A 53,239-nucleotide genomic window follows, 5' to 3' on the forward strand; every position below is an offset into this window, starting at 1 on the left:
AGAAGCGAACCGTCGAGGACACTTGGCGCCACATCGGCCACCTCGTCGAAACAATCGAACCCGGCGAATGCAAGAACTACTTCGCAAACGCCGGATACGCTTCCATCAAAACGTGAAAGACTCTAGAGGCTTGTCCGGCAAAACCCGGCGGACGCTTCCAGGGTCTGCTGCGGTCGAGCCGCGATCTGGCCCCTTCGGGCGACTACATCGTCAAATTGCGATGCATCCGCACTTACCGCGTCGGCGGACCGGCAGTTAATACAAGCGCCGGGGACAAATCGACCTACAAGGAAGAACTCAAATTCGAGGAAAAGCTCGTCGTCCCGCGCGGTTCGGTGCAGTCGAGCGTTGGCATCCCTTTCGCCTTCGCAATTCCGGCCGATGCGCTGCCATCGAACGGACCGCCGGTTTATGAGCGCCAGCACGGCAATGTGCGCTGGGTCCTGACCGTCACGGCGCCGATGCCGGGCGTCGACTATTACGCGGTCTTCGCGATCGACATGAGGCGATAAGGCCAGAACAACTGATGTCCCGGGCGCTGGCGGATCGCGCCCGTCGGGGGGCGCCTTAGTGGCCCTTGGCGATGCGGTCGAACGCCATCAGCTTTTCCAACAAGGCCGGCATGTCCTTCAGCGGCAGCATGTTCGGACCGTCGGAGGAAGTCGAATTGTCCGGATCCTGGTGGGTTTCGATGAAGACACCGGCGACGCCGACGGCAACGGCAGCGCGCGCCAGCGTCTCGACAAAACGGCGCTCGCCGCCGGAAGAACCGCCCTGCCCGCCCGGCTGCTGCACCGAATGGGTGGCGTCGAAAATCACCGGCGCGCCGATCTCGGCCATCACGGGCAGAGCGCGCATATCCGACACCAGCGTGTTGTAGCCGAAGGAAGCGCCGCGCTCGGTGGTCAGCACGTTGGCGTTGCCGGAACCAGTGATCTTGGCCACCACGTTCTTCATATCCCAGGGCGCAAGGAACTGCCCCTTCTTGACGTTGATCACCTTGCCGGTCTTCGCGGCCGCGACCAGCATGTCGGTCTGGCGCGACAGGAAAGCGGGTATCTGCAGCACATCGACATGCGGTGCGACGATCGCGCACTGCTCCTCGGTGTGAACGTCGGTCAAAATGGGAAGCGAAAATTCCTTGCGCAACTCGTCGAAAACCGGAAGCGCCGCGTCCATCCCGGCGCCGCGCGTCGCCGACAGCGAGGTGCGGTTCGCCTTGTCGTAGCTGGTCTTGTAGACGAGACCGATGCCGAGCTTGCCGGTCAACTCCTTCAGCGCGCCGGCCATGTCGAAGGCGTGCTGGCGCGATTCAAACTGGCATGGGCCGGCGATCAGCGCCAAGGCTGCGTTGTTGTCGAAGACGACGTTGCCGACGGTTACCGACGAATTCGGCGCCATCGAATTGGGCGCTTGCGGCTTGCTCATTTGGTCTCCCGGAAGATGAAAGCCGCGCCCTGCCCGGATGCCGGCTGCACGACAATTTCGTTGCCCGCTATATCGTATTGGATGGCATTATCTGCAAGCAGCGTAGCGGCGGCATCGGCACTGCGGACCGAAAAGACGACCGCAACGAAGCGAAGCTCTGTCGGCGCGCCGGCGGCAAAGCCGAAGCGCTTGGTGAAAACCGCGGGCTCGAGCACGGTTATGGCGGCATTCGGCAGGTCGAAGACCGCGCCGCCCTCCTGCGCCATGCCTGTCGCCGTCGAGATCAGGCCACTCTGTTCGGACGGCGCATCGCTGACCGCCACGATTTCGACAATGCCGGTCACGCCATTGGCGTGAGCTTGCAGCGCCCTGCGATCGATTTTCGGCCCATTGATCCGCTCGCAAGCGAACAGAAAGGCGTCCGTCGCCCCAGAACCGGACGCGAAAGCCAGTTTGAACGATGCCATGTCGCTCTTTCCGGCCGCGTCCGTGAAGGCGCGCGAAAAGCTCAGCACGTCTCCGGCCGACAGACCGGCCGAGACATAGCGCGCATGATCCGCATCGGCATTGCCGGTACCCAGCACCACGGCGGAAAAGCCCTCATCGCACAGGCTGGCACGGTAGAGCCGGTCGCGTGCGACGAAGACATTGCCGCCAGCAATCGCTTCCGCCGCTGCTTGCTTGTCGCCGACCGCGAGCGGTTCGAGATAGGTGCCGTCGGCGACGAAGACACAGCAATTTTCAGTGCCGAAGGGATGAATGCCGGTCGGCGCGACGATGAAGCCAAGCGATGTCAGCCGCGCCCGCGCCACCGCGAGGCTCGCCGTCGGCAGCACCAGATGGTCAAGTGGATGGGTTGTGCTGGTCATGCCGGCGCGGTGTGCATCATTCCGGATATCGGTTCAAGCGTTTCCGCCGATGGCGCCCGGATCGCGCCGCCGCGCGCCTATAATGCAGCATGCCATTCCGTCGCCGTTTCCTGCAATTTTCTCCAATCGGGAGCCAATCTGACGCAACGGTATCCCCCGCGTGCTTGATCTTGCGCCGCGTACCGGTTTGACGGCCTACGAATTCCGCCTGTGAAAAACTGGCGACGTTTCTTTGCGGCCTGATCAGGCCATTGCCACGACATCGGCCGAATATCGCAATTCGCGCAATGGTTTGACCCGGCTGGTTGTCTCCGCATAGAGCGGATGCGCCTTGTAGGCGGCCAACGCCGCATCGTCTTCGAACTCGGCATAGACGACCACGTCGATCGCGTCCGACAGCGGATCGACCTTGGTGTTGAGGGTCACCTCGAAGAGGTTCGAATGCGGGATCTTGCCCAAGGTGAGCAAGCCCGTGCGCACGGCCTCGACATCGTCCTTGCGCCTGGCGCTGAAGAAAACGATATGCCGGATCACGCCTGCCTCCAAATTCGATTTGCCGGCATGTTTTGTGTGAGCAGGACCGTCGCGTCAACCGGCACGATGTCGCGCCCGGCAACGCCGGAAGGCGACTTCGCAGAGGCGCAAAAAACTAGCCCCCGCCGGTGACGTAGCGCACGATACGCGACATTTCCCTGACCGAGGTGTCGAGATAGCGGCCACTGTTGTAGAGGCCGTCCCAGATCAGGAAAAAGGCGATGGCCATGATGACGACGACGTAACGCATGGCTGAAACTAACGCATGTGGCTGTTCGTAACCATAGAGATTTCGGCAAAGGCCTATGCTCTCCGGAATTCTGGTCTCGAGCCCGTCGCCTTGGTCCAGCCGCGCACACAGCTTGCCTCTTGAAGTTCTGGTCGATGCGGTGGAAGATTGTGGCGAAAATTCACGCAGGTAGCGGCGTTCGCACCTGACGAATGAAATGTGGAGGATGTGGGGGCCGGCAGATCTTGCGCCGTCCCCGCGGAAGTCCGGGGGATGTGAGATGGCTGTCAAGGAACACAAAGGCATCGGCGACGCCATCAGGCTGGACGAACTTAACTTCGCCGAGATCGTCAAGGGCTTGCCGGCCAAGGCGCGCATGGTGCTGTCGGCGGCGATGAAACTGCCGCGCGGCTCGCTCAAGGTAAGGATGCCGGATGGCCGCGCCGTTCTTGTCGGTGGCAATGCGCCCGGCCCCGACGCCGAACTGGTGCTGAAGAACTGGCGCCTGCCCGGCCGCGCCTTTTCCGGCGGCACCATCGGCGTTGCCGAATCCTACATGGATGGCGACTGGGAAAGCCCGGACGTGACCAGCTTTCTCGAACTGTTCGTCGTCAACTCGGCCATCGGCGAACGCGTCGCCGGCGGCGCCAGCTGGCTCATCAACACCGTCCAGCGCATCCGCCACTGGTTCAACGAAAACACCCGCACCGGCTCAAAGCGCAACATTTCGGCGCATTACGACCTCGGCAATGCCTTCTACAAGCAATGGCTCGATCCCAGCATGACCTATTCGTCGGCGCTCTATGCCACCGGCGCCAACGATCTGGAAAGCGCGCAGGCCGCCAAGTATCGCGCTCTGGCCAAGGATACCGGCATCGGCAAGAAGGACCATGTGCTCGAGATCGGCTGCGGCTGGGGCGGCTTTGCCGAATTTGCCGCGCGCGAGATCGGCTGCCGCGTTACCGGCCTGACCATCAGCCGCGAACAGCACGACTTCGCCAAGGCGCGCATCCACAAGGCCGGACTGTCTGACAAGGTCGACATCAAGCTGCAGGATTACCGGGACGAAACAGGCACTTACGACCGCATCGCCTCGATCGAGATGTTCGAGGCGGTCGGCGAAAAATACTGGCCGGTGTTTTTCGGCAAGATGAAGGCCTGCCTGAGGCCCGGCGGCACCGCCGGCCTGCAGATCATCACCATCAACGAGGCCGCCTACGACACCTATCGCGCGCGGCCGGATTTCATCCAGCGCTACGTCTTCCCGGGCGGCATGCTGCCGACGCCGTCGATCCTGAAGACGCTCGGCAGCGACCATGGCCTTGCCCATCTGCGCGAGCGCGTCTTCCCGGACGACTATGCCCGCACGCTTGCCGAATGGCGCAACCGCTTCTGGCAGTCGTGGGAAAAGATCGTCCCGCTCGGCTTCGATGACCGCTTCAAGAAGCTCTGGGAGTTTTACCTCCACTATTGCGAAGCCGGCTTTAGAGCCAGCTACATCGACGTGCGCCAGGTGGTCTACAAGGCGTAGAGTTGGGTTGAGCGGGCATTGCCCGCCCGTTTCCCTCACAGCAGGATGCGGTATTTCGCAAATCCCGCTTCGCCCTCGCCGGCAGGCTCGATCTTGAGGGATTTCACCCCTGAAATAAAATCCTTCGCCCTGGGACCGGTCTCGAATACGACGCTGGTTCCGGGCAGCGGCGTGAACGACCAATTGTCGTCGGCCGAGGGGTTGATCGTGCCTTCGCTGACGACATAGCGCACAATCACGTCGCGGTTGGTGTCCGGCGCTTCGTAGATGATCTTCGAAGCGTTGATGTCAGGGAAATTGCCGCCACCGCCGGCGCGGTAATTGTTGGTGGCGACGACGAATTTCGCTGCCGGATCAATAGGCTTGCCATCGAAGCTGAGGTCGACGATGCGGCTGGAGCCGGTATTGGCGACGCCACCCTTGGCATCGTATTTCGGCGGCTGCGACAGATCTATCTTGTAGCTGACGCCATCAATCACATCGAAATTGTAGGACGGGAATTCGGTGTCGATCAGCGCCTGGTCGGCTTTCCCGGCCTCGATCTTCTTGAAAATACCGGCCGACATTTCCAGCCATTCCTTCACCTGCGCCCCGGTGATTTCAACCGCCCGCACGGTGTTCGGATAGAGATAGAGGTCAGCGACGTTCTTGATGGCGATGTCGCCCACCGCCACGTCGGTGTAGTAGTCGGCACCGTTGCGCCCGCCGGCCTTGAAGGGCGCTGCCGCAGACAGCAGCGGCACGTCCTTCCACTGCGTGCTCTTCAATATGTCCTTGAGATACCAGCTCTGCGCCTGATTGACGATCTGCACCGACGGATCGTCGGCGACCAGCGCGAAATAGGAATAGAGCGGCGCAGACGTCTTGCCGACCGGACGGCGGACATAGGCAAGTGTCGCCTCATGGTCCGCCTTCAGCGCATCGACGATGCGCTGGTCGTCGGCAACCGTCGGCTTGTTCGCCTTGTCGACGCGCTCGTAGATCGGGCGAGCCTCGGAGGTCGCCGAGACGACCCGCCATTTCGATCCGTCGCGTTCCAGAAGCAGGTCGATCAGGCCCATATGCGAGCCCCAGAAACCGCCCATCACCGCCGGCTTGCCCTGCAGCGTGCCTTTCTCCGTGTCGACGCCGTCGAGGGCCTGAAAGTCCTTCTTGCCGGGGAAGACCAGATGCTGATGGCCGGTGAACACTGCATCGATGCCCTCTACACCGGCAACGAAGAACGAGGCGTTCTCCATCCCGTCGCCCTGCTTGATATCGATGCCGGAATGCGAGAGAGCAATGACGATGTCGGCGCCCTCCTCCTTGATCTGCGGCACCCACGCCTTGGCCGCCTCGACGATGTCGCGCGTCCTGACATTGCCTTCGAGGTTCTTCAGGTCCCAGACCATGATCTGCGGCGGCACGAAGCCGATGATACCGATCTTGATCGGCTGCTCGGCGCCCGACCCATCCTTGATCTTCTTGTCCAGGATGACATACGGCTTGAGGTAAAGCTTGTCGTCGCGCGGGTTGGCGGCGAGCTCGGTGCCGCGGATCAGATTGGCGCAGACGAACGGGAAATTGGCCCCGGCCAGCACCTTGTCGAGGAACGACAGGCCGTAGTTGAACTCGTGGTTGCCGAGCGTCGAGCATTCATAGCCGAGCAGGTTCATGCCCTTCATGATCGGATGCAGATCGCCGTCCTTGAGCCCCTTCTCATAGGCGATGTAGTCGCCCATCGGATTGCCCTGCAAAAGGTCGCCATTGTCGATCAGCATCGCATTGGTGGCTTCCTTGCGCACCGCCGCAATCAGCGAGGCCGTCCGCGACAGGCCCATCGTGTCGTTCGCTTTGTCGGCATAGTAATCGTAGGGCAGGACATTCACATGGATGTCCGTCGTCTCCATGATCCTCAGATGCGCCTGATTGGCCTGCGCGCGGGCGGAGAACGGATGCAGCATGATCAGCGCCCCGCTGGCGGCCGCACCGGCAAGAAAACCGCGACGGGAGACGGGGTGGCGGAGATGCGACATTGGTTTTCCTTCCCAGCGACGTGACAGTCCAGCCCCGGGAGGAAGCTTCGCGCCGAAAACCGGCCATGTCCATCGGGAAGTCAGCCGATCAGCAAAAGGTGACGGCCGGATGAATATCCTTGGCCGAGGGCAAGGACCTCAGCCCTTGTCGTCATCGCCCTGGGTGATCAGCCGAGCGCTGCGCTGGCCGGTGAAATATATCCATAGCCAGCTAAGTGACACCGACAGCCGGTTGCGGAAACCGATCAGAAAATAGATGTGCGCCACGCCCCATAGCCACCAGGCAAGCCAGCCGGTGAGCTTGATCCAGCCGAAATCGATCGCGGCTGCCCACTTGCCGATCGTCGCCAGGTCGCCGGCATGACGGTAGCGGAATGGACGCGGCGCGCTATCGCCGGACAGCCGCGCCTTGATCGTCGCGGCAACATGCTTGCCCTCCTGCTTGGCGGAGGGCGCCACGCCGGGCACGGGCTGGCCGTCCGGCCGCAAGACATGCGCGGTGTCGCCGATGACGAAGATTTCAGGACTGTCCGGCACGGTAAGATCGGGTTCGACCATCACCCTGCCCGCCCGGTCGACCGGCGCTCCCAGCCACTCGCCCGCGGGCGAAGCCGCAACGCCCGCGGCCCACAGGATGGTCCTTGCCGGCAGATGTTTATCGCCAAAGATGACACCTTCGGCATCCAGCTTCGTGACGGCGCGGCCGAGTTCGACGATGACGCCCCGCCGTTCCAGCGCCTTGCGGGCATAGTCGGAGAGTTCCGGCGCGAAATTGGCCAGGATGCGGTCGCCGGCCTCGACCAGCACTACACGCGCCTGACGCGTGTCGATGTTGCGGAATTCGCCGCGCAGCGTCTCATGCGCGAGTTCGACAATGGTGCCGGCAAGCTCGACACCGGTCGGGCCGCCGCCGACGATGACCAGCGTCAGCAGAGCCTGGCGCGTGGCCGGATCGGTCTCGCGCTCGGCCTGCTCGAAGGCGAGCAGGATACGGCGGCGGATGGTGGTGGCGTCCTCAAGCGTCTTCAGCCCGGGCGCAAAGGGCTCCCATTCGTCGTGGCCGAAATAGGCATGGCGCGCACCGGTGGCGAGCACCAGCGTGTCGTATGGAACCGAACTGCCGTCCTCGAGCAGCACGCGTTTACCGGCCCGATCGACGCCGGTGACGTTACCCAGAAGTGTCGTCACATCCTTGCGCTTGCGCAGCAGATGACGGATCGGCCAGGCAACCTCCGACGTCGCCAGCGACGTGGTCGCCACCTGGTAGAGCAGTGGCTGGAAAAGGTGGTGGTTGCGCTTGTCGATCATGGTGATGCGCACCGGAGCGCCGGCCAGTGCGCGGGTGAGTTCGAGACCGCCGAATCCTGCACCGACGACAACGACGTGATGGCTGGCTTCACTCATCGCATTCACCCCTGTTTATCCACTTTTATGTAATAATTTTTGTGCACCGCAACAATGTCTTGAAGCGCAAGACTGCCATGCATCAAGGCTGCACAGGACTCGCCGCCCAATGTCGCGAATGCCTATGTCGGCAGGCTCAGACGGGTATAGCCTCGCGGGGATAGGAACCACGGGAGTGAAGCATGGCCAACGACGATGACGGCGCCAAAGATGGCGACAGCCCGGCGCAATACTCTTCGCCACCGTGTTTCATGCACGAGCTCGATCCGGAATTCCGGGCGCCTTTGTCCGACTGGACCGACGTCAGGCGCTGGCGCAAGGCCGAGCGCGAACAGCTGATTGCGGCGCGGTTGGCGGTTTCGGCCGATACGCGGACAACAATGTCGCAAGCCATCGCCAAAGGTCTCGACGCGGTGATCGGCAACATTGCCGGCCGCATGGTCAGCCTCTACTGGCCGTTTCGCGGCGAGCCGGATCTGCGGCCATGGATGGCGTCGATCAACGAGCGCGGCGGCCACACCGCCCTGCCCGTCGTCATTGAGAAGGGCCAGCCGCTGGTTTTCCGTGCCTACGTCCCCGGCGACCGGCTGGAAAAGGGCGTCTGGAACATCCCCATCCCCGCCGAGGGCGATCCGGTGCTGCCCGACATCGTCATTTCGCCGATCGTCGGCATCGATCCGCGCAATTACCGGCTGGGCTATGGTGGCGGCTTCTTCGACCGGACGCTGGCCGCTATGCCGTTCAAGCCTTTGGTCATCGGCGTCGGCTACGAGTTGCAACGCATCGCCACCATCTATCCGCAGCTGCACGACATCCCGATGGACCGGCTCGTCACCGAGGCCTCCGCCGTATAGCAGCGCAGATGTGATGTGACAAAAATCCGACTTGGTCGATAAATAATATGATCTTCGAGGATCGTTCGAAACGGCGCTCTGGGCGGATCCAACAGTGCCCAGTCGATCTTGGATTGGCTGCTTCACAACGGATGACGAGATGATCGGACGAACCATAGCGGCCGCCCTTGCAATTGCGTTTCCTTGTCGCCCTCGCTTGCGCAACCAAAGCATCGTTTGCCGAGTGATTACAAATGGGGCCGCTGCCTGCTTGTTGTTGACGGTCAGACCCGCATATCCGGAAAGTGCTCCTACCAAATCGAGACGGGCGGCGATTTTAACATCCAGGGGCCCCGGCAAGTTTTTGCAGGGATCGACTATCCCGACACCCACAGTGGCGCAGGTGAAATGTCCGAAGATTACTGGGCAGTCGTATACAAAGACGGTGATGTCTGGGGCGGCTATGGCAACTCTGACATTCGCGAAACGCACGGTGATGAAAACTGGGACGACCTTCGCCGCGAAGGCGCGTGCTATATCGGGAAGGACGTCCGGGTATGCCTTTGGCGTTAAGTCAGTTCCGGCTTCATGCCCATGGCCGTGCGATCAACGATCTCGCGCAACGCGAACGACGAGTTGATCTTGGTCACATGCGGCATCGCTGACAGCCACTCCTTGTGGATGCGCTCATAGTCGACCAGGTCCTTGGCGGCGATGCGCAGGATATAGTCGTATTCGCCCGACATCAGGTGGCAGGACAAGACATTGGGGCAGCGCTTGATTGCCGCCTCGAAGTCGGACAGCGTCTTTTCGAATTGTCCCGACAGCGATATATGCACGATCGCCGTCATCTGGTGGCCGAGCGCGGCATTCGAAAGCCGCGCGTGATAGCCGCGGATGGTGCCGGATTTCTCCAGATTGTCGAGCCGGCGCGAACAGGCCGACTGCGACAGGCCGACCCTCTCGGCGAGCGCCGCATTGGGTATCCGCCCATCCTTCTGCAAAGTCTCGAGAATGGCGATATCGATCCTGTCGAGCGGCATTTCTAGTGATTCCTGCGAAAATCCTGCAATTCTACGCAACGATTATCGAAACGCATGATCCCGCGCAAGCGCATTCGCAAACACCTGCGCAACGATTCGTGGTTCACTCAGTTGATACAGGGAACGAGCCCCAAGGGCCGGATCAGGAGAAGAACAATGCGCGTCGGTTGCCCCAAGGAAATCAAGAACCACGAATACCGCGTCGGCCTGACGCCAGGCTCGGTCCGCGAATACGTCGCGCATGGCCATGAAGTGCTGGTCGAGACCGGCGCCGGCGCCGGTATCGGCGCCGACGACAATGCCTACCGAGCCGCTGGCGCCACGATCGCCAAGACGGCGGCCGACGTGTTTGCCAAGTCGGACATGATCGTCAAGGTCAAGGAACCGCAGCCCAATGAATGGGCGCAGCTGCGCGACGGCCAGATCCTCTACACCTATCTGCACCTGGCTCCGGATCCGGAACAGACCAAGGGCTTGCTCGCCTCCGGCGTCACTGCGATTGCCTATGAAACCGTGACCGACGACCGTGGCGGCCTGCCGCTCCTAGCACCGATGTCGGAAGTCGCCGGCCGCCTGTCGATCCAGGCCGGCGCCACCGCGTTGCAGAAGGCCAATGGCGGCCGCGGCGTGCTGCTCGGCGGCGTGCCCGGCGTGCTGCCGGGCAAGGTCACCGTGCTCGGCGGCGGCGTCGTCGGCCTGCATGCCGCCCGCATGGCGGTCGGCCTCGGCGCCGATGTCACCATCATCGACCGCTCGATCCCGCGTCTGCGCCAGCTCGACGACCTCTTTACTGGCCGCGTCCACACCCGCTACTCCACTGTCGAGGCGCTTGAGGAAGAATGCTTCTCCGCCGACATCGTCGTCGGCGCCGTGCTCATCCCCGGCGCTGCGGCACCCAAGCTGGTGACCCGTGAAATGCTGTCGGGCATGAAGAAGGGCTCGGTGCTGGTCGACGTCGCCATCGATCAGGGCGGCTGCTTCGAGACCTCGCATGCCACCACCCATGCCGAGCCGACCTATGAGGTCGACGGCGTCATCCATTACTGCGTCGCCAACATGCCCGGCGCCGTGCCGGTGACATCGGCGCACGCGCTCAACAACGCGACGCTGCATTATGGCCTGCAGCTGGCCGACAAGGGCCTGAAGGCGCTGGTCGACGACCACCATTTGCGCAACGGTCTCAATGTCCACAAGGGCAAGATCACCAATCGCGCCGTCGCCGAAGCGCTCGGCTACGAGCTGGTCGAACCCAAGGCGGTTCTGGCCGCCTGACCGTACTTAATCAGTTCTGCCTCCCTCACCCGCCGGTTGTACCGGCGGGTTTTTCTTTGCGTGGAACAACGCCGACAACAAAAAAGCGGAGCCAAAGCCCCGCTTCCTCGGATGTCGAGATTCCCGCCGGTTCATCCGCGGTCGGCAAATCCATCGACACTCGTCTTTTAACGTTTGAATGCGACGGGAGTGCGACAGCCCTCAACCGGCTACGGCTGCGCATCGCCATGATAATCGCGAGCGCTGTGTGAAGCGCTTCACATCAGGCATTCGAAAAACATGCGCAAACAGGGATGCCAGCTTGACGGCTCGAGCCGTCACACGGTTCCCAACTGCCCGCCAGATCACCGGCGGGCATCTTTTTGTCAGGCGCGCTCGATGCGGCACTGATAGCAATTGTTGCGCGCCGAGCGGACATGGACATAGGCGATGTCGTCGCGCTCGAATAATGTCTCGGCACGCACCGTTATATCGTGCGTAGGAATCACGCCGCCACTGCCATAGACGATACGGTCATCCGCACCATAGCCGCGCACGATATAGTCGCTGCTCTCAAGCATATCCGGTAGCGCCTCTGTCTCGGCCGCACGTTCGCATTCGTCAGCATGCAGGAAGATCGGTCCCGTCTCGGCGTAAGGCTGCAACTCCGGAAAGGGCCGGTATGCCAGGATCAGATAGCCATCGCCCTCGGCGACATTCCCCAGGCAATGCCTGCACGGCACGCTGTCGCCGTCAGAAATCTTGCGCTCTGGCGTCAGCCCATAGGCGTCCGGACCGCCGCGCTGCAGCGCTCTCACATCTTCCGTCGGCAAGGCTTTGAACTGAATGGTCATGGCTGAATCTCCGGTGTCGTTGACCGGAAAATATGCCGCCACGCAGGTGCCTCCCACCCGATTCCTGCCAAGCTGTCAGACCGTCAGCAGCCCGGCCATTTCAAGCCGGACTGCTGAAACATTGTTTTAGAAACCCTGTCCTGGTCAGCGGATGAAATCGTCGAAGCGGCGCAGCGTCACCCGGCGGTTGCGCCAGTTCTCGTCCTGGGACCGCACCAGCAGGAATTCCTCGCCATAACCGACAGTTTCCAGCGCATGGGCCGGCACGCCGAACTCGCGCACCAAAGTGCGCTTCAGCGAGGCGGCGCGCTGCTCCGACAGGACCTGATTCGACTGGAAGGAGCCGACCGCATCGGTATGCCCCTCGATCAGCACGCGGGCACCGCGATCGCGGCGCAGAATGCGCTCCAGCGCATCGGCGATGTTTTCGATCTTGCCGTATTGCGAGCTGGAAATGGCAGCCGAGCCAAAAGCGAAATTGATCGACTGGATGTCGATCGAACGCGCCTGACGCCTCAGATCCGGCCGCCGCTTGAATTCGCGGATGGTGACGCGCTGGTTGGGGCGCAATTTCACCCGGGGCGCCGCGTCGAGTTGGCGCTCGATCGTTGCCGCCGACGGCGTGGTCGCCTGCGCGGCGGCCACTGTCGGCATGACAACAGTCGGCATGGCAAGTGCAGCAATCAGCGCTGCGGCAAATGTACGTCGGCTCAGCATGTTTTTCTCCTAGGCAATGGTCGTGTCAGTGTTGACGCCACCATGGCAAAGACAGTCTGAAGCGCCGATGAACGGCTGGTTCAGCCTTCAGGAGGTCACGGCCGCATGACGCTGGCCGAGCGCTCGGCGAAAGGCAGCGGATGCACGGTCTCCTTCTTTTGCGCCACCGGCGCAAAACCGAGCTTCTGGTAGAGCGGCAAGGCGGCCGGATGATCGAGCGTGCAGGTCTGCACCGTCACCCGCTTCGGCCCGTACGACCAGGCGGCGGCGATCGCGGCGCCCAGGAACCAGCGGCCTATGCCTTGCCCCGTCGCATGCTCCATCATGCCGAAATAGGCGAGCTCGACCTCCTCAGGCAGATGCGGCTTGAGGTCGAAGAACCCAGCCGGCGCGCCGTCGAGATAAAGCACCCTGATGTCGCGGTCCTCGCGGTGGATGCCGGCGGCAAGCTCGTCATCGTCCAGCCGCAGCACATTGACCCAGTGCCATTTGCGCCCCACCCGATCCATCAGATAGCGGTAGAAGTGCAGCGGAATGTCCTTGGTCTTCAACAGCGCGATCTGCTTGTTGTAGGGCACGGGCGGCGAATAGGCCGGCGGCACGTGCATTTCCAGAAACGTGACCGTGACCTCGATGTCGTCCAGCGCGCCGTTTTCCATCGCCATCATTCCTTGCCCGTTGCAACGGGCGTATCGGGAAGTCCGCCCCATTCCGTCCATGAGCCGTCGTAGAGCCGGTTGTCGGTGTGGCCGAGCGTCTCCAGCGCCAGCGTGATGACAGCCGCAGTGATGCCGGAGCCGCAAGAGGTGACGACGGGTTTCGACAGATCGATGCCGGCATCTTCAACGGCTTTGCGGAGCTGGTCCTTCGACAGCAGCGCGCCATCTTGCGACAGCGCCGAATAAGGCACATTGCGCGCGCCAGGCATGTGCCCGGAGCGGACACCGGCGCGAGGCTCCGGCTCGGCCCCGGTGAAGCGGCCCGCACCTCGGGCGTCCGCAATCTGGCTCTCCTTGGTTTCGACGATGCGGCGCATGTCGGTGAGGCTGGCGACCCGGGCGGCATCGAAATCGGCATGAAACACGTTCGGTGCGATCTTCGTCGGTTCCGCCGTCACCGGCCTGCCCGCCGCCTTCCAGCGGTCGAAGCCGCCGTCCAAGACATAGACCTGGAACACACCCATGACGCGGAACATCCACCAGGCGCGCGGCGCCGAAAAGAAACCCGGACCGTCATAGACGACAATGGTGTCGTCGGCTGAAATGCCCATGGTGCCGACATATTGCGCGAAATGCTGTGGCGAGGGCAGCGTATGCGGCAGCTTGGCATCCGGGTCCGAGGCCGCATCGTGGTCGAAGAAGCGCGCGCCGGGAATATGCGCCGCCTCATACTCGGCGCGCGCGTCGCGCTTCTGCGCCGGCAGATACCAGGACGCATCGACGATCGTCAGGCCGGGCTCGCCAAGACGGCTCTGCAACCAGTCCGCATCGACGGTGAAAGGGCTGTCATCGGCCATTGTTCTTCTCCCGCCCGCTTTTGCGAGGCATTTATGGTTCAAGCCGCCGGCATCGATCCAAAGCGGATGCGGAAGCGCCGGTTCTCGCGGCCCTTCTTCTCGATCTTGCCGATATGGATCTCGCCGACCTCGCCGGTGCTTTTGACATGGGTACCGCCGCAGGGCTGGCTGTCGACCAAGGCATTGTCGCCGATGCAGACGAGGCGAATCTTGCCGGTGCCGACAGGCGGCCGGACATTCTTCGATTTCACCAGGCCCGGATTGGCCGCCAGCTCCTCGTCGGTGATCAGCCTGATGAAGATTGGATGATCGGCCCGCACCAGCTCCATCAGTCCTGCGGTGACTTCTTCCCTGGTGAAGCCGGCATCGGGAGCGTCGAAGTCGACACGGCTGTCATCCCAGGAAACCGCAGCGCCGGTGATCGGAAACGGACAGACGACGGTGAGCAGGTGGCAAGCCGCATGCATGCGCATCAGCAGATGCCGCCGCTCCCAGTCGATGGCGAGTTTCACCCGCTCGCCAAGCGCGGGCGTCGCCTGCTCCGGCGCCGGCACATGGATGATCTCGTCCTTGGTCTCGCCTGACATGGTGGCGGCAATGGCGATGCGGCTGCCGTCGGCGCGCTCAATCGTTCCAACATCGCCGGGCTGGCCGCCCGATGTCGCGTAGAAGATGGTCCGGTCTAAAATTATGCCGCCGCGCTCGTTGATGGCGACGACGGTGGCGTCAGCCGTCTTCAGATAGGCGTCGTCGCGAAACAGCGCTTCGGTTTTGTGCGCCATCAGGCGACCTTCTCATACGGCACCGAAATCGTGCTGTGCTCGTCCATCCAGCCCGGCACCGGCAGGTTCTTTTCGCGCAGGAAGTCCGGGTTGAACAGCTTCGACTGATAACGGGTGCCATAGTCGGCAAGGATGGTGACGATGGTGTGGCCGGGGCCAAGCTCGCGCGCCAACCGGATCGCTCCGGCAATGTTGATGCCGGTCGAGCCGCCGACGCAAAGGCCCTCTTCCTGGATCAGGTCGAAGACGATCGGCAGCGCTTCCTCATCCGGCACCTGGAACGAGAAGTCAGGCGTAAACCCTTCGAGATTCGCCGTGATGCGCCCCTGCCCTATCCCCTCGGTGATCGAGCTGCCATCGGACTTCAATTCGCCGCTGGTGTAGAAGGAATAGAGCGCGGCGCCCAGCGGATCGGCGAGCGCAATCTTGACGTCCTTGCTCCGAGCTTTCAGCCCGAAGGCGACGCCGGCCAGCGTGCCGCCCGAACCCACCGCCGAGACGAACCCGTCGACCTTGCCGCCGGTCTGCGTCCAGATCTCTTCCGCCGTGGTGCGGATATGACCGTCGCGATTGGCGACATTGTCGAACTGGTTGGCCCAGATGGCGCCGTTCGGCTCGGAGCGCGCCATCTGCTCAGCCAGCCGCCCGGACAATTTCACATAATTGTTGGGGTTCTTGTACGGCACTGCCGGCACTTCGATCAGCTCGGCGCCGAGCAACTTGATCGTGTCCTTCTTTTCCTGGCTCTGGGTGTCGGGAATGACGATCACCGTGCGGTAGCCCAGCGCCTTCGCTACCAGCGTCAGGCCGATGCCGGTATTGCCGGCCGTGCCTTCGACAATGACACCGCCCGGCTTCAACAGCCCGCGCTGTTCAGCGTCGCGGATGATGAACAGGCCGGCGCGATCCTTGACCGACTGGCCCGGATTCATGAACTCGGCTTTGCCCAGGATCTCACAGCCGGTTGCTTCCGAGGCCTTGTTGAGGCGGATCAAGGGCGTGTTGCCGATCGCTTCGATCACAGAACGGGGCATCCGGGATTCCTTATGTAGCTGCGGCGAGACCGTAGAAACCCGAAGCTTGCGTTTCAAGGCAAGAATTCGCCTGGTCCAGTCGCATTTCGGGTACTGCAATCTCCTGCCGCCGGATGACGCGCAATGACGATCATTTCAACCTTGTGCGGAAAAGCGCCCTTTTCATTCGATTTTTTCACCGCTAGAGCACTAATGACAGATCGGCAGGGCGCAGAATGACACTTTACCGGGCCAACCCGAAGCACGGCGTCGCCTGGATCACCGGCGGCAGCAGCGGCATCGGCCGTGCTCTGGCCAAGGACCTTGCGGCAAACGGCTTTGTCGTCGCGGTGACCGCGCTTGACGAGCATCCGATCGACTCGCTCATCGTCGAGACGGCACAGATGCCGGGACGCGTGGTTGCCTACCCTTGCGACGTCACCGACGAGCCGCGCATGGCAAGCACTGTGGCGGCGATCGAAAAGGATCTGGGCCCCATCGTGCTCGCCGTCTTCAACGCCGGCAACTACATCGCCACGCCCGGCGAAGACCTCAGGGTGCGCGACTTTCGTCAGTCCTTCGAGGTCAACTATTTCGGCATCATCAATGGTCTCGTTCCGCTGATGGAGCGCATGCGCATCCGCGCGCGCGGCCATATCGTGCTTGTCGGCTCGGTAACCGCCTATTTCGGCTGGCCGACCACGGCCGCCTATGGCGGCTCGAAAGCGGCGATCAATATCCTGGCCGAGTCGCTGAAATACGATTTCGACAAGATGAATGTCCGCGTCCAGGTGATGAATCCGGGCTTCATCGACACACCGCTGACCGAAAAGAACATGCTGCCGATGCCGGGACTGATGCCCGTCAATCGCGCCTCGCGCCGCATGCTGCGCGGCATCGAGCATGGCGGCTTTGAGGTCACCTTCCCGCGCCGGCTGAGCTGGGGGCTGAAGCTGCTGGCGCTGCTGCCCAGGCCGGTCTGCCGCTGGTTCATCAGCACGGCGACCCGCTGGACAGGCCGGCCGCTGAATTTCGATCGCAAGCCGCCGAGCGAATAACTGTCCACAGGCCGGTTGTTGCTTGGGCGCAGCGGCCGCCATAGGTTTGGAATTGTTGCGTGGAGTCTGCGATGGGGCGACGGATCGTGTTTGCGGTGCTGGGCGTCGTCATCATCCTTGTCCTGGCCTTCCTTTTTGGTCCGCGCGTTCCCGTCGACACCACGATCCGTTTCGATCCCAAAGTGATCGGCGACGATCCGCAGGCCTATCTCGCGCGCGAGGAAGCGGCCGTCCCCAACATCCGCGATGGGCTGGAGAAAGAGATCATCTGGGCTGATCCGATGGTTCACGCCAAGACGCCCTTGGCGGTCGTCTACATCCACGGCTTTTCGGCATCGAAGGGCGAGGTTCGCCCGCTGGCCGACGAGGTCGCCGACCAGCTCGACGCCAACCTTTTCTACACTCGCCTTACCGGCCATGGGCAGGACGGCGCCGCAATGGCGCAAGGCAGCGTCAACGCCTGGATCAACGACTATGAGGAGGCGCTCGCCATCGGTCGGGCCATCGGCGACAAGGTGATCGTCATCGGCACCTCGACCGGCGGATCGCTGGCGACATGGGCGGCGACCGAGCCTGGCGCATCTGACGGCGTCGCCGCAATCGCGTTCATCTCGCCGAATTTTGGCGTCAGGGCTTCGGGCGCCGAGCTGCTGACCATGCCTTGGGGCAAGCAGATCGCCGAGCTCGTCGGCGGCAAGGAGCGCAGCTTTCCAACGCGCAATGCGCTGCACGAGAAACTCTGGACCCACACCTATCCGATGGCGGCCGTACTGCCGATGGCAGCGCTGACCAATCTCGCCTACGCAGCACCGGTTGAAAAAGCGACTATACCGGCTCTGTTCATCTTCTCGGATTCGGACTCAGTGGTGCGCGAAGACCGCACCCGAGAAATCGCCGGCCGCTGGGGCGCCGCACACGAACTGGTCCCGGTCGACGACAATGGCGATCCCGACAACCATGTCATCGCCGGCGACGCGCTGTCGCCCTCGACCACGGCCTTCCTGGCGCAGCGGATTGTCGTCTGGGTCAAGGCAATTACCGAGTAGCCCTAAACGAAAAAGGACGGACGAAGCATTGCTCCGGCCGTCCTCATTTTCAGCAATCAAGCTAGGCTCGACGAGCCTGGCCTATTATCCGGTCAGGCAGCCCGCGCCGCGGGCCGCTTGCCGCCGAAGCGGCGCTTGTTGTTGCCCTTGAAGGGCTTGGCGCCTTCCGGCTTGCGCTCGCCTGCACCTGCAAAGGCCGGCTTGTCACCAAAACGCTTCTTGCCGAAGCCGTTGTTCTGGCCGCCGGGCCGCCTGCCGTCGCGACGGCCATTGCGGTCGTTGCGATCATTGGCGGGCTCGAAGCGCTCGTTCTTTTCGGCCGGATTGCGCGCCGGATCGGGGCTGCCGAGATGGTCGGCAACGATCGGCAGCTTGCTGCGGATGATGCGCTCGACCTGGCGCAGTTTGCTGTTTTCGGACGGATCGCACAGCGTGATCGCAATGCCGTCCATGCCGTTACGGCCGGTGCGGCCGATGCGGTGGACATAGCTTTCCGCCTCGTCCGGCAGGTCGAAATTCACCACATGGCTGATGCCGGGGACGTCGATGCCGCGCGCCGCGATGTCGGTCGCAACGAGAATGCGCACCGAGCCCTCGCGGAAATCGTTGAGCGCCTTCTGGCGGGCGTTCTGCGACTTGTTGCCGTGGATGACGGCGGCCTTGAAGCCGTCGCGTTCGAGGTCCTTGGTCACCCGGTCGGCGCCATGCTTGGTGCGCGAGAAGATGATGACGGACTTCATCGCTTCGTCGGCGAGCATCGTCGACAGCACCTGGCGCTTCTGCTTGGTGCGGGCGAAGACGACGCCCTGCACGATCTCGGCAGCAGCGGTGCTCTGCGGCGCCACTTCGACGCGGATCGGATTCTTCAACAGGCCCTTCGCCAGTTCGGCGATTTCATTGGGCATGGTGGCCGAGAACAGCACCGTCTGACGGTCCGGCGCGGTCGCCTTGGCAATGCGCTTCACGTCGTTGATGAAGCCCATGTCGAGCATGCGGTCGCCCTCGTCCAGCACCAGCCATTTGGTGTCGGAGAGGATCAAGTCGCCCTCGCGCACCAGGTCGGTCAGACGGCCGGGCGTGGCGATGAGGATATCGACGCCGGGCGCAACCTTCTTCACCTGGCTGAAGCGCGAGACGCCGCCAAGCACGAGAGCAGTCGAGACATGCGCGCCCTTGGCGAGGATCTTGATGGTGTCCTCGATCTGCACGGCAAGCTCGCGCGTCGGCGCCAGGATCAGTGCACGGGTGGTCTTCGCCCGGCGCTTGGTGCCGAGCGCAATGATCTTCGACAGAATCGGCAGCGCGAAGGCAGCGGTCTTGCCGGAGCCGGTCTGGGCAATGCCGAAAATGTCACGGCCTTCCATCTGCGGCGGGATCGCCTGCATCTGGATCGGCTTAGGCTCGGTGAAGCCGGCGCCAAGCGTCGCCTTGAGCAGCGCGCCCGTAATTCCAAGTGCTGCGAAGCCGGTGAGTTCCGCAGTGTTACCGGTCACAATGTTGCTACCGGTTGATGTGTTTTCGTTGGTCAAAATAGTCTTCTTTCACGCGGCCTTAGCCGCAAACATCGAAGGCGGCAGGGCGCAACCTGCCGTCGAAAAATTTGAAATGAAACGACAAGGCGGGCGGACGGTAACGTCCACTCGGCTGCGCTGTCGTGCCCGCAGGCATCATGCCACGGGGCTTTTCCGCCACCTTGCCGATCAGTCGGAAAGAGGGAAAACAGACGCAACCAGTCTCATTTGTCGAGAAGGCCGGAATCTCCCGGCCCAAGCGCCTATGGGCTGCATATGGCTGAGTTCGCCCCGGAATGCAAGGGGCGTCATGTTGCAATGCAGCAAAACAGGCTAGAGCGCGCGGCCGGCGATTTAATTGTTGAGGACCGTGGCGATCTCTTCTTCGTTGGCGAAGTCGCCACGGTCGGCGGCCTCGATTCCCGCCTGAACGCCGGCAACCCACTTCTCCTGCCACGCCAGCGAACGCCCATGGGACAGCGCATCCTCAATGATCTGATCGCGTGTCAGCGTCGAGCGCGAGGTCAGCATCTCGATCCGGCGGTTCAGATCCTCGGATATTTCTACGTTGTTCTTCATAGGCTTATTCTGCCATATCTGGAGAATGCCTGCCAAGAAGTATCGGGTATGGGGGACCGAGCGATGAAGGACGTGCTGAAGGAACTCGAGCGCCGCCGCGACATCGCCCGCATGGGCGGCGGCCAGGCCCGCATCGACGCCCAGCACAAGAAGGGCAAGCTTACCGCACGCGAACGCATCGAGGTGTTTCTCGACGAAGGCTCGTTCGAGGAGTTCGACATGTATGTCGAGCACCGCTCGACCGATTTCGGCATGGAGAAAACCAAAATTGCCGGCGACGGCGTCGTCACCGGCTGGGGCACGGTCAACGGCCGTCCGGTCTATCTCTTCGCCAAGGATTTTACCGTGTTCGGCGGCTCGCTGTCAGAAGCGCACGCCGAAAAGGTCATCAAGGTGCAGGAGATGGCGCTGCGCAACCGCGCGCCGATCATCGGCCTCTACGACGCCGGCGGCGCCCGCATCCAGGAAGGCGTGGCGGCGCTTGGCGGCTATGCCGAAATCTTCCAGCGCAATGTGCTGGCCTCCGGCGTCATCCCGCAAATTTCCGTCATCATGGGCCCATGCGCTGGCGGCGACGTCTATTCGCCCGCCATGACCGACTTCATCTTCATGGTTCGCGACACCTCCTACATGTTCGTTACCGGCCCGGATGTGGTGAAGACCGTCACCAACGAGACGGTGACCGCCGAAAGCCTGGGCGGTGCCTCCGTCCACACGACCAAATCCTCGATCGCCGACGGCGCCTACGACAATGACGTCGAGGCGCTCTTGCAGATGCGCCGGCTGATCGATCTGCTGCCAGCGTCCAACACGGCCGAACTGCCCGAGATCGAATGCTACCAATCGGTCACCGACCACGATCTGTCGCTCGACCGGCTGATCCCGGACAACGCCAACAAGCCCTACGACATCAAGGAACTGATCCTGAAGGTTGCCGACGAAGGCGATTTCTTCGAGATCCAGCAGAGCTTTGCCAAGAACATCGTCACCGGCTTCGGCCGCGTCGAGGGCCGCACCGTCGGCTTCGTCGCCAACCAGCCGATGGTTCTGGCCGGCGTGCTCGATTCCGACGCCAGCCGCAAGGCGGCGCGCTTCGTGCGCTTCTGCGACTGTTTTTCGATCCCGATCGTCACCTTCGTCGATGTCCCCGGCTTCCTGCCCGGCACCGCGCAGGAATATGGCGGGCTGATCAAGCATGGTGCCAAGCTGCTGTTCGCCTACGCCGAGGCGACCGTGCCAAAAATCACCGTGATCACCCGCAAAGCCTATGGCGGCGCTTACGACGTCATGGCCTCAAAACATCTGCGTGGCGACATGAACTATGCCTGGCCGACGGCGCAGATCGCGGTGATGGGCGCCAGAGGCGCGGTCGAGATCATCTACCGCAAGGACATCGGCGACGCCGAAAAGATCGCAGCCCATACAAAGGCTTACGAGGATCGGTTCCTGTCGCCCTTCGTCGCCGCCGAGCGCGGCTATGTCGACGAAGTGATCATGCCGCATTCGACCCGCCGCCGCATTGCCCGCGCGCTCAGGATGCTGCGCAACAAGGACATGCAAAACCCCTGGAAGAAGCACGACAACATTCCGCTGTAGCCTCCGATGTCGCGACTGATCGTCAGTGCCGGGCGGCGGTTTGGCAGATTCACCGTCCTGTTTTTCGTTGTCCCCGCTCTCATCATCTTCTGCCTCTGGATGTCCCTGCTCGACAGCCATCCGATCTGGTTCATCGCCAGCGGCTTCGTTGCGATGCCAATTGCGACCACCGCACTGGCGTTCCTGTTCGGGACATTGTTCGCCGGCTTCCGGCGCAGCAAGGTCAAAGGCATCAGCGAAGCGGAGGCACCTGGCCTGTGGGCACTCTGGCGGAGCGTTGCCGGACCGCGCCGGGCGGCGCGCACGGTTGTCGTACTGGAGGACAACCTCAACGCCAGCGTGCGCGAGGAGCGCACGCTCTTCGGCCTTCTCGGCAACCGTTTGTTCCTGACCGTCGGCATTCCCCTCCTTGCGGTGACCGATGAAACAGCGCTTGCCGCAATCCTCGCCCACGAGGACGCACATGTGCGCAACAAGGACACCAATGGCAGCCTCAATCTGGCTGAGTTTGAAAACGGCTTCGGATTTGTCTTCGAGTACGCTCCGCCCGGCACCACGATCTCAGGCAGCTTGCTCCACGCCGCAATTGGCTGGCTGTCGGAATCGTTCGAACGGGAAGAGATCCGGCTTTCGCGCGAAGCGGAGATCAAGGCAGACCGGCATGCGGCGTCTTCCGGCGCTGCCGAGCAAGCCGCCCGCGCGCTGTTGCTTCTCGCCACGGCCGACGTGCATTTCAAGCAGACGGTCCATGACCCTTTGCAGCATGAATTGCGAGGCGCGCTGCGCCCGCCACGACCGCCGCTCGATCGCATTCTGGAAGCTGTCGGCCAGCTGCGAGAACCCATTTTCCTCAACGCTTGCGCCCGCAAGGCGTGGGCAAGCCCGGATGACGAAAAGTCCACTCATCCATCATGGGCGCAAAGGCTGGCGGCGCTTGGCTACACGGAGCCGCCCCACCTGGACCCGATTGCCGTGACCGCGCTCTCGACGCTGGTGAGTTCGAGCACAGGGCAACGGCACATTGCGGAATTCGACGCCAAATGGACTGCGCGGATGGAAGACTATCTTCAGCGCTGAAACTAGTGCCCGCCTACTCCCCAGGCAGCAGCTCATTCCTCTTCCGCCGCGCCGAACCCGGCTCCCATGGTGGCGCTGGTCGCGCTCGCCCAGGGCGTGGCGTGGTTGTCGATGCGCATCTGGAAAATGAAATAGGTTGGTGAGCAGAAGCCGATGCCTTTCACCTTGGCAGCGCCTGGCGTGTCCGGCGGCAGTGACTGGCACATATAATCCTCTCGGCAGAAATGATCGGCCGAGCAGGCCGGCCGGTTACCGCGATTGACCGCGCCACCGAGGCACTGGTCGAAATTGTTGGTCGCCACGCAGGTGTCGAACTTTTTGCCACCAACCAGCCCGCAGATTTCATCCGGCACCGGCTTGCCCGTCTTGAAGGCGGCGAAGCTGCGGTCCTTGTCGTCGCAGGCGCGGTAGGCGATGCCTGCCGGCACGCCGATCTTCGGTGGCCGACAAGTATAGGCGGTTCGCGAAAAAGTCGGCGCGAAAGCGGCGAACTGGCCGGTGATCTTGTAGCGGTCGTTGAAAGGCTGCGAGGCGTTGCTTGCGATCGATCCGGTCAGGCAGGGATGGCCGGAAAACATCTTTGGGCTGTCCTTGGGCAGTAGACATTGCGCCAACGTGGTGCGCACGCCTGAAGCCGTCGCCAGCGGCGTGCAGACGGTGCCGCCGCCGCACTGCCAGGTCGCGCCGAAGCGCTTTGCATCGTCCGGCATCAGGCACGGCATCGCCATCTCCGCCGGCGCGTAGTCGACACCGCCGGCATCGGTCCAGGCGGCGGGCGGCGCGAAGGACAGCGGCCGGTACCGGTTCGGCTCCTTGCCTTCTTCCATCGCGCGCAACCAGGCCTGGCGCCGTGGAATCTCGGCATGGAGATGCGGCGAGATGCCGACCTCGATCCGGTTGAGCGGCGACGTCGTCTTGTCATCGAGGCCGATGAAGTGGAAGCCGGCCGTGGAGCCCGCCTGATGGCAGCCCTGGCAAGCGCCATTGTCCAGCCGCTCGACCAGCGCCTCCGGCGTGCGCACCAGTTTCAGCGCCGCATAGTCGAGGCCTGCGAAATCAGCTGGCTGGAACAACGGAGTAAACGGATGGTTGGCCTGTCTTGCGCTGCCGAAAGTCGACCACGAAATGATTTTCTTCGCCAAAAACTCGTCGGGGATTTCATAGACGCCGAGATCGACCGCCGCGACATTGGCGCTGACATAGTCGGCGAGCCTTTTCTTCAATGCCGCATCGTCCGAGAGCCGCGTGACGTCAGGCGTGTTTTCCAGTGGCTTCTCGCTGACCGTCGCGCCATCGATCCCAAAAATCCGCATGAGATAGGCCGCCTGCCCGCCGAATTCGGTCTCCTGTCCGGAGGGGAAGCGCACCACTTGCGCGTTGAGCTCGAGCTGCTTGAAAGTCAGTTCCGCCGGTTCCAGCGGACCGCCGGCCAGCCAACCGGCATCGACGTTTTCATCGAGCTGTGGCGTCCAGCGCCCGGCAACGCCGACGCAGCCGCCATCGGCATCCGGCGTCACGCTGTAGACGGCATTGAAATTGAACGGCAGCCGCGACGCCAGAACCTTGCCGTTCTTGCGGAAACTGTAGCCCAGGCGATAGATGAAGCGCACCTCGCCGCAGCTCTTGTCGCCGTGCAAGGCAGCGAAATCGCGACGGTCGAGCCGGTTGACGACGCCGACGAGGCGGAAGCGCGCGGCCTCGGTCTTCAGCCAGCGCATGTCCATGATGCGGCCGACATTGCCGTCGGTCACCTCATAGAGCGTGCGTCCGCCGGCCTTCATCTCTGCCCGAAGCGTGGCAATGTCGGCCGCCACCATGTCGACAACAGCACGATAGGCCGGCGCCTCGCTATAGAGCGTCTTCAGATCGTCCCCGCCGTCGACGGCGAAAATCCCGGCAAAGCCAAAGCCCTTGGCATCGAGGGCGGCGAGCACCGCGGGATCGTCGACGATGGTCACCGGCTGCTCGGCGCGCGCGCCATGCGATGCGAACAGCGCGATGATGGCCGCAAAGACTAACGGGAGCCGCTTCATCCGGTCGGCGCCTTCTGCCGTGCTTCGACCAATTCGCGCAGCACCGGCACCAGCGCCAGCGGCAGATCCTCGGCAATCAACCCAGGCCCGAAACGGCGGCCGGCTTCAGCATGGATCCAAACCGCAGCGCAGGCGGCCTGGAAAGCCCGCATGCCTTGCGCCAGCAATGCGGCAATGATGCCTGCCAGCACGTCCCCCGACCCCGCCGTGGCAAGCCATCGGGCGCCGTTGCTGTTGATCGCCGCACTGCCGTCGGGTGCCGCGATCACCGTGTCGGCGCCTTTGTAGATGACGGTGGCGTTGGCGCGCGCCGCCGCCGCGCGGGCCTTGGCAAGCTTTGACAGGCTTTTGTCATCAGCGATGTCGGGGAACAGTCGGCCGAACTCGCCCTCATGCGGCGTCATGACCAATGCTGGCGCATCCGGCCTGCTGGCCGCATCGAACAGCGTCGAGGCTTCGTTGCGGAAGGATGTGATGCCATCGGCATCGAGCACCAACCCTTCGACACCACCCTCCTGCCGTTTCCTGGCGAGCACGGCGAGGGCGAAATCGCGCGCTTTGTCACCGACACCGAAGCCTGGTCCGAGGACGAAGCTCGACGACCGGCGATCGCCGAGAAACTCGTGCACATCCTCGATAGCACCAGTCTTGCGCAGCATGATCGAGGTCAGATGCGCGGCATTGACCTGCATGGCATTTGCCGGCGACAGCACGGTTACCGCCCCTGCCCCGCTTCGTGCGGCGGCAAGTGCTGCCAGCCGGGCAGCACCCGTCGCCGATGGCCCGCCTGAGAAGACGCCGACATGACCGCGTTTGTACTTATGCGCATCGACCGCCGGCACCGGCAATTCCTCGAGCCAGAACGCCGGCTTGTTTTCGAACGTCCGCGACGCGACCTGCGCGATGATGTCGTCGCCAATGCCGATGTCGGCGACCACGATCTCGCCGCATCGCTCGCGGCCAGGCAATAGCAGATGCCCAGGTTTCTTGCGCGCGAAGGTGACGGTGATGTCGGCACGAAATGCCGTGCCGAGAATGTCGCCGCTGTCGCCGGAAACGCCTGAAGGCAAATCGACGGCAACGACAGGCAGGCTGGCGGCAATGTCCACAGCGCGTGCCGTATCACCCAAGAGGTCCTTCGACAGCCCCGCGCCATAGAGAGCATCGACGACCAGCGAGCCCTGCTCGGCGACAAACGCCGCCAGCGGCCGGCGCTCCAGCGAGCATTCTGTCGCGGCAATCGCCGCATCGCTGCCTGCCCTCGGTTCGCCGGAAACCCACAGCGTGACATCGACACCGCTTTCCCCAAGCAGCCGCGCCACGACATAGCCGTCACCGCCATTGTTGCCGGGGCCGCACAGCACGTGCACGCGGCTCGCGGCGGGATAGCGCGACAGGACGACACCAGCGACCGCCTCGCCGGCGCGCTGCATCAAGCCGTAGCCGTCGAGCGGACCGGCTGCGATTGCCAGCCTGTCGGCCTCGCCCATCTCGGCCGGCGACAGGACTTCGTTGCTCATGGATTGCCGATCCGCATTTCGTTCAAGGCCTCTTTATCCCGGTCGAGCATTGTCCAGTTTCGGGTTCGAAGCAAACGGCTAGCCGCCGGGATGGCGTACTGCCAATCCTTTCGCAGACTGGTGCTGCGGATCCGCGCGTGCCCGCAAAATGCGCGATATGCCTAATAATCGTGCAGACGTCAGGAGCGGCAATGTGTAGGCTCCGAACACCCGCGCCGCTTCCGAAGCAGTGGATGACGCGAATGTACATCCCGGCCCGGCGCGGCATTGGAATTGCGCGAAACCGCTTCTCGTGGGCCGAAATTGGCACAGTTCGTGCTTGATGGAGGCGCAAGCGGGGCGCACAACCCGTCTTTTTGGCAGTGGAGGCCACTTTTTACATGAAAAAGATCGAAGCGATCATCAAGCCGTTCAAGCTAGACGAAGTGAAGGAAGCGCTTCAGGAGGCCGGGCTGCAAGGCATCACCGTGACCGAAGCGAAGGGTTTCGGCCGCCAGAAAGGCCATACCGAACTCTATCGCGGCGCCGAATATGTCGTCGACTTCCTGCCCAAGGTGAAGATCGAAGTCGTGCTTGGCGACGACGCCGTCGAAGGCGCCATCGAGGCCATCCGCAAGGCGGCGCAGACCGGCCGCATCGGCGACGGCAAGATCTTCGTCTCCAACATCGAGGAAGTCGTTCGCATCCGTACCGGTGAAACGGGGATGGACGCCGTCTGAGGTTTCTGATTTCAGATATCTCGGTATCTGATTTCCGATAACTCCTCGAAACGTCATCAGACAGGGAAGAAACGACATGACGACAGCCAAAGACATCATGAAGCAGATCAAGGACAACGACGTGAAGTTCGTCGACCTGCGCTTCACCGATCCGAAGGGCAAGCTGCAGCACGTGACGATGGATGTCATCGAGGTCGAGGAAGACATGTTTGCCGACGGCGTCATGTTCGACGGCTCCTCGATTGCCGGCTGGAAGGCGATCAACGAGTCCGACATGGTGCTGATGCCGGATCCGGATACGGTCCACATGGACCCGTTCTTCGCCCAGTCGACCATGGTCATTCTGTGCGACATTCTCGATCCGGTTTCCGGGGAATCCTACAACCGCGATCCGCGCGGCACCGCCAAGAAGGCCGAGGCCTACATGAAGGCTGAAGGCATCGGCGACACCATCTATGTCGGGCCGGAAGCAGAATTCTTCGTCTTCGATGACGTGAAGTACAAGGCCGACCCCTACAACACCGGCTTCAAGCTCGACTCCACCGAACTGCCGTCCAACGACGACACCGACTACGAGACCGGCAATCTCGGCCACCGCCCGCGCATCAAGGGCGGCTACTTCCCGGTGCCGCCGATCGACAGCGCGCAGGACATGCGTTCCGAAATGCTGACCGTGCTGGCCGAAATGGGCGTGCGCGTCGAAAAGCACCATCACGAGGTGGCGGCAGCCCAACACGAGCTCGGCATCAAGTTCGACACTCTGGTCCGCAACGCCGACAAGATGCTGATCTACAAGTATGTCGTGCACCAGGTCGCCAATGCCTACGGCAAGACGGCGACCTTCATGCCGAAGCCGATCTTCGGCGATAACGGCTCGGGCATGCACGTCCACCAGTCGATCTGGAAAGGCGGCAAGCCGACCTTCGCCGGCAACGAATATGCCGGCCTGTCGGAGTCGTGCCTGTTCTACATCGGCGGCATCATCAAGCACGCCAAGGCGATCAACGCCTTCACCAACCCGCTGACCAACTCCTACAAGCGTCTGGTGCCTGGCTATGAAGCGCCGGTGCTGCTCGCCTACTCCGCGCGCAACCGTTCGGCTTCCTGCCGCATTCCGTTCGGCTCCTCGCCGAAGGCCAAGCGCGTCGAGGTCCGTTTCCCCGATCCGGGCGCGAACCCCTACCTCGCCTTCGCCGCCATGCTGATGGCCGGCCTCGACGGCATCAAAAACAAGATCCATCCGGGACAGCCGATGGACAAGGATCTCTACGACCTGCCGCCGAAGGAGCTGAAGAAGATTCCGACCGTCTGCGGTTCGCTGCGCGAAGCCCTGCAGAGCCTCGACAAGGACCGCGGCTTCCTGAAAGCCGGCGGCGTCTTCGACGACGACCAGATCGACAGCTACATCGAGCTGAAGATGGCCGAAGTGATGCGCTTCGAAATGACCCCGCATCCGGTCGAATACGACATGTATTACTCAGTCTGAGCGATCGTTTCAGAGAGAAAGAAAAACCCCGGCGGAGACGCCGGGGTTTTTTGTTAGGGGCGCCGAGGTCGGAACGCGCCTGGCCGTGGCTCGTTGAACTCCTGACGTCAACTTTCGGAGGTACCGATCATGGCTGATCTCTTCACGCCTGACCTTTCCGCTCGCCCTCACGACGCACAAGTCGTTCGCGCCATGCGCGCCCGGCCAGAGGCGATCTACAAAAGCTTCACCGCCGGTTGGGAAGGCTGGTTCGCCTTGCCCGGAGGACTGATCGCAAAACCGGTTCCGCAGGGACAATTGTTCTTCGTGGTCGAGCATGAGGGGCAGCGCCACCCGCATTATGGGCGCTTCCTGACACTTCAACCGAACCGAAAGGTGGAACTGACCTGGCTTACCGGCAAGAGCGGAACCCAGGGTGCCGAAACCGTCCTGTCAGTCGATATCGAACCGCGGGACGACGGATGCACCGTCACCCTCAGACATCGCGGTTTTTATGATCAGGACCGCGCCGACGGACACGGGAAGTCGTGGGAGCAGATCCTCGCCAATCTTGACGCACGATTGACCGCGTGAAGAGCGAGCGCCCAGGAGCAATGAAAACCCCGGCGTTACCGCCGGGGTTTTGTTTGGGCCGACGTAGACACTACGCCGCAGCGAATGCTCAGGCAGCAGCCGATACCTGCGCGCTGGTCGAAACCTCCGCGATCGTCTTCAGGATCTGCGAAGCGATCTGGTAGGGGTCGCCCTGCGAATTCGGGCGGCGGTCTTCCAGATAGCCCTTGTAGTCATTGTTGACGAAGGAATGCGGCACGCGGATCGATGCGCCGCGGTCGGCGATGCCGTAGCTGAATCTGTTCCACGGCGCGGTCTCGTGCTTGCCGGTCAGGCGCTTGTCGTTGTCCGGGCCGTAGACGGCGATGTGGTCCATCAGGTTCTTGTCGAAAGCCGCCATCAGCGCTTCGAAATAGGCCTTGCCGCCGACTTCGCGCATATAGGCGGTCGAGAAGTTGGCGTGCATGCCCGAGCCATTCCAGTCGGTGTCGCCGAGCGGCTTGCAATGATACTCGATGTCGATCTCGTATTTTTCGGTCAGGCGCTGCAAGAGATAGCGGGCCATCCACATCTGGTCGGCCGCCTTCTTGGAGCCCTTGCCGAAAATCTGGAATTCCCACTGGCCCTTGGCCACTTCGGCGTTGATGCCTTCATGGTTGATGCCGGCCGCGAGGCACTGGTCGAGATGTTCCTCGACGATCTGGCGCGCGACCGGGCCGACATTCGAATAGCCGACGCCGGTGTAGTACGGGCCTTGCGGTGCCGGATAGCCGCTCTCGGGGAAGCCGAGCGGACGACCGTCCTTGTAGAAGAAGTATTCCTGCTCGAAGCCGAACCAGGCGCCCTCGTCGTCGAGGATGGTGGCGCGCTTGTTGGACGCATGCGGCGTCACGCCATCGGGCATCATCACTTCGCACATCACCAGCACGCCATTGGTGCGGGCTGGATCCGGGAACACGGCGACCGGCTTCAGCACGCAATCGGAGCTGTGGCCTTCGGCCTGCTGCGTCGAGGAACCGTCAAAGCCCCACAGCGGCAGCTGCTCGAGCGTCGGGAACTCGGCGAACTCCTTGATCTGGGTCTTGCCGCGCAGATTGGGGACCGGGGTGTATCCATCGAGCCAGATATACTCGAGCTTGTATTTCGTCATTCTAGAGCCTCTCGTTGCTTGATCACCGAAGCTGGATGACGCCGGCGCGCGCCGAGCCATCCGGCAGACCGGCTGCCGGTCGATAAAATGCAATTCGTGTGCCATTTCCGCTGACCTGGGTGCGTCAAAAGTGCCCATTCGCCTTGACGATCCGGCCAAGCCGTCTAAGCAATGCGCCGGGATCGATCAAAGGCAGAAGTTGCTTAAATAACAGGCAAATACTGATCTTTCTTTAGGCATCTTGCCTAAACCGGTTGCAGGACTTACTTTGATGGAAAGATGAATCGACAAGCCTCTCCAAAAGAAAGGAGACCGACAATGGAAATCACGTCAGCCCGTCCGTCGGCAAAAATCCTGATGTTCCCGGTGGCAGCGCGTGCGGCTGCCTCAAATTTAGGCGTAAAGGCCAACTTTGCGGCAGAGCTCGCCTCCTTGCGCGATCACCCCTTGGGCTATGGCGAGGCCTGGTATCATGAGGCGGCCATCGCGGAAGCCGAGCAGCCTCGCAAGAGCTAGGTCGTCTTCCGGGCCAACAGCTGAAAGCAGGCCCGACAATTGAAAAACCCGGCGCGATCGCTCGCGCCGGGTTTTTGTTTGATACCACGCCGTCGGCTACTGCTTGGTATGCAGGTCGGTTCCCAGCGTATCCCTGACGAAGATCATGCCGATGATCAGCGACATCGCCGCGATCACCACCGGGTACCAGAGACCGTAATAGATATCGCCCTTGGAGGCGCTGAGCGCGAACACGATCGCCGGCAGCAGACCGCCGAACCAGCCATTGCCGATGTGATAGGGCAGCGACATGCCGGTGTAGCGGATGCGGGTCGGGAACATCTCGACCAGAATCGCCGCGATCGGCCCGTAGACCATGGTCACGTAGACGACCAGGATGAACAGGATGCCGATGACCTTTGCCCAGTTGACGGCTGCCGGGTCGGCAAACATCGAGAACGCACCGGCCGCCGGAACACTGTAGACCGTCACGTCGGTGGCACCGGCGGCGTCATCTGCCGTCAGCAGCTTGTCCTTGACCGCCTGGGCGAGCGGGACAGTGGCTTTTTCACCGGCGCGAATGGCTGCCGCGTCGAGTTTCAGTTCGGGATTGGCCCCGACAAAGGCGTCGAGCTTTTGGTCGGCAACCTTGGCGGCAGCACGTTTCAGCGGATAGCCGCCGTCCTGAAGCGCGAGGTTGACCGCCTTCTTGAAGGCAGCATCGTTGGAAGTCGCCTTGTCCGCGGCTGCCACGGCATCATAGGACGCTACCGTTTCGGTGCCAATTTTCACACTGGCCGCGGTTCCCGGTGCCGCCGTCGTAATGATGTCGTAGGGTACGGAGCTCTTGGCAAGGAAGTCGGTCGCAATATCGCACGAAGTGAGAGGCTTGCGTGTTCCGGTCGGATTGAACTGGAACTTGCAGTCTCCCGGTGCAGCGGTCACCGTGGCACGCGTGTTCTGCTGCGCGGTGGCGAGCGCCGGATTGGCGGCCCAGGTCAGCGCCTTGAACAGCGGGAAGGTGGTGACGATCGCCAGGGCGAGACCGGCCATGATGATCGGCTTGCGGCCGACCTTGTCGGAGAGCCAGCCGAACACGACGAAGAAGATCGAGCCGAGCGCCAGCGCGATCGCGATCATGATGTTGACCGACTGCGGATCGACCTTGAGCACATTGGCCAGGAAGAACAGCGCGTAGAACTGGCCATTGTACCAGACCACGGCCTGGCCGGCAGTCAAGCCGAACAACGCCAGCAAGGCGATCTTGGCGTTCTTCCACTGTCCGAAGGCTTCTGACAAAGGCGCCTTGGAGCCCTTGCCCTCGTCCTTCATACGCTGGAAGGTCGGCGATTCGGCAAGCGACAAGCGAATCCAGACCGATATGGCGAGCAGGATGGCCGAGAGCAGGAATGGAATACGCCAGCCCCAGGCCGCAAAGTCCTCCTTGCTCAACGAATTCTGCACGATCAGGATGATGATCAGCGACAGGAACAGGCCAAGCGTCGCCGTTGTCTGGATCCACGACGTATAGAAGCCGCGGCGGTCGTCGGGAGCATGTTCGGCGACATAGGTCGCCGCGCCACCATATTCACCACCGAGCGCCAGGCCTTGCAGCATGCGCAGCCCAACCAGGATAATTGGCGCCGCGATGCCCCAGCTCGCCGAGCCGGGAAGCAGGCCGACCAGGAAGGTCGACAGGCCCATGATCGTGATGGTGACAAGGAATGTGTATTTGCGGCCGACGAGATCGCCGATGCGGCCGAACACGAGTGCGCCGAACGGGCGCACGAGGAAGCCAGCAGCGAAAACCAGCAGCGTGAAGATGTTGCGGGTCGCCTCTGGATAGGTGGCGAAGAATGTGGCGCCGATCGCGGCCGCCAACGCACCGTAAAGATAGAAATCATACCATTCGAAAACGGTGCCGAGCGAAGAGGCGAAGATGACTTTCTTCTCCTCTCGCGTCATGCCGCGGCTGCTTCCGCCGGCGGTCGATGCCATTGCCATGGAAATGTCCTCCCGTGAGATCCCGTCTGTCCTCGATGCTGTGCGTCACGGTCCACGTTCCCTCAGAACGCCGACTCAGCTCAGCCATCGGCGCAAAAAATGACAGAAAGCGGCAACCGGAGGCAGACCGACATTGGGTTTATGACTTTGGTATTAGGTGCAGTGCGGCAAAGAGCCGAGGATCAGGCCTTGAGCGCATCCAGCAGGCTGACGGCGGCCATCATGTCGCGCTTGCGGGCCGAGCGGCGTGCCACCGCCTCGGCATCCTGGCCCCAGTGCTCGATCTGCCAATCCTCATCGACATGGCCGGCGGCCCAAGCCGCCTCGCCGTCAAGCGCGCCGTAGTCGACCGCAAGCGCCAGCAGCGCCGACCCGGTCAGCGACGTCATGACGTGGATTGCGGCCAGCCGCAGCGGCTCGGCGCGCTGGGCAAGATGGGCGCCGAGCACCGCGATACTCTCACGCGGCTGCTCGACATGGATGATCCCCTCGGCGAGATTGAAGCGAGCCCCGAGCGTCGCCCTCGCCCAGTCGATCACCGGGTCCCAATGCTGGTTCTGCCGGTCGACCAGCCCCTGCGGCGCGTCGGCGCGGTAGCAGGTCAGATCGGACGAGGCGAAACGCAAGACGTCCTCCAGCACCGCCTGCGGGTCGCTGGCGACGCCGTCAAGGGCGGTGTTGACCAGACGCAGAACCGGCATCGTCACGGGGTCGATGGTCTCGCCTTGCGCGTGGAATTCGCTGGCTACCAACTGTGCTGCATTCTCGGTCGGCAGCGCCAGCAACGCCTTGCCCGGCGTGCGCACCGGCTTGCCGTCGAGATGCACGGCGAAACCGTCTTCGACTGGCGCGACCGAGGCATCCTTGTAGAAGCGCTTCGGCAGATGCGTCTTCATCTGGATCTGCGCGCGGCGCACCGGATCCGGATCGGACAGCTGCTTTCCCGCTTCGAGGTCATTGAGGATGTCACGCATGTCGAACTCCTTAGAGCATGATGCCGAAACGTGTGAGGCGGTTTTCGGACAACATCGTGATCTACAAACTTGCCTAGACCGGAAGTTGCTTGCGCGCCGCCCCGTTGACGATGATTAGCCCGACGGCGATCAGCCCAAGCGCCACAAAGATCCTGACTGTCGGCGCCTCACCCAGAACAATAGCGCCGCACAGCACGCCGAACACCGGCGACAGGAAGGCGAAGCTCGACAGGCCCGATGCCGGATAGCGCCTGAGCAGCCAGAACCACAGCACATAGGGCAACAATATAGAGCGACTGGAACAGCAACGCCAATGTCGGCAAGGCGGTGACCGCGCGGATCGGCGGACCGGCGAAAGGCATCACCAGCACACCGACAATCGCCGCTCCGGCCAGCTGATAAAGCAACAGTTTTTCAGCGCTGGTTTCCACCAGTTTCGAGCGCTTGATGGCGATGCTGGTCGCCGCCCAGAGGATGCCGGATCCGAGGCTGAGCAGATCGCCCGCGTCGCGGCGATCCAATGCAGTTGAGGCGGTCATTGTTTCGATTGACTGTCCAGCTTCGCCAACAGGGCTTTCAGCGCCTCGGTATTTTGCTTCACCGCTTCGGTGTTCTCACGGCCGATCTCGGCCATCGACTTCTGCCGGCGGGCAGCGCCGCTGCTGAAAGCCAGCCAGACGATAAAAATCACGATAAGTGGCAGCCAGTAGATGAGCTGAGCAATGAACTCTCTCATTCAGTCCTCCGCGCTGGCGTCGTCGAAGCCGATCAGGTTCCAGCTCTGGCGCATATGCGGCGGCATCGGCGCGGTGACGTCGATGACGCCCTTGTCCGGGTGCGGAATGACGATGCGGCGCGCATGCAGATGCAGGCGATTCTGAATGCCGCCCGGGAAATCCCAATTGGTGTCGGCCTCGAAATATTTGGGGTCGCCGATGATCGGGCAGCCGATATAGGCGGCATGAACACGAAGCTGGTGGGTGCGGCCGGTATAGGGCTCCATTTCCAGCCAAGTCATCGTCTGCGCCGCCTGCTCGATGATGCGGTAGTAGGACACGGCATGGTCGGCGCCCTTTTCACCATGCGCGGCCACGCGCACGCGGTCGCCGTCCTCGGTCGGCTCCTTGATCAGCCAGGTCGAGATCTTGTCCTCGCGCTTGGGCGGCACGCCCTTGACCAGCGCCCAGTAGGTCTTCTTGGTCTCGCGTGCGCGAAAGGACTCGGAGAGCTTCATCGCCGCAAGCCTGGTGCGGGCAACCACCAGCACGCCCGACGTGTCGCGGTCGAGCCGGTGCACCAGGCGCGGCTTCTCGCCCTTCTGGCTGCGCCAGGCCTCCAGCATGTCGTCGACATTGCGGGTGACGCCCGAGCCGCCCTGCACGGCCAGGCCAGCCGGCTTGTTGAAGACGAAGACCTTCGGGTCTTCGTGGATCAGCATCTTGGCCAGCACATCGGCGTCGCCCTGGTTGCGGATCGAGTAACCCGTCAGCGCGCTCTCGCCCTTCTTGTCGACCTCAAGCGGCGGCACGCGCACCACCTGGCCCGGCTCGACACGGCTGTCGGCCTTGACCCGGCCGCCATCGACGCGAATCTGGCCCGAGCGCAAGAGCTTCTGCAGATGGCCGAAACCGAGGCCGGGGAAATGGGTCTTGAACCAGCGATCGAGCCGCATGCCCGCCTCACCGGCCTCCACCGTGATCTGTTCTACGCCTGCCATGATTTTCGCTTTATCCGTTTCTAACGCGTGACCCCGAAGATCTATTCCGACTTTCGAAGAGGATCGTGCGCAAGATCAAAGTTTCTACAGCGCGTCCAAGTGGATGCGCCGTGCTCCAGGCCGGGGCAATAACACTATGAAACGGTTCTTGCGAGCCAAAGTCCCAGAAACAGGGCGATAATGGCGCCAATGACGCTGGCCAGCGTATATCCCAGCGCCGGCAGCGTCGCGCCACGCTCCCACAGCGTCGCGAAATCGAGTGAAAAGGCGGAGAAGGTGGTGAAGCCGCCAAAGATGCCGGTGGCGACGAACAGCCGAAGCTCGTTGGAGCCACCACGCCGCATCAGCGCGGCAATGAACAGGCCCATGCCAAAGGAGCCGACGATGTTGATCGCCATCGTGCCCCAGGGGTAGTTCGGGCCGACAAGGCGCAGCGCGCCGATGTTGGTCAGATGGCGAATGCCGGCGCCGATGCCGCCGCCGACCACAACCAGAAGCAGATTGAACATGACGGCCTTTATGACGCTCTCAGGTCGTCTCGACCTTCTTTGCCTTGCTCGAGCCGATCATCTTCCAGTTCTTGTAGAACATGGAATTGATGCGCTCGACGGTGACCGAAACAATGGCGAGCACGCCGGCGATGAAGCCCGGGAATGGCGACGGACGGATAATGTCCATGAACACGCAGTAGCGGCGCCCGTCATACTCGTTGACCGAGCGGTGCAGCAGCGTGTCGTCGAAAATATAGAGCGGGTTGTCGTGCCAGTAGTTCCTGGCGCCATTGCACTCGACGAAAACCTCTGCCTTCACCGGCAGGAGATTGTAGAGGATGCGCAGGCTGAGCCGCAGCGGTCCGAAATGCCAGGAGGTCGATTCCTTGCCCCTGAAGACCGAGACGGCAATGGTCTTGATGTATTTGAAATCCTTGTTGAATTCCGCGACGTTGTCGATCCGGTGCTTGCCATACCACTGATAGACATACATGCCGCGCCGGCCGGTGCCGAAATTGGCGTCGATATCGGCGATGATCTCGTCCTTGCGTGCCTTGAAGACGTCGAGAACCTCGTTGACCTCGCGCTGATACTCCGGCGGAAACTGCTCCAGTTTCCACACACCCGGGTTGCGGTAGCAGACGAGGTCGACCAGCAGATTGAAGGGTGACAGCAGCCAGGTGAAGATGCCGTTGCCGAGGAAATATCCGCGCAACAGCGACAGGTTCTTGTTGGCGTTGCGCAGCACATCGATCAGGCCGCAGACGATCCAGATCGTGGTCAGGATCGGAATGAAATAGAAGCCGAGCGCGAGAAGCGGCAGCGCAATCACAGCCTGGCGAAGGGATTTACGAAGGGATTTTTTCATATTTTTCTCGCGCCGTTGGGCGCGATTCCTGTTGCGAATATTAATCGCCAAGGGCTTTGGCAACGACCACCCCCGAGGCCGTGCGCCTTGATAGGGTCTTTTGTCCCCACGCACAATGCCATCGCATGGTGTCCGGATGGCCGGCGGCCACTGCCAACAATAATATTTGGAGTTTTCCGCTCCACTTCAACTCAATGCACCGCCGGCAGGCTGAACTGGCAAGCCTACTTTTCCCGCTCGCTGCGCAGCTTCGCCCAATAGTCCAGGCGTTTCCGGATATCGCGCTCGAAGCCGCGTTCGGGCGGATCGTAAAATGTCTGCCGGCCCATCTTTTCCGGAAAATAGTCCTGGCCGGAAAAGGCATCGGGCTGGTCATGATCGTAGCGATAGCCGGCGCCGTAATCCTCTTCTTTCATCAGCTTGGTCGGCGCGTTGAGGATGTGCTTGGGCGGCAGCAGCGAACCGAACTCCTTGGCCGCCCGCGTAGCGGCCTTGAAGGCGGTGTAGACGGCGTTGGATTTGGGCGCGGTGGCGAGATAGACGGTCGCCTCGGCGAAGGCGAGTTCGCCCTCGGGCGAGCCCAGATAGTCATAGGCGTCCTTGGCGGCGTTGGCCACGACCAGCGCCTGCGGGTCGGCCAGCCCGATATCCTCCATCGCCATGCGCACCAGCCGGCGGCCGAGATAGAGCGGATCCTCGCCGGCGTCGAACATGCGGGCGAGATAGTAGAGAGCCGCGTCGGGATCGGACCCGCGCACCGATTTGTGCAGCGCCGAGATAAGATTGTAGTGACCGTCCTGGCCCTTGTCGTAGATCGGGGCGCGGCGCTGGACGATGCGCTGCAACCCTTCGGGATCGAAAACCTCACCGGGCTTGGCGGCACGCCAGACTTCTTCGGCAAGCGTCAGCGATGCCCGGCCGTCGCCATCGCTCATGCGGATGAGCATCGCCCGCGCCTCGTCGTCGAGCGGTAGCGCCCTGCCCTCTGTCTCCTCCGCTCGCGTCATTAGCTTGGCGATGCTGTCCTCGCCAAGCGAATGAAAGACCATGACCCGCGCACGCGACAACAAAGCCGCGTTCAGCTCGAACGATGGGTTCTCCGTGGTGGCACCGACGAGCACGACCGTGCCGTCCTCCATCACCGGGAGAAACGAATCCTGCTGGGCGCGGTTGAAGCGATGGATCTCGTCGACGAACAACAGCGTCTGGCGGCCATTGGCCCGGCGCAGCTTTGCTGCCTCGAACACTTTCTTCAGGTCGGCGACGCCGGAAAACACTGCCGAGATCTGCTCGAAGGCAAGGCTGGTCTCGCCGGCCAGCAGCCGCGCCACGGTGGTTTTGCCAGTTCCCGGCGGCCCCCAAAAAATCATCGAGCCGAGCGAACCGGAATTGATCAGCCGCGTCAGCGCGCCGTCAGGCCCGGTCAGATGCTCCTGGCCGACGACCTCGCTGAGGTTTTTGGGACGCAGCCGATCGGCGAGCGGCCGCCCGGGCGGCGCTCTTTCCGGTTCATCGACGCTGAACAAATCGGCCATGCAAGTCTTTTGGTTGAATGACCCTCAAGATGGGCAGATCGCCTCAGTAACGCAACACCTGGCGCAGTATCTGCCCACCACGCTCGACGGTAAAGCGCCACCAGCGCGTATCCTGCTGGGCAAGCTGCGCCAGCGTCGCCGCCGTGTCGACGGTCGTGCCGTTCACCTCACGCACGATGTCGCCCGGCTGGAAGCCGAAATCGGCGGCCGGCGAATCGCGGTTGATGTCGACCACGGTGACGCCCTTGAGGTCGGTGCGCAGGCCAAGCCGCTGGGCGAGCCTGGGCGACAATTCCGCGACCTTGGCGCCGGAGAATGGGCTGCGGCCATGCAGCGTCACTTCCGAGGCCTTGGCGCCCTCCGGTGCGCGTTCCAGCGCAATCTCCATCGTCGCCTGCTGGCCCTTGCTCAGGATGGCGAAGCTCGCCTTGGTGCCGATCGACAGCGTCGCCATGCGGTAGTCGAGCGCCTCGATGCCTTCGACGGTCGTGCCGTTAAGCTGCAGCACGACATCGCCGGGCTTCAGCCCTGCCTTGGCCGCCGGTCCAGCTTCCTCGACCGACGACACCAGCGCGCCGGTCGGCTTCTCCATGCCGAGCGATTCGGCGATCTGCGGTGTGACCGCCTCGAACTCGGCGCCTATATAGGGCCGCTCGAAGAAATCGAGCCCGGCCTTGGCCGCGTCGGCGAAAGCGCGCACCATGTTGGCGGGGATGGCAAAGCCGATGCCGATCGAGCCGCCGCTGCGACTGTAGATGGCGGTGTTGATGCCGACCAGCTGGCCGCCCATGTTGATCAGCGCGCCGCCGGAATTGCCGGGATTGATGGCGGCGTCGGTCTGGATGAAATAGCCCGAATCCGAAACGCCGATATGACTGCGCGCCAGTGCCGAAACGATGCCGCTGGTGGTGGTCTGGCCGACGCCGAACGGATTGCCGATCGCCAGCACCAGGTCGCCGACCTCGAGCGCATCGGAATCGCCGATGGCGATCACCGGAAACGGCTTGTCGGAGGTGATCTTGAGCACGGCAAGGTCGAGCGTCTCGTCCTTGAGCATAACCTTCGAGGTGAATTCGCGCCCATCCGCGGTCGCCACCTTGACCTCGTCGGCGTCCTTGATGACGTGGAAATTGGTGACGATAACGCCGCTCGGGTCGACCAGCACGCCGGAGCCGAGCGAGGATTGCGCACGCGGCTGCGCGCGGCCGAAGAACTCCTCGAAGAACGGATCGCCATCGAAGGGCGACGTGACCTTGGCCGTCTGCGAGGCATAGACATTGACCACCGCCGGCGCCGTCTGCTTGACCAGCGGCGCAAAGGAAAGCTGCACCTCCTCGCGGCCGAACGGCACGCGCTTGTCCGGGCCGGAGGTGCCGTTCTCGCCCTCGACGCCATGCAAGAGGTCGGTCAGCACATCGGAGAGGCCTGGATCGGCGGGCTTGGCGGCGTCTTCGGCCAGCGCCTGCCTGACTGTCGGCGCGGCTGCGAACGCCATCATGGCGAAGAGCAGAACAAGAGACAGTCGGTTGGCGCGCATTCGCGAATCCTCCAGGGCAAGTTCGGGGGCATTGTCCCGACGATTGTGCAAAATGAAAGGCTAAGCCGCTGAAATCCGATTATTTTGGGCAGCAAAGCAGCTATAGGTCGACTTGAAACCGAAAACCCTCATCGGACCTCATGACAAAACAACTCCTGTCATTCCGTGACTTTTTGAGGACCGGCACTTTTGGGCCTGTTTCTCCTTCTCTGAAAATGATCGACATCGCCAATGTGCTAGGTCCGCCTGACGGCTGGATCACGGAACATGCAGAGACAATTCCGGTCTACTGGACTTTCGGAAAGCTCGAAATTTCCTTTGGTGAAGAAGCACCTCATCGGATGAACTGGTTTCAGATCGAAGAAGCAGGCTATCTCGAAGGGGATTTTGAAATTCTCACCGACCGCCTTGTGCTTACACTGGATGGCTTCAGCGGACATACGAAGCCTTCGGAATTCCTGGCTGCCGGCCTTTGGGCTCCAGAAGATGCCGCAGTGTTCTACGCGGCCTTGAGCGACGATATCATGCTGAACATCTGCGCGGGTTCCATCCAGATTCATTTCCGAGTCGATACGGACTTCATCGAAGACGGGGACGCCCAAAAATACCTGGCCAGTTCCACTGTATCGCAATTGGTCAGCGATATAGATTCCCGTGCCACTCTCGACAGTATCTATTGCTATTCCCAGCCGGCGTTCGAAGAGATCCCCGGCGCTTTCGATTGGAATCTGCTGAACGGTCGCGACTACCTGGAGGTTGTCCGATAAACTGCAGACAGTGGCAACAAAAAGGGGCCCGAAGGCCCCTTGAAGTCATTGCTGAAAAACCGAGCCTTATGCGGCCGCGGTTTCCTCGTTGGCGCCTTCGGCCTCGAGGCGAGCACGGTCGCCGGCGCCCTTGGCGTCGGTGTCGCGATCGACGAACTCGATGACCGCCATGGCAGCATTGTCGCCGTGGCGGAAGCCCGCCTTCATGATGCGCAGATAGCCGCCGTTGCGGGTGGCGTAGCGCGGCGCAATCGTGTCGAACAGACGCTTGACGACGCCTTCATTGCCGATCTGGGCAATCACCTGGCGGCGCGCATGCAGGTCGCCGCGCTTGCCGAGCGTCACCAGCTTCTCGACGATCGGACGCAGGTCCTTCGCTTTCGGCAAGGTGGTGACGATCTGCTCGTGCTCGAGCAGCGACACGGCGAGGTTGGCGAACATCGACTTGCGATGGCTAATGCTTCGGGCGAAACGACGGCCTTTGAAACCGTGGCGCATGGCTCTTTTCCTTCTTCAGTTGTTCAAGAGGCCACGGCCTCTGATGGTTTTCCGCATGACCGTCGGATCGAGCGGCCCACGCCGCCGATCCTTGGAATTCATGCTCAATATTGATCTTCGTAACGCTTGGCGAGGTCTTCGATGTTTTCCGGCGGCCAGTCCGGCACTTCCATGCCGAGGTGCAGGCCCATCGCCGCGAGCACTTCCTTGATCTCGTTCAGCGACTTGCGGCCGAAGTTCGGGGTGCGCAGCATCTCGGCTTCGGTCTTCTGGATGAGATCGCCGATGTAGACGATGTTGTCGTTCTTCAGGCAGTTGGCCGAACGCACCGAAAGCTCGAGTTCGTCGACCTTCTTGAGCAGCGCCGGGTTGAAGGCGAGCTCGGTGACGGCTTCGGTGGCGACTTCCTTCTGCGGCTCGTCGAAGTTGACGAACAGGCCGAGCTGGTCCTGCAGGATGCGGGCAGCGAAAGCCACCGCGTCCTCGCCCGAGATCGAACCGTCGGTCTCGATGGTCATGGTCAGCTTGTCATAGTCGAGAACCTGGCCCTCGCGGGTGTTTTCGACCTTGTAGGAGACCTTCTTGACCGGCGAATACAGGCTGTCGACCGGGATCAGGCCGATCGGCGCGTCCTCGGCGCGGTTGCGCTCTGCGGGCACGTAGCCCTTGCCGGTGTCGACGGTGAATTCCATGCGGATTTCAGCGCCTTCGTCCAGCGTGCAGATGACGTGGTCGGGGTTGAGGATCTCGACGTCGCCAACCGTCTGGATGTCGCCAGCCAGAACCGCACCCGGGCCCTGCTTGCGAACGACCATGCGCTTGGGACCATCGCCTTCCATGCGGATAGCGATTTCCTTGATGTTCAAGACTATGTCGGTCACGTCTTCACGCACGCCGGCGATGGACGAGAATTCATGCAGAACGCCGTCGATCTGCACGGCGGTCACAGCCGCACCGCGCAGCGAAGACAAAAGCACGCGGCGCAGCGCGTTGCCGAGCGTCAGGCCAAAGCCACGCTCGAGCGGCTCGGCGACCAGCGTGGTCAGCGTCTTCTTCTTCGACGAGAACTCGATCTTGTTCGGCTTGATCAGTTCCTGCCAATTTTTCTGGATCATGATGCTTTCCTTCCGTTGACCCGCCACCATCCAATCGTGGCGGGCGACCTGGAGTGCCGTGGAGGAGCGCCTTGAGGCGCTCACGCGGCGTTCGGTAATGTCTTAGACGCGGCGCTTCTTGCGCGGGCGGCAGCCATTGTGCGGGATCGGCGTCACATCACGGATCGAGGTGATGGTGAAGCCGGCCGCCTGCAGGGCGCGAAGCGCCGATTCACGACCGGAGCCGGGTCCGCAGACCTCGACTTCGAGCATGCGCATGCCGTGTTCCTGGGCCTTCTTGGCGACGTCTTCGGCGGCCATCTGGGCGGCGAACGGGGTCGACTTGCGAGAACCCTTGAAGCCCTGGGCACCGGCCGACGACCAGGCAATGGAATTGCCCTGCGCGTCGGTGATGGTGATCATCGTGTTGTTGAAGGTCGAATTGACGTGGGCAACGCCCGACGAGATGTTCTTGCGTTCGCGACGGCGAACACGAGCGGCTTCCTTGGCCATGATAGTCCTTTCAGTTGATCTCTACACCGCCGTAATGCCAGCGGCTCCACCTTTGAAAGCGAGTAGGAGTAGGGATTAGCGAATAGGGACCCCTACTCGCTAATTGGCTACTCGCTATTCGCTCACTTACTTCTTCTTGCCGGCGATCGACTTGGCCGGGCCCTTGCGGGTGCGTGCATTGGTGTGCGTGCGCTGGCCGCGAACCGGCAGCGAGCGGCGGTGACGCAGGCCGCGGTAGCAGCCGAGGTCCATGAGACGCTTGATGTTCATCGACACTTCGCGGCGCAGGTCGCCTTCGACCTGGTAATCGCGGTCGATGGTCTCGCGGATCTGCAGCACTTCCGCGTCGGTCAACTGGTTGACGCGGCGCTCGGCCGGGATGCCGACCTTGTCGACGATCTCCTGGGCGAACTTCTTGCCAATGCCGTGAATGTACTGAAGCGCAATAACGACGCGCTTGTTGGTCGGAATGTTGACGCCGGCTATACGAGCCATATTCTTCTCTTCTCCATGTGGGCCGGCCAACCTTCAAAAGGCATGCCCGGCGCTGTTCAAATTACCCCGCGTCCGGTGGAGGCCGGCCCATGCGGGAGTTTCCTAGTTTCAATGCAGCTGCCTTGCCCTTGCGGACAAGCAAGCCTCATGCCTGATAGGAAGACGGGCCGCCATAACCCAGAGAACCGTTCCAGTCAAGCTCAATCTTTACTTTGCCGTAACGGTCTCCCGCGTCACCGCGGCGAGCAGCGCTTCGATCTCCGCTGTCACAGTGTCAATGCCGGCCATGCCGTCGACACTCCTAAGCAAGCGTTTAGCGTAGTAATAGCCGATCAGCGGCGCGGTCTTCTTGTAATATTCCCGCAGGCGCTCTTCGAACACCACCGGATTGTCGTCCTTGCGCACCGGCTGGCCGGCTGCCTTGGCGTCTTCGGCGCGCTTGACGATGCGGCCGACCAGCGCCTTGTCGTCGACGACGAACTCGACCACGGCATCGAGACCAATGCCGCGCTCGGCAAGCATCGATTCAACCGCATCGGCTTGCACCAGCGTGCGCGGATAGCCGTCGAGGATGAAACCGTTGGCGCAATCGGGTTGGTCGATACGCTCGGCCACGATGGCATTGACGATGGCGTCGGAGACCAGCTCGCCGGCGTCCATCACGGCTTTGGCGCGTTTGCCGACTTCGGTGCCGGCCTGCACAGCGGCCCGCAGCATGTCACCCGTCGACAGCTGAGGTATGCCGTGTCTGTCTACCAGTCTTTGTGCTTGCGTCCCCTTGCCCGCTCCTGGCGGCCCAAGCAATATCAATCTCATCTGGCCTTCTTCCCCCCGCGCAACTTCGACTTCTTGATCAGGCCCTCATACTGGTGCGCGATCAGGTGACCCTGAATCTGCGCCACCGTATCGAGGGTTACACTGACCACGATCAGAAGCGATGTGCCACCGAGGTAGAATGGTACGCCAGTCGCCGAAATCAGGAATTCGGGCAGCAGACACACCAGCACCAGATAGATGGCGCCGACGACGGTGATGCGCGTCAGGACATAGTCGATGTAATCGGCGGTGCGCTCGCCCGGGCGATAGCCGGGGATGAAGCCGGAATGCTTCTTGAGCTGGTCGGCGGTGTCCTTCGGATTGAACACGATGGCCGTATAGAAGAAGGCGAAGAACACGATCATCGCCGCATAGAACAGCATGTAGAGCGGCTGGCCGTGGCCGAGCGAGGCGAGCACCGTGCTTGCCCAGGCCGGCAGGTTCGTCGACTGCGAGAAGCCGGCGACCGTTGCCGGCAGCAACAGCAGCGACGAGGCGAAGATCGGCGGAATGACGCCCGACGTGTTGAGCTTCAGCGGCAGATGCGAGGTGTCGCCCTGGAACATGCGGTTGCCGACCTGGCGCTTCGGATACTGGATCAGCAGGCGGCGCTGCGCGCGCTCGAAGAACACGATCAACGCGATGACGATGATGGCCAGCACGATGATCGCCAGAATCAGTCCGGTCGACAAGGCACCAGTGCGGCCGAGTTCCAGCGTGCCGGAAATGGCGCGTGGCAGGCCGGCGACGATGCCGGAGAAGATGATCAGCGAAATGCCGTTGCCGATGCCGCGGGCGGTGATCTGCTCGCCCAGCCACATCAGGAACATGGTGCCGCCAACCAGCGTGACGACGGTCGAGATGCGGAAGAACATGCCGGGATCGTTGACGATGCCGTTGCCGCCTTCGAGGCCCACCGAAATGCCGTAGGCCTGCACCAGCGCCAGCAGAACCGTGCCGTAGCGCGTATACTGGTTGATGACCTTGCGGCCCTGCTCGCCTTCTTTCTTCAGCGCTTCCAGCGACGGAATGACCGAGGTCATCAGCTGCATGATGATGGAGGCCGAGATGTAGGGCATGATGCCGAGCGCGAAGATCGCCATGCGCTGCACGGCGCCGCCGGCAAACATGTTGAACATGCCGAGCACGCCCTTGGCTTGCGACGAGAAGGCCTGCGCGAAGGCATCGGGGTTGATGCCGGGCAGCGGGATATAGGTGCCGAGGCGATAGACAAGCAGCGCGCCGATGGTGAACCAGATTCGCTTCTTCAGGTCCTCCGCCTTGGCGAAGGCCGCAAAATTCAGATTCGAGGCTAGTTGTTCAGCAGCCGAAGCCATGCCTGATTCTCCGCTTGGTCACGCTCGATGCCCGCAGCTCAGGCGGCGCGTTTCACCGAAGCTCACGAGATAAGCTCCGGGCTCTCAACATGCAAGCGGCCGCGTTGACGCGGCCGCTTAATTGATTGGATCAAAGCGCGATCGTGAGCAAAAACGGATACCGTTCTTGTCGATCGCCCTTCAAATTGCCGTTACTCGGCAGCTGCCGCTTCCGGCAGCTTGACCGAACCACCGGCCTTTTCGATCTTCTCGATCGCAGCCTTGGAGGCGCCGGCGACGTCGAAGGCAAGCTTTGCCTTGAGCTCGCCGTCGGAGAGGATGCGCACGCCGTCCTTGACGCGGCGGATGACGCCGGCGGCAACGAGTGCCTCGGCCGTCACGGTCGCCTTGGCGTCGAGCTTCTTTGCATCGAGCGCGGTCTGGATACGGGCCAGCGACACGACGACAAAGCTCTTGGCGAAGATGTTGTTGAAGCCACGCTTCGGCAGACGCCGGTAGAGCGGCATCTGGCCACCCTCGAAGCCGTTGATGGCGACGCCGGAGCGCGCCTTCTGGCCCTTGACGCCGCGACCGCCGGTCTTGCCCGAGCCGGAGCCGATGCCACGGCCGAGACGCTTCTTGGAGTGCGTCGCGCCGTCCTTGTCACGCAGATCGTTGAGTTTCATCTGGGTTCTCCTGCGCTTTTGCTCAGCCCTCGTCCACGACGCGGACGAGATGCTGGACGGCAGCGATCATGCCGCGCACCGAGGGAGTGTCCTCCAGCGTGCGCTGCTTGTGCATCTTGTTGAGGCCGAGGCCGACCAGCGTCGCGCGCTGTTCCTTCGGGCGGCGGATCGGCGAACCGATCTGCTCAACGGTGATGGTCTTGGTTGCTTTCTTGGCCATGGTCAAAATCCCTGGTCAGATCGACTATTCTTCAGCCGCAACGGCGGTGCCGCGGCGGGCCTGAAGGGTCGAATACTTGATGCCGCGCGCAGCAGCCACATCCTTGGGATGCATCTGGCTCTTCAGCGCGTCGAACGTGGCGCGGACCATGTTGTAGGGGTTCGACGAACCCATCGACTTGGCGACCACGTCATGCATGCCGAGCGTCTCGAAGACAGCGCGCATCGGGCCGCCGGCGATGATGCCGGTACCCTGCTTGGCGGCGCGCAGCAGCACGCGTCCAGCACCCCAGCGTCCTTCGACGTCGTGGTGCAGCGTACGGCCCGAGCGCAGCGGCACGAAGATCATGTCGCGCTTGGCCGATTCGGTTGCCTTGCGGATGGCTTCCGGCACTTCGCGCGCCTTGCCGTGACCGAAGCCAACGCGGCCCTTCTGGTCGCCGACGACGACGAGTGCTGCAAAACCGAAGCGACGGCCGCCCTTGACGACCTTGGCGACGCGGTTGATGTGGACCAGCTTGTCCACCATGCCGTCATCGCGCTCTTCACGATCGCGGCCGCGGCCGCCATCCCTACGTTCCTGTGCCATATCCTGTTCCTTGTTTTTTTCCGGAAGCACGGTTGCTGATAAGATCCGGTGCCTCTGTGGGTCACCGGGGGCGAATTATTTTCCTTTGCATGATCTTGTCCGAAAAGTCTGCAACTTTTCGGGATCAAGCAATTAGAAGCTCAGACCACCTTCACGGGCAGCCTCAGCCAGCGCCTTGACGCGGCCGTGATAGATGTACGGGCCGCGATCGAACACGACTTCCTTGACACCGGCCTTCGAGGCGCGCTCGGCGATCAGCTTGCCGATGGCGGCAGCAGCCGCGGTGTCGGCGCCGGTCTTGAGCGAACCCTTGAGGTCCTTCTCAAGCGTCGAGGCGGCGGCGATGGTGTGGCCCTTGGCGTCGTCGATGACCTGCACGTAGATGTTCTTCGACGTGCGGTGAACCGACAAACGCGGACGCTCGCCGGCGACCTTCTTGATCTGGCGGCGAACGCGCTGCGAACGGCGCTGCGTGGCTTCCTTGGTACCCATGATGGTCTTCCTTGCCTTCAAAAAACGGGGGCCGCCATATGCGGTAGGCGAAAGCGCCTCCCGCGACCGCTCCCCGCGGCGTTAAACTTACTTCTTCTTGCCTTCCTTGCGGACGATCTTCTCGCCGGCATAGCGGACACCCTTGCCCTTGTAGGGCTCGGGACCGCGATACTCGCGGATCTCGGCGGCAACCTGGCCGACCTGCTGCTTGTCGATGCCGGTCACGGTGATTTCCGTCGGCTTCGGCACAGTGATCGTGATGCCAGCCGGCGTCTCGTAGACGACGTCATGGCTGAAGCCAAGTGCCAGCTGCAGGTTCTTACCCTGAAGTGCGGCGCGATAGCCGACGCCGGTGATCTCGAGCTTCTTCTCGAAACCGTCCTTGACGCCCTGCAGGATGTTGACGATCTGCGTGCGCGACATGCCCCACTTGGAGCGGGCGGTCTTGGTCTGGTCGCGCGGCTGGACAGCGATCTCGCTGCCTTCCATCTTAACCAGCACTTCGTCGTTCACCACGAACTTCAGCTCGCCCTTGGGGCCCTTCGCCGTCACGGTCTGGCCGTTGACGGTCGCGGTCACGCCCTGCGGCAGCGAAACGGGTTTCTTACCAATACGAGACATTTTTTGTCCTCGTCACTTCTCTTGTTTCAGGTCTCTGTCTTCGGGAACGATCCGAAGACCGGATTCCACTTTGCGGTCAGCTGCCAGATCAGAAGATCTGGCAGAGGATCTCGCCACCGACATTCTGTTCGCGTGCTTCGTGGTCGGCCATCACGCCCTTCGGCGTCGAAAGGATGGCGATGCCGAGGCCGTTGGCGACGTGCGGGATCGACTTGGCCGAGACGTAAACGCGGCGGCCCGGCTTCGAGACGCGGGCGATTTCGCGCACGACCGGAGCCCCGTCGAAATACTTCAGCTCGATTTCGATCTCGGACTTGCCGTTGTCGAAGTCGGTCTGGCTGTAGTCGCGGATATAGCCTTCAGCCTTCAGCACGTCGAGGACGCGGGTACGCAGACGCGAGGCCGGCGTCGAAACGCTCGACTTCTTGCGGCCATACGCGTTGCGGATGCGGGTCAGCATATCGCCGAGAGGATCGCTCAATGACATGTTATGTCCTCCTTACCAGCTCGACTTGACCAGGCCCGGGATCTGGCCGTTATTGCCGAGATCACGGAGCGCGATGCGCGATACTTTGAGCTTGCGATAATAGGCGCGCGGACGGCCGGTAACTTCGCAGCGGTTGCGGATGCGGATTTTGGCCGAGTTGCGCGGCAGGGCAGCAAGCTTCAGCTGAGCGCGGAAACGCTCTTCCATCGGCTTGGACTGGTCCATGATGATCGCCTTCAGGGCAGCGCGCTTGGGACCGTACTGGTCGGCAAGCTTGCGGCGCCTGTTGTTCTTCTCGACTGAGCTGGTCTTTGCCATTTCAGATTTTTCCTTTTCTCGCTGCCGTTACTGGCGGAAGGGGAAGTTGAAGGCCTTGAGCAATGCCCTGGCTTCGTCGTCCGTCTTCGCAGTCGTACAAACGATGACGTCCATGCCCCAGATCTGATCAACCTTGTCGTAGTTGATCTCCGGGAACACGATGTGTTCCTTGATGCCCATGGCGTAGTTGCCACGGCCATCGAAGCTCTTCGGATTGAGTCCGCGGAAGTCGCGGACGCGCGGCAGTGCAATGTTCACGAGGCGGTCGAGGAACTCGTACATGCGTTCCTTGCGCAGCGTGACCTTGGCGCCGATCGGCATCTTCTCGCGGACCTTGAAGCCGGCGATCGAGTTGCGGGCGCGGGTGACGACGGCCTTCTGGCCGGCGATCATCGCCAGGTCTTCGGCCGCGATCGAAGGCTTCTTCGAGTCCGCGGTCGCTTCGCCGACGCCCATGTTCAGCACGATCTTGTCGATGCGCGGAACCTGCATCTCGTTGTCGTAGCCGAACTGCTCCTGCAACGCCTTGCGGATGGTCTCGTTGTAGACCTGCTTGAGACGCGGCGTGTTCTTGGCAGTCGCCTGCTTGGTTTGAGCCTTAGCCATTGATGACTTCTCCCGAGCGCTTGGCGACGCGCACCTTCTTGCCGTCCTTCTGGAAGATGAAGCCGACGCGGGTCGGCTTGCCATCCTTGGGGTCGGCCAGCGCGATGTTCGACAGCTGGATCGGCGCTTCCTTGGTGATGATCCCGCCCTCTTGGGACTGGGACTGCTTCTGGTGACGGCGGATCATGTTGACGCCGCGCACCAGCGCGGTGTCTTCCTTCGGCTGAACCGAGAGGACTTCGCCCGAACGGCCCTTGTCCTTGCCGGCCAGCACGACGACCTTGTCGCCTTTTCTAATCTTTTGCATTGGTCCGGCTCCTTACAGCACTTCAGGCGCGAGCGAGATGATCTTCATGTGGTTCTTGGCGCGGAGTTCGCGCGGAACCGGTCCGAAGATACGCGTGCCGATCGGCTCTTTCTTGTTGTCGACGAGAACGGCCGCGTTCTTGTCGAAACGGATCACGCTGCCGTCCGGGCGGCGGATGTCCTTGGCCGTGCGAACCACGACCGCCTTCATCACATCGCCCTTCTTAACGCGGCCGCGCGGAATGGCTTCCTTGATCGACACCACGATGATGTCGCCCACGGAAGCGTATTTCCGCTTCGAGCCGCCCAGCACCTTGATGCACATGACACGACGGGCGCCGGAATTATCCGCGACGTCGAGGTTTGTTTGCATCTGAATCATGACTGGCCGCCTTCTTCTCTTCTAACGGGACAGGCTCAAAGCCCCTCCCCGGTCTGTCCAAAATTCGGTTTGTTACGCCTGGTCCGAAGACACGACGATCCAGCGCTTGTCCTTGGAAATCGGCTTCGATTCCTGGATGAACACCTGATCGCCGACCTTGTGGGCGTTGTTCTCGTCGTGCGCCTTGTACTTCTTGGTCATGCGCACGGTCTTCTTCATCACGGGATGCGTGAAGCGCCGTTCGACCTTGACGACTACCGTCTTCTCGTTCTTGTCGCTGACGACAGTGCCCTGCAGAATGCGCTTTGGCATGGTTTTCGTCCTTAAGCCTTCTTGGCCGCGGACTTTTCCGCAGCGATGGTCTTGATACGCGCAATGTCCTTGCGGACCTGCCTCACGCGCGCGGTCTTCTCGAGCTGGCCGGTGGCCTTCTGGAAGCGCAGGTTGAACTGCTCCTTCTTCAGGCTGGCCAAATCGTCGGTCAGCTGGTCCTGGGTCTTGGTCCGGATGTCTTCGGCTTTCATGATCAGCCCGTCCTTATTCTGCGATGCGCTGTACGAAGCGCGTCCTGACCGAGAGCTTGGCCGCGCCGAGACGCAGCGCCTCACGGGCGGTTTCTTCGTTGACGCCGTCGATCTCGAACATGATGCGGCCCGGCTTGACGCGCGCCGCCCAGTAGTCGACAGCGCCCTTGCCCTTACCCATGCGCACTTCGGTCGGCTTCGACGTCACCGGCACGTCAGGGAAAATACGGATCCACACGCGGCCGGCACGCTTCATCTCACGAGTGATCGCACGGCGGGCCGCCTCGATCTCACGCGCGGTGACGCGGTTCGGCTCAAGCGCCTTCAGCCCGAAACCACCGAAATCCAGGTTGGTGCCGCCCTTTGCGGTACCATGGATACGGCCCTTGAACTGCTTGCGGAACTTTGTGCGCTTTGGCTGCAGCATCGTTCTAACTCCAAATTCCTAAATAATCAGGCGTTTTCGCGACGACGACCGCGTTCGCGATCACCACCACCGCCATGCGCAGCATCACCCTCGGTCGCGCGACGCTCCGAAGCCATCGGATCGTGCTCGAGGATTTCGCCCTTGAACACCCAGACCTTGACGCCGCAGATGCCGTAAGCCGTATGCGCTTCGGCCGTGCCGTAATCGACATCGGCGCGCAGCGTATGCAGCGGCACGCGGCCTTCGCGGTACCATTCCATGCGCGCAATCTCGGCGCCGCCGAGACGGCCGGCGCAGTTGATGCGGATGCCTTCGGCACCGAGGCGCATCGCCGACTGAACGGCGCGCTTCATGGCGCGGCGGAACGCGATACGGCGCTCGAGCTGCTGGGCGATCGACTGGGCGACCAGGGTCGCGTCGATTTCCGGCTTGCGCACTTCAACGATGTTGAGGTGCGTCTCGGACTTCGTCATCTCCATCAGCTTCTTGCGAAGCTTCTCGATGTCGGCGCCCTTCTTGCCGATGATCAGACCCGGGCGCGCGGCATGGATGGTGACGCGGCACTTCTTGTGCGGACGCTCGATCACGACCTTCGAGATCGCAGCCTGCTTGAGTTCCTTCTCAAGATACTTGCGGATCTTGATGTCCTCATGCAGCAGCTTGCCGTACTCGCCGGTGTTCGCGAACCAGCGCGAATCCCAGGTGCGGTTGATGCCGAGGCGCAGACCGATCGGATTGACTTTCTGGCCCATTATGCGGCCTCCCCTTTTTCTTCGACTTCACGAACGACGATCGTGAGGTGCGAGAACGGCTTTTCGATACGGCTGGCGCGACCGCGGCCACGAGCGTGGAAACGCTTCATGACGATCGACTTGCCGACATAGGCTTCCGCCACGATCAGCGCATCGACATCGAGGTCGTGGTTGTTTTCCGCGTTGGCGATCGCCGATTCCAGCGTCTTCTTGACCGTGCCGGAAATCCGCTTGGCCGAGAATTCGAGGTCGGAAAGCGCTGTCGCGACCTTCTTGCCGCGGATCAGCGCGGCAACCAGGTTCAGCTTCTGCGGGCTGATACGGATCGTGCGCAGAACGGCGCGCGCTTCGTTGTCAGCAAGCCTGCGCGGAGCTTTGGCCTTGCCCATGATTATTTCCTCTTCGCCTTCTTATCCGCGCCGTGACCGTAATAGGTCCGGGTCGGAGCGAATTCACCGAACTTGTGACCGACCATGTCCTCGTTCACCGAGACGGGAACATGCTTCTGGCCGTTGTAGACACCGAAGGTGAAGCCGACGAACTGCGGCAGGATGGTGGAGCGACGGCTCCACATCTTGATCACCTCATTGCGACCACCTTCACGAACCTTGTCCACCTTCTTGAGAAGGTAGCCGTCGATGAAGGGGCCTTTCCAAATAGAACGAGTCACTTGGCGTTACCTCTTCTTAGCTCTTGCGCTGATGGCGCGAGCGCAGGATGAACTTATCGGTCGCCTTGTTGGACCGCGTCTTCTTGCCCTTGGTCGGCTTGCCCCACGGGCTGACCGGATGACGGCCACCGGAGGTGCGGCCTTCACCACCGCCGTGCGGATGGTCGACCGGGTTCATGGTCACGCCGCGATTGTGCGGGCGCTTGCCGCGCCAGACCGTGCGGCCGGCCTTGCCGTCATTAATGTTGCCGTGGTCGGGATTCGACACGGCGCCGACGGTGGCCATGCAGGAGCCGTGCACGACACGCTGCTCGCCAGAGTTGAGGCGCAGGATCGCCATGCCCTGGTCGCGACCGACCAACTGGCCGTAGCCACCGGCCGAACGGGCAACCTGGGCGCCCTTGCCCGGCTTCAGCTCGATGTTGTGGACGATCGTGCCAACCGGCATCGAGGCCAGCGGCATCGCGTTGCCCGGCTTCACGTCGACCGATTCACCGGCCACGATCTTGTCGCCGGCGGCAAGACGCTGCGGGGCGATGATGTAGGACAGCTCGCCATCGTCGTACTTGATCAGCGCGATGAAGGCGGTGCGGTTCGGATCGTATTCAATGCGCTCGACCGTGCCGACGACGTCGAACTTGCGGCGCTTGAAGTCGATGATACGGTACGAACGCTTGTGACCGCCGCCGATGAA

Annotated in this window: 63 protein-coding genes and 2 pseudogenes (1 of these 65 cut by a window edge); 15 read left to right on the forward strand and 50 right to left on the reverse strand. The window is 62.2% G+C overall.

The window, feature by feature from the left end:
• Both H0241_RS32760 and H0241_RS32765 read left to right on the forward strand, forming a co-directional pair.
• Nucleotides 1-116: pseudogene (locus H0241_RS32760) on the forward strand (IS630 family transposase); the annotation flags it as partial.
• Nucleotides 117-215: 99 nt separating this feature from the next.
• Nucleotides 216-512 (forward strand): hypothetical protein, encoded by a 297-nt coding sequence (locus tag H0241_RS32765; RefSeq protein ID WP_181061901.1) that lies wholly within the window; start codon nucleotides 216-218, stop codon nucleotides 510-512.
• Between the two features lie 55 nt (nucleotides 513-567).
• Here the strand turns inward: H0241_RS32765 and kdsA are convergent, their stop codons facing one another.
• The 4 genes from kdsA to H0241_RS36175 all read right to left on the reverse strand — a co-directional run bounded on the left by kdsA (nucleotide 568) and on the right by H0241_RS36175 (nucleotide 3,081).
• On the reverse strand, nucleotides 568-1,428 hold the full coding sequence (kdsA, locus tag H0241_RS32770; RefSeq protein ID WP_181061902.1) for a 3-deoxy-8-phosphooctulonate synthase: 861 nt from the start codon (nucleotides 1,426-1,428) through the stop codon (nucleotides 568-570).
• A complete protein-coding gene (locus H0241_RS32775) occupies nucleotides 1,425-2,297 on the reverse strand; it encodes a VOC family protein (RefSeq protein ID WP_181061903.1) in 873 nt (290 codons plus the stop codon). The genes kdsA and H0241_RS32775 overlap by 4 nt, the downstream gene beginning before the upstream one ends.
• Nucleotides 2,298-2,540: 243 nt before the next feature.
• Nucleotides 2,541-2,831, reverse strand: coding sequence for a Dabb family protein (locus H0241_RS32780; protein ID WP_181061904.1), 291 nt, complete (start codon nucleotides 2,829-2,831; stop codon nucleotides 2,541-2,543).
• Between the two features lie 115 nt (nucleotides 2,832-2,946).
• On the reverse strand, nucleotides 2,947-3,081 hold the full coding sequence (locus H0241_RS36175; protein WP_268926460.1) for a hypothetical protein: 135 nt from the start codon (nucleotides 3,079-3,081) through the stop codon (nucleotides 2,947-2,949).
• Between the two features lie 259 nt (nucleotides 3,082-3,340).
• Here H0241_RS36175 and H0241_RS32785 point away from each other — a divergent pair, with 259 nt between their 5' ends.
• Nucleotides 3,341-4,591, forward strand: a complete 1,251-nt coding sequence (locus tag H0241_RS32785; protein ID WP_181061905.1) for an SAM-dependent methyltransferase — start codon at nucleotides 3,341-3,343, stop codon at nucleotides 4,589-4,591.
• 35 nt (nucleotides 4,592-4,626) lie between these two features.
• Here H0241_RS32785 and H0241_RS32790 read toward each other — a convergent pair whose 3' ends face one another.
• Nucleotides 4,627-6,606, reverse strand: a complete 1,980-nt coding sequence (locus H0241_RS32790; RefSeq protein ID WP_181061906.1) for a bifunctional 2',3'-cyclic-nucleotide 2'-phosphodiesterase/3'-nucleotidase — start codon at nucleotides 6,604-6,606, stop codon at nucleotides 4,627-4,629.
• A 138-nt stretch (nucleotides 6,607-6,744) separates the two neighbouring features.
• On the reverse strand, nucleotides 6,745-8,010 hold the full coding sequence (locus tag H0241_RS32795) for an NAD(P)/FAD-dependent oxidoreductase (protein ID WP_181061907.1): 1,266 nt from the start codon (nucleotides 8,008-8,010) through the stop codon (nucleotides 6,745-6,747).
• Between the two features lie 251 nt (nucleotides 8,011-8,261).
• On the opposite strand from H0241_RS32795, the gene H0241_RS32800 reads away from it, so the two are divergent.
• Nucleotides 8,262-8,864 (forward strand): 5-formyltetrahydrofolate cyclo-ligase, encoded by a 603-nt coding sequence (locus tag H0241_RS32800; RefSeq protein WP_407941791.1) that lies wholly within the window; start codon nucleotides 8,262-8,264, stop codon nucleotides 8,862-8,864.
• 216 nt (nucleotides 8,865-9,080) lie between these two features.
• Nucleotides 9,081-9,416 carry a hypothetical protein gene (locus H0241_RS32805; RefSeq protein ID WP_210285164.1) on the forward strand — a complete coding sequence of 112 codons (336 nt, stop codon included), beginning with the start codon at nucleotides 9,081-9,083 and terminating at the stop codon, nucleotides 9,414-9,416.
• Here H0241_RS32805 and H0241_RS32810 read toward each other — a convergent pair.
• Nucleotides 9,413-9,886 carry an Lrp/AsnC family transcriptional regulator gene (locus H0241_RS32810; RefSeq protein ID WP_181061910.1) on the reverse strand — a complete coding sequence of 158 codons (474 nt, stop codon included), beginning with the start codon at nucleotides 9,884-9,886 and terminating at the stop codon, nucleotides 9,413-9,415. The genes H0241_RS32805 and H0241_RS32810 overlap by 4 nt on opposite strands.
• A gap of 156 nt (nucleotides 9,887-10,042) precedes the next feature.
• Between H0241_RS32810 and ald the strand changes: the two genes are divergently transcribed.
• Nucleotides 10,043-11,158, forward strand: coding sequence for an alanine dehydrogenase (gene ald / locus H0241_RS32815; RefSeq protein WP_181061911.1), 1,116 nt, complete (start codon nucleotides 10,043-10,045; stop codon nucleotides 11,156-11,158).
• A 365-nt stretch (nucleotides 11,159-11,523) separates the two neighbouring features.
• Here the strand turns inward: ald and H0241_RS32820 are convergent, their stop codons facing one another.
• From H0241_RS32820 to H0241_RS32845, 6 genes are all read right to left on the reverse strand, one after another.
• Nucleotides 11,524-11,991 (reverse strand): DUF1203 domain-containing protein, encoded by a 468-nt coding sequence (locus H0241_RS32820; protein WP_181061912.1) that lies wholly within the window; start codon nucleotides 11,989-11,991, stop codon nucleotides 11,524-11,526.
• A 144-nt stretch (nucleotides 11,992-12,135) separates the two neighbouring features.
• On the reverse strand, nucleotides 12,136-12,708 hold the full coding sequence (locus H0241_RS32825; protein WP_181061913.1) for an OmpA family protein: 573 nt from the start codon (nucleotides 12,706-12,708) through the stop codon (nucleotides 12,136-12,138).
• 95 nt (nucleotides 12,709-12,803) lie between these two features.
• Nucleotides 12,804-13,367, reverse strand: a complete 564-nt coding sequence (locus H0241_RS32830; RefSeq protein ID WP_112562354.1) for a GNAT family N-acetyltransferase — start codon at nucleotides 13,365-13,367, stop codon at nucleotides 12,804-12,806.
• 5 nt (nucleotides 13,368-13,372) lie between these two features.
• The gene (gene sseA / locus H0241_RS32835; protein ID WP_181061914.1) at nucleotides 13,373-14,224 is read right to left on the reverse strand and encodes a 3-mercaptopyruvate sulfurtransferase; all 852 of its coding nucleotides are present in this window, start codon (nucleotides 14,222-14,224) and stop codon (nucleotides 13,373-13,375) included.
• 38 nt (nucleotides 14,225-14,262) lie between these two features.
• Entirely contained in the window at nucleotides 14,263-15,006 is a 744-nt protein-coding gene (locus H0241_RS32840) for an alanyl-tRNA editing protein (protein ID WP_181061915.1), read from the reverse strand.
• On the reverse strand, nucleotides 15,006-16,040 hold the full coding sequence (locus tag H0241_RS32845; RefSeq protein WP_181061916.1) for a cysteine synthase A: 1,035 nt from the start codon (nucleotides 16,038-16,040) through the stop codon (nucleotides 15,006-15,008). Before H0241_RS32845 ends, H0241_RS32840 begins: the two co-directional genes overlap by 1 nt.
• Nucleotides 16,041-16,255: 215 nt before the next feature.
• On the opposite strand from H0241_RS32845, the gene H0241_RS32850 reads away from it, so the two are divergent.
• Both H0241_RS32850 and H0241_RS32855 read left to right on the forward strand, forming a co-directional pair.
• Nucleotides 16,256-17,077 carry an SDR family oxidoreductase gene (locus H0241_RS32850; protein ID WP_181061917.1) on the forward strand — a complete coding sequence of 274 codons (822 nt, stop codon included), beginning with the start codon at nucleotides 16,256-16,258 and terminating at the stop codon, nucleotides 17,075-17,077.
• Nucleotides 17,078-17,148: 71 nt separating this feature from the next.
• Nucleotides 17,149-18,123, forward strand: a complete 975-nt coding sequence (locus H0241_RS32855) for an alpha/beta hydrolase (RefSeq protein ID WP_181061918.1) — start codon at nucleotides 17,149-17,151, stop codon at nucleotides 18,121-18,123.
• Nucleotides 18,124-18,215: 92 nt separating this feature from the next.
• Here the strand turns inward: H0241_RS32855 and H0241_RS32860 are convergent, their stop codons facing one another.
• Nucleotides 18,216-19,652, reverse strand: a complete 1,437-nt coding sequence (locus tag H0241_RS32860; protein ID WP_181061919.1) for a DEAD/DEAH box helicase — start codon at nucleotides 19,650-19,652, stop codon at nucleotides 18,216-18,218.
• Nucleotides 19,653-19,988: 336 nt separating this feature from the next.
• Nucleotides 19,989-20,213, reverse strand: coding sequence for a transcriptional regulator (locus tag H0241_RS32865; protein WP_181061920.1), 225 nt, complete (start codon nucleotides 20,211-20,213; stop codon nucleotides 19,989-19,991).
• 63 nt (nucleotides 20,214-20,276) lie between these two features.
• Between H0241_RS32865 and H0241_RS32870 the strand changes: the two genes are divergently transcribed.
• Nucleotides 20,277-21,809 carry an acyl-CoA carboxylase subunit beta gene (locus H0241_RS32870; protein WP_181061921.1) on the forward strand — a complete coding sequence of 511 codons (1,533 nt, stop codon included), beginning with the start codon at nucleotides 20,277-20,279 and terminating at the stop codon, nucleotides 21,807-21,809.
• Between the two features lie 6 nt (nucleotides 21,810-21,815).
• Nucleotides 21,816-22,886 (forward strand): M48 family metallopeptidase, encoded by a 1,071-nt coding sequence (locus tag H0241_RS32875; protein ID WP_181061922.1) that lies wholly within the window; start codon nucleotides 21,816-21,818, stop codon nucleotides 22,884-22,886.
• A gap of 32 nt (nucleotides 22,887-22,918) precedes the next feature.
• Here H0241_RS32875 and H0241_RS32880 read toward each other — a convergent pair whose 3' ends face one another.
• Entirely contained in the window at nucleotides 22,919-24,919 is a 2,001-nt protein-coding gene (locus tag H0241_RS32880; protein ID WP_181061923.1) for a hypothetical protein, read from the reverse strand.
• A complete protein-coding gene (locus tag H0241_RS32885; RefSeq protein ID WP_181061924.1) occupies nucleotides 24,916-26,439 on the reverse strand; it encodes an NAD(P)H-hydrate dehydratase in 1,524 nt (507 codons plus the stop codon). The genes H0241_RS32880 and H0241_RS32885 overlap by 4 nt, the downstream gene beginning before the upstream one ends.
• Before the next feature lie 380 nt (nucleotides 26,440-26,819).
• Between H0241_RS32885 and H0241_RS32890 the strand changes: the two genes are divergently transcribed.
• The 3 genes from H0241_RS32890 to H0241_RS32900 all read left to right on the forward strand — a co-directional run bounded on the left by H0241_RS32890 (nucleotide 26,820) and on the right by H0241_RS32900 (nucleotide 29,217).
• Nucleotides 26,820-27,158, forward strand: coding sequence for a P-II family nitrogen regulator (locus H0241_RS32890; protein WP_006205430.1), 339 nt, complete (start codon nucleotides 26,820-26,822; stop codon nucleotides 27,156-27,158).
• A gap of 76 nt (nucleotides 27,159-27,234) precedes the next feature.
• A complete protein-coding gene (gene glnA, locus H0241_RS32895; RefSeq protein ID WP_142865544.1) occupies nucleotides 27,235-28,644 on the forward strand; it encodes a type I glutamate--ammonia ligase in 1,410 nt (469 codons plus the stop codon).
• A 129-nt stretch (nucleotides 28,645-28,773) separates the two neighbouring features.
• The gene (locus H0241_RS32900) at nucleotides 28,774-29,217 is read left to right on the forward strand and encodes an SRPBCC family protein (RefSeq protein ID WP_181061925.1); all 444 of its coding nucleotides are present in this window, start codon (nucleotides 28,774-28,776) and stop codon (nucleotides 29,215-29,217) included.
• A gap of 88 nt (nucleotides 29,218-29,305) precedes the next feature.
• Here H0241_RS32900 and H0241_RS32905 read toward each other — a convergent pair whose 3' ends face one another.
• Nucleotides 29,306-30,346: a glutamine synthetase beta-grasp domain-containing protein gene (locus H0241_RS32905; protein WP_181061926.1), complete on the reverse strand. Its 1,041-nt coding sequence runs from the start codon at nucleotides 30,344-30,346 to the stop codon at nucleotides 29,306-29,308.
• A gap of 318 nt (nucleotides 30,347-30,664) precedes the next feature.
• Here H0241_RS32905 and H0241_RS32910 point away from each other — a divergent pair, with 318 nt between their 5' ends.
• Nucleotides 30,665-30,862, forward strand: a complete 198-nt coding sequence (locus tag H0241_RS32910) for a DUF2735 domain-containing protein (RefSeq protein ID WP_181061927.1) — start codon at nucleotides 30,665-30,667, stop codon at nucleotides 30,860-30,862.
• A gap of 96 nt (nucleotides 30,863-30,958) precedes the next feature.
• Here H0241_RS32910 and H0241_RS32915 read toward each other — a convergent pair whose 3' ends face one another.
• The 9 genes and pseudogenes from H0241_RS32915 to H0241_RS32955 form a co-directional block, all read right to left on the reverse strand.
• Nucleotides 30,959-32,845, reverse strand: coding sequence for an MFS transporter (locus H0241_RS32915; RefSeq protein WP_181061928.1), 1,887 nt, complete (start codon nucleotides 32,843-32,845; stop codon nucleotides 30,959-30,961).
• A 182-nt stretch (nucleotides 32,846-33,027) separates the two neighbouring features.
• Entirely contained in the window at nucleotides 33,028-33,819 is a 792-nt protein-coding gene (locus H0241_RS32920; RefSeq protein WP_181061929.1) for an ATP12 family chaperone protein, read from the reverse strand.
• Between the two features lie 73 nt (nucleotides 33,820-33,892).
• Nucleotides 33,893-34,322 (reverse strand): annotated as a pseudogene (locus H0241_RS32925) (EamA family transporter); the annotation flags it as partial.
• A 32-nt stretch (nucleotides 34,323-34,354) separates the two neighbouring features.
• Entirely contained in the window at nucleotides 34,355-34,555 is a 201-nt protein-coding gene (locus tag H0241_RS32930; RefSeq protein WP_181061930.1) for a hypothetical protein, read from the reverse strand.
• Complete coding sequence (locus H0241_RS32935; protein ID WP_181061931.1) at nucleotides 34,556-35,536, reverse strand: RluA family pseudouridine synthase; 981 nt, start codon at nucleotides 35,534-35,536, stop codon at nucleotides 34,556-34,558.
• Nucleotides 35,537-35,670: 134 nt separating this feature from the next.
• Nucleotides 35,671-36,045, reverse strand: a complete 375-nt coding sequence (crcB, locus tag H0241_RS32940) for a fluoride efflux transporter CrcB (RefSeq protein WP_181061932.1) — start codon at nucleotides 36,043-36,045, stop codon at nucleotides 35,671-35,673.
• Nucleotides 36,046-36,064: 19 nt separating this feature from the next.
• Nucleotides 36,065-36,895: an aspartyl/asparaginyl beta-hydroxylase domain-containing protein gene (locus H0241_RS32945; RefSeq protein WP_181061933.1), complete on the reverse strand. Its 831-nt coding sequence runs from the start codon at nucleotides 36,893-36,895 to the stop codon at nucleotides 36,065-36,067.
• Nucleotides 36,896-37,119: 224 nt separating this feature from the next.
• Nucleotides 37,120-38,430 (reverse strand): replication-associated recombination protein A, encoded by a 1,311-nt coding sequence (locus H0241_RS32950; RefSeq protein ID WP_181061934.1) that lies wholly within the window; start codon nucleotides 38,428-38,430, stop codon nucleotides 37,120-37,122.
• Between the two features lie 43 nt (nucleotides 38,431-38,473).
• Nucleotides 38,474-39,967 carry a DegQ family serine endoprotease gene (locus tag H0241_RS32955; protein ID WP_181061935.1) on the reverse strand — a complete coding sequence of 498 codons (1,494 nt, stop codon included), beginning with the start codon at nucleotides 39,965-39,967 and terminating at the stop codon, nucleotides 38,474-38,476.
• Between the two features lie 215 nt (nucleotides 39,968-40,182).
• Between H0241_RS32955 and H0241_RS32960 the strand changes: the two genes are divergently transcribed.
• Nucleotides 40,183-40,734, forward strand: coding sequence for a hypothetical protein (locus H0241_RS32960; protein ID WP_210285165.1), 552 nt, complete (start codon nucleotides 40,183-40,185; stop codon nucleotides 40,732-40,734).
• 66 nt (nucleotides 40,735-40,800) lie between these two features.
• On the opposite strand, the gene rplQ is transcribed toward H0241_RS32960, so the two are convergent.
• From rplQ to rplB, 23 genes are all read right to left on the reverse strand, one after another.
• A complete protein-coding gene (rplQ, locus tag H0241_RS32965) occupies nucleotides 40,801-41,232 on the reverse strand; it encodes a 50S ribosomal protein L17 (protein ID WP_112395074.1) in 432 nt (143 codons plus the stop codon).
• Nucleotides 41,233-41,336: 104 nt separating this feature from the next.
• Nucleotides 41,337-42,347, reverse strand: a complete 1,011-nt coding sequence (locus tag H0241_RS32970) for a DNA-directed RNA polymerase subunit alpha (protein WP_032933403.1) — start codon at nucleotides 42,345-42,347, stop codon at nucleotides 41,337-41,339.
• A gap of 102 nt (nucleotides 42,348-42,449) precedes the next feature.
• Complete coding sequence (gene rpsK, locus H0241_RS32975) at nucleotides 42,450-42,839, reverse strand: 30S ribosomal protein S11 (protein WP_006205444.1); 390 nt, start codon at nucleotides 42,837-42,839, stop codon at nucleotides 42,450-42,452.
• Between the two features lie 126 nt (nucleotides 42,840-42,965).
• Nucleotides 42,966-43,334: a 30S ribosomal protein S13 gene (rpsM, locus tag H0241_RS32980; RefSeq protein ID WP_006205445.1), complete on the reverse strand. Its 369-nt coding sequence runs from the start codon at nucleotides 43,332-43,334 to the stop codon at nucleotides 42,966-42,968.
• A gap of 207 nt (nucleotides 43,335-43,541) precedes the next feature.
• Nucleotides 43,542-44,150 carry an adenylate kinase gene (locus H0241_RS32985; RefSeq protein ID WP_181061937.1) on the reverse strand — a complete coding sequence of 203 codons (609 nt, stop codon included), beginning with the start codon at nucleotides 44,148-44,150 and terminating at the stop codon, nucleotides 43,542-43,544.
• On the reverse strand, nucleotides 44,147-45,487 hold the full coding sequence (gene secY, locus H0241_RS32990) for a preprotein translocase subunit SecY (RefSeq protein WP_181061938.1): 1,341 nt from the start codon (nucleotides 45,485-45,487) through the stop codon (nucleotides 44,147-44,149). Before secY ends, H0241_RS32985 begins: the two co-directional genes overlap by 4 nt.
• Before the next feature lie 191 nt (nucleotides 45,488-45,678).
• A complete protein-coding gene (gene rplO / locus H0241_RS32995; RefSeq protein ID WP_142865528.1) occupies nucleotides 45,679-46,152 on the reverse strand; it encodes a 50S ribosomal protein L15 in 474 nt (157 codons plus the stop codon).
• A gap of 22 nt (nucleotides 46,153-46,174) precedes the next feature.
• Nucleotides 46,175-46,372, reverse strand: coding sequence for a 50S ribosomal protein L30 (gene rpmD, locus H0241_RS33000; protein WP_006205449.1), 198 nt, complete (start codon nucleotides 46,370-46,372; stop codon nucleotides 46,175-46,177).
• Between the two features lie 24 nt (nucleotides 46,373-46,396).
• The gene (gene rpsE / locus H0241_RS33005) at nucleotides 46,397-46,960 is read right to left on the reverse strand and encodes a 30S ribosomal protein S5 (RefSeq protein ID WP_006333394.1); all 564 of its coding nucleotides are present in this window, start codon (nucleotides 46,958-46,960) and stop codon (nucleotides 46,397-46,399) included.
• Nucleotides 46,961-47,092: 132 nt separating this feature from the next.
• Nucleotides 47,093-47,452: a 50S ribosomal protein L18 gene (gene rplR / locus H0241_RS33010; protein WP_181061939.1), complete on the reverse strand. Its 360-nt coding sequence runs from the start codon at nucleotides 47,450-47,452 to the stop codon at nucleotides 47,093-47,095.
• Nucleotides 47,453-47,539: 87 nt separating this feature from the next.
• Nucleotides 47,540-48,073 (reverse strand): 50S ribosomal protein L6, encoded by a 534-nt coding sequence (rplF, locus tag H0241_RS33015; protein ID WP_023682603.1) that lies wholly within the window; start codon nucleotides 48,071-48,073, stop codon nucleotides 47,540-47,542.
• Between the two features lie 88 nt (nucleotides 48,074-48,161).
• On the reverse strand, nucleotides 48,162-48,560 hold the full coding sequence (rpsH, locus tag H0241_RS33020; protein WP_006205453.1) for a 30S ribosomal protein S8: 399 nt from the start codon (nucleotides 48,558-48,560) through the stop codon (nucleotides 48,162-48,164).
• A gap of 12 nt (nucleotides 48,561-48,572) precedes the next feature.
• Nucleotides 48,573-48,878, reverse strand: coding sequence for a 30S ribosomal protein S14 (gene rpsN / locus H0241_RS33025; RefSeq protein WP_010909282.1), 306 nt, complete (start codon nucleotides 48,876-48,878; stop codon nucleotides 48,573-48,575).
• Nucleotides 48,879-48,905: 27 nt separating this feature from the next.
• Nucleotides 48,906-49,484 carry a 50S ribosomal protein L5 gene (gene rplE / locus H0241_RS33030; RefSeq protein ID WP_181061940.1) on the reverse strand — a complete coding sequence of 193 codons (579 nt, stop codon included), beginning with the start codon at nucleotides 49,482-49,484 and terminating at the stop codon, nucleotides 48,906-48,908.
• Entirely contained in the window at nucleotides 49,477-49,791 is a 315-nt protein-coding gene (gene rplX / locus H0241_RS33035) for a 50S ribosomal protein L24 (RefSeq protein ID WP_013531428.1), read from the reverse strand. Before rplX ends, rplE begins: the two co-directional genes overlap by 8 nt.
• A 12-nt stretch (nucleotides 49,792-49,803) precedes the next feature.
• Nucleotides 49,804-50,172 carry a 50S ribosomal protein L14 gene (gene rplN, locus H0241_RS33040; protein WP_006205457.1) on the reverse strand — a complete coding sequence of 123 codons (369 nt, stop codon included), beginning with the start codon at nucleotides 50,170-50,172 and terminating at the stop codon, nucleotides 49,804-49,806.
• 72 nt (nucleotides 50,173-50,244) lie between these two features.
• Entirely contained in the window at nucleotides 50,245-50,484 is a 240-nt protein-coding gene (gene rpsQ, locus H0241_RS33045; protein WP_010909280.1) for a 30S ribosomal protein S17, read from the reverse strand.
• Between the two features lie 11 nt (nucleotides 50,485-50,495).
• Nucleotides 50,496-50,696 carry a 50S ribosomal protein L29 gene (gene rpmC, locus H0241_RS33050; protein WP_006205459.1) on the reverse strand — a complete coding sequence of 67 codons (201 nt, stop codon included), beginning with the start codon at nucleotides 50,694-50,696 and terminating at the stop codon, nucleotides 50,496-50,498.
• Between the two features lie 13 nt (nucleotides 50,697-50,709).
• Complete coding sequence (gene rplP, locus H0241_RS33055) at nucleotides 50,710-51,123, reverse strand: 50S ribosomal protein L16 (RefSeq protein WP_006205460.1); 414 nt, start codon at nucleotides 51,121-51,123, stop codon at nucleotides 50,710-50,712.
• A 26-nt stretch (nucleotides 51,124-51,149) separates the two neighbouring features.
• On the reverse strand, nucleotides 51,150-51,875 hold the full coding sequence (rpsC, locus tag H0241_RS33060; RefSeq protein ID WP_023672753.1) for a 30S ribosomal protein S3: 726 nt from the start codon (nucleotides 51,873-51,875) through the stop codon (nucleotides 51,150-51,152).
• Complete coding sequence (rplV, locus tag H0241_RS33065; protein WP_006205462.1) at nucleotides 51,875-52,264, reverse strand: 50S ribosomal protein L22; 390 nt, start codon at nucleotides 52,262-52,264, stop codon at nucleotides 51,875-51,877. The genes rpsC and rplV overlap by 1 nt, the downstream gene beginning before the upstream one ends.
• 2 nt (nucleotides 52,265-52,266) lie before the next feature.
• Nucleotides 52,267-52,545 (reverse strand): 30S ribosomal protein S19, encoded by a 279-nt coding sequence (gene rpsS, locus H0241_RS33070; protein ID WP_006205463.1) that lies wholly within the window; start codon nucleotides 52,543-52,545, stop codon nucleotides 52,267-52,269.
• A gap of 16 nt (nucleotides 52,546-52,561) precedes the next feature.
• Nucleotides 52,562-53,239, reverse strand: partial view of a 50S ribosomal protein L2 gene (gene rplB / locus H0241_RS33075; protein WP_023706515.1) — the 3' portion only. It continues 156 nt past the right edge of the window; only the last 678 of its 834 coding nucleotides appear in the window; its start codon lies beyond the right edge, outside the window; its stop codon occupies nucleotides 52,562-52,564.

The organism is Mesorhizobium neociceri, assembly GCF_013520985.1.
GTDB classification, from domain to species: domain Bacteria; phylum Pseudomonadota; class Alphaproteobacteria; order Rhizobiales; family Rhizobiaceae; genus Mesorhizobium; species Mesorhizobium neociceri.

Excerpts from the sequence above, each read along its gene's own strand:
- kdsA (WP_181061902.1), bottom strand. The coding sequence starts at position 1,428 with ATGAGCAAGCCGCAAGCGCCCAATTCGATGGCGCCGAATTCGTCGGTA.
- H0241_RS32775 (WP_181061903.1), bottom strand. The coding sequence starts at position 2,297 with ATGACCAGCACAACCCATCCACTTGACCATCTGGTGCTGCCGACGGCG.
- H0241_RS36175 (WP_268926460.1), bottom strand. The coding sequence starts at position 3,081 with ATGCGTTACGTCGTCGTCATCATGGCCATCGCCTTTTTCCTGATCTGG.
- H0241_RS32785 (WP_181061905.1), top strand. The coding sequence starts at position 3,341 with ATGGCTGTCAAGGAACACAAAGGCATCGGCGACGCCATCAGGCTGGAC.
- H0241_RS32790 (WP_181061906.1), bottom strand. The coding sequence starts at position 6,606 with ATGTCGCATCTCCGCCACCCCGTCTCCCGTCGCGGTTTTCTTGCCGGT.
- H0241_RS32795 (WP_181061907.1), bottom strand. The coding sequence starts at position 8,010 with ATGAGTGAAGCCAGCCATCACGTCGTTGTCGTCGGTGCAGGATTCGGC.
- H0241_RS32800 (WP_407941791.1), top strand. The coding sequence starts at position 8,262 with ATGCACGAGCTCGATCCGGAATTCCGGGCGCCTTTGTCCGACTGGACC.
- H0241_RS32810 (WP_181061910.1), bottom strand. The coding sequence starts at position 9,886 with ATGCCGCTCGACAGGATCGATATCGCCATTCTCGAGACTTTGCAGAAG.
- ald (WP_181061911.1), top strand. The coding sequence starts at position 10,043 with ATGCGCGTCGGTTGCCCCAAGGAAATCAAGAACCACGAATACCGCGTC.
- H0241_RS32820 (WP_181061912.1), bottom strand. The coding sequence starts at position 11,991 with ATGACCATTCAGTTCAAAGCCTTGCCGACGGAAGATGTGAGAGCGCTG.
- H0241_RS32825 (WP_181061913.1), bottom strand. The coding sequence starts at position 12,708 with ATGCTGAGCCGACGTACATTTGCCGCAGCGCTGATTGCTGCACTTGCC.
- H0241_RS32830 (WP_112562354.1), bottom strand. The coding sequence starts at position 13,367 with ATGGAAAACGGCGCGCTGGACGACATCGAGGTCACGGTCACGTTTCTG.
- sseA (WP_181061914.1), bottom strand. The coding sequence starts at position 14,224 with ATGGCCGATGACAGCCCTTTCACCGTCGATGCGGACTGGTTGCAGAGC.
- H0241_RS32840 (WP_181061915.1), bottom strand. The coding sequence starts at position 15,006 with ATGGCGCACAAAACCGAAGCGCTGTTTCGCGACGACGCCTATCTGAAG.
- H0241_RS32845 (WP_181061916.1), bottom strand. The coding sequence starts at position 16,040 with ATGCCCCGTTCTGTGATCGAAGCGATCGGCAACACGCCCTTGATCCGC.
- H0241_RS32850 (WP_181061917.1), top strand. The coding sequence starts at position 16,256 with ATGACACTTTACCGGGCCAACCCGAAGCACGGCGTCGCCTGGATCACC.
- H0241_RS32855 (WP_181061918.1), top strand. The coding sequence starts at position 17,149 with ATGGGGCGACGGATCGTGTTTGCGGTGCTGGGCGTCGTCATCATCCTT.
- H0241_RS32865 (WP_181061920.1), bottom strand. The coding sequence starts at position 20,213 with ATGAAGAACAACGTAGAAATATCCGAGGATCTGAACCGCCGGATCGAG.
- H0241_RS32870 (WP_181061921.1), top strand. The coding sequence starts at position 20,277 with ATGAAGGACGTGCTGAAGGAACTCGAGCGCCGCCGCGACATCGCCCGC.
- H0241_RS32875 (WP_181061922.1), top strand. The coding sequence starts at position 21,816 with ATGTCGCGACTGATCGTCAGTGCCGGGCGGCGGTTTGGCAGATTCACC.
- H0241_RS32880 (WP_181061923.1), bottom strand. The coding sequence starts at position 24,919 with ATGAAGCGGCTCCCGTTAGTCTTTGCGGCCATCATCGCGCTGTTCGCA.
- H0241_RS32885 (WP_181061924.1), bottom strand. The coding sequence starts at position 26,439 with ATGAGCAACGAAGTCCTGTCGCCGGCCGAGATGGGCGAGGCCGACAGG.
- H0241_RS32890 (WP_006205430.1), top strand. The coding sequence starts at position 26,820 with ATGAAAAAGATCGAAGCGATCATCAAGCCGTTCAAGCTAGACGAAGTG.
- glnA (WP_142865544.1), top strand. The coding sequence starts at position 27,235 with ATGACGACAGCCAAAGACATCATGAAGCAGATCAAGGACAACGACGTG.
- H0241_RS32900 (WP_181061925.1), top strand. The coding sequence starts at position 28,774 with ATGGCTGATCTCTTCACGCCTGACCTTTCCGCTCGCCCTCACGACGCA.
- H0241_RS32905 (WP_181061926.1), bottom strand. The coding sequence starts at position 30,346 with ATGACGAAATACAAGCTCGAGTATATCTGGCTCGATGGATACACCCCG.
- H0241_RS32910 (WP_181061927.1), top strand. The coding sequence starts at position 30,665 with ATGGAAATCACGTCAGCCCGTCCGTCGGCAAAAATCCTGATGTTCCCG.
- H0241_RS32915 (WP_181061928.1), bottom strand. The coding sequence starts at position 32,845 with ATGGCAATGGCATCGACCGCCGGCGGAAGCAGCCGCGGCATGACGCGA.
- H0241_RS32920 (WP_181061929.1), bottom strand. The coding sequence starts at position 33,819 with ATGCGTGACATCCTCAATGACCTCGAAGCGGGAAAGCAGCTGTCCGAT.
- H0241_RS32930 (WP_181061930.1), bottom strand. The coding sequence starts at position 34,555 with ATGAGAGAGTTCATTGCTCAGCTCATCTACTGGCTGCCACTTATCGTG.
- H0241_RS32935 (WP_181061931.1), bottom strand. The coding sequence starts at position 35,536 with ATGGCAGGCGTAGAACAGATCACGGTGGAGGCCGGTGAGGCGGGCATG.
- crcB (WP_181061932.1), bottom strand. The coding sequence starts at position 36,045 with ATGTTCAATCTGCTTCTGGTTGTGGTCGGCGGCGGCATCGGCGCCGGC.
- H0241_RS32945 (WP_181061933.1), bottom strand. The coding sequence starts at position 36,895 with ATGAAAAAATCCCTTCGTAAATCCCTTCGCCAGGCTGTGATTGCGCTG.
- H0241_RS32950 (WP_181061934.1), bottom strand. The coding sequence starts at position 38,430 with ATGGCCGATTTGTTCAGCGTCGATGAACCGGAAAGAGCGCCGCCCGGG.
- H0241_RS32955 (WP_181061935.1), bottom strand. The coding sequence starts at position 39,967 with ATGCGCGCCAACCGACTGTCTCTTGTTCTGCTCTTCGCCATGATGGCG.
- H0241_RS32960 (WP_210285165.1), top strand. The coding sequence starts at position 40,183 with ATGATCGACATCGCCAATGTGCTAGGTCCGCCTGACGGCTGGATCACG.
- rplQ (WP_112395074.1), bottom strand. The coding sequence starts at position 41,232 with ATGCGCCACGGTTTCAAAGGCCGTCGTTTCGCCCGAAGCATTAGCCAT.
- H0241_RS32970 (WP_032933403.1), bottom strand. The coding sequence starts at position 42,347 with ATGATCCAGAAAAATTGGCAGGAACTGATCAAGCCGAACAAGATCGAG.
- rpsK (WP_006205444.1), bottom strand. The coding sequence starts at position 42,839 with ATGGCCAAGGAAGCCGCTCGTGTTCGCCGTCGCGAACGCAAGAACATC.
- rpsM (WP_006205445.1), bottom strand. The coding sequence starts at position 43,334 with ATGGCTCGTATAGCCGGCGTCAACATTCCGACCAACAAGCGCGTCGTT.
- H0241_RS32985 (WP_181061937.1), bottom strand. The coding sequence starts at position 44,150 with ATGAGATTGATATTGCTTGGGCCGCCAGGAGCGGGCAAGGGGACGCAA.
- secY (WP_181061938.1), bottom strand. The coding sequence starts at position 45,487 with ATGGCTTCGGCTGCTGAACAACTAGCCTCGAATCTGAATTTTGCGGCC.
- rplO (WP_142865528.1), bottom strand. The coding sequence starts at position 46,152 with ATGAAACTCAACGATCTGCGTGACAAGGACGGCGCGACGCACTCCAAG.
- rpmD (WP_006205449.1), bottom strand. The coding sequence starts at position 46,372 with ATGGCCAAGAAAGCAACCAAGACCATCACCGTTGAGCAGATCGGTTCG.
- rpsE (WP_006333394.1), bottom strand. The coding sequence starts at position 46,960 with ATGGCACAGGAACGTAGGGATGGCGGCCGCGGCCGCGATCGTGAAGAG.
- rplR (WP_181061939.1), bottom strand. The coding sequence starts at position 47,452 with ATGGGTACCAAGGAAGCCACGCAGCGCCGTTCGCAGCGCGTTCGCCGC.
- rplF (WP_023682603.1), bottom strand. The coding sequence starts at position 48,073 with ATGTCTCGTATTGGTAAGAAACCCGTTTCGCTGCCGCAGGGCGTGACC.
- rpsH (WP_006205453.1), bottom strand. The coding sequence starts at position 48,560 with ATGTCATTGAGCGATCCTCTCGGCGATATGCTGACCCGCATCCGCAAC.
- rpsN (WP_010909282.1), bottom strand. The coding sequence starts at position 48,878 with ATGGCAAAGACCAGCTCAGTCGAGAAGAACAACAGGCGCCGCAAGCTT.
- rplE (WP_181061940.1), bottom strand. The coding sequence starts at position 49,484 with ATGGCTAAGGCTCAAACCAAGCAGGCGACTGCCAAGAACACGCCGCGT.
- rplX (WP_013531428.1), bottom strand. The coding sequence starts at position 49,791 with ATGCAAAAGATTAGAAAAGGCGACAAGGTCGTCGTGCTGGCCGGCAAG.
- rplN (WP_006205457.1), bottom strand. The coding sequence starts at position 50,172 with ATGATTCAGATGCAAACAAACCTCGACGTCGCGGATAATTCCGGCGCC.
- rpsQ (WP_010909280.1), bottom strand. The coding sequence starts at position 50,484 with ATGCCAAAGCGCATTCTGCAGGGCACTGTCGTCAGCGACAAGAACGAG.
- rpmC (WP_006205459.1), bottom strand. The coding sequence starts at position 50,696 with ATGAAAGCCGAAGACATCCGGACCAAGACCCAGGACCAGCTGACCGAC.
- rplP (WP_006205460.1), bottom strand. The coding sequence starts at position 51,123 with ATGCTGCAGCCAAAGCGCACAAAGTTCCGCAAGCAGTTCAAGGGCCGT.
- rpsC (WP_023672753.1), bottom strand. The coding sequence starts at position 51,875 with ATGGGCCAGAAAGTCAATCCGATCGGTCTGCGCCTCGGCATCAACCGC.
- rplV (WP_006205462.1), bottom strand. The coding sequence starts at position 52,264 with ATGGGCAAGGCCAAAGCTCCGCGCAGGCTTGCTGACAACGAAGCGCGC.